The sequence below is a fragment of the Azospirillum sp. INR13 genome, from assembly GCF_015390205.1.
Taxonomy (GTDB): Bacteria; Pseudomonadota; Alphaproteobacteria; order Azospirillales; family Azospirillaceae; genus Azospirillum.
This window is the reverse complement of sequence record NZ_VUOI01000016.1, coordinates 1-57,671: the sequence shown is the minus strand read 5'-3', so window position 1 is coordinate 57,671 and position 57,671 is coordinate 1. Positions and strand designations below refer to the sequence as shown.

At 67.7% G+C, this 57,671-nt stretch carries 45 protein-coding genes, 1 tRNA gene and 10 pseudogenes (1 of these 56 running past the window's edge); 24 read left to right on the top strand and 32 right to left on the bottom strand.

From position 1 onward, the window contains the following. Together F1643_RS13370 and F1643_RS13365 are read right to left on the bottom strand one after the other, a co-directional pair. Positions 1-503, bottom strand: a pseudogene (locus tag F1643_RS13370) (zinc-dependent alcohol dehydrogenase); it reaches 681 nt to the left of the window's first position. Continuing rightward, entirely contained in the window at positions 500-1,330 is an 831-nt protein-coding gene (locus tag F1643_RS13365) for an SRPBCC family protein (RefSeq protein ID WP_194913675.1), read from the bottom strand. Before F1643_RS13365 ends, F1643_RS13370 begins: the two are co-directional and overlap by 4 nt. A 147-nt stretch (positions 1,331-1,477) precedes the next feature. Here F1643_RS13365 and F1643_RS13360 point away from each other — a divergent pair, with 147 nt between their 5' ends. Continuing rightward, positions 1,478-2,122, top strand: coding sequence for an alpha/beta hydrolase (locus tag F1643_RS13360; RefSeq protein ID WP_194913674.1), 645 nt, complete (start codon positions 1,478-1,480; stop codon positions 2,120-2,122). A 27-nt stretch (positions 2,123-2,149) separates the two neighbouring features. Here the strand turns inward: F1643_RS13360 and F1643_RS13355 are convergent, their stop codons facing one another. From F1643_RS13355 to F1643_RS13300, 14 genes are all read right to left on the bottom strand, one after another. After that, positions 2,150-3,088, bottom strand: coding sequence for an anti-sigma factor (locus tag F1643_RS13355; RefSeq protein ID WP_194913672.1), 939 nt, complete (start codon positions 3,086-3,088; stop codon positions 2,150-2,152). After that, entirely contained in the window at positions 3,088-3,597 is a 510-nt protein-coding gene (locus F1643_RS13350; RefSeq protein WP_014247310.1) for a sigma-70 family RNA polymerase sigma factor, read from the bottom strand. Before F1643_RS13350 ends, F1643_RS13355 begins: the two co-directional genes overlap by 1 nt. Positions 3,598-4,346: 749 nt before the next feature. Then, positions 4,347-9,353: a helicase-related protein gene (locus F1643_RS13345; RefSeq protein WP_194913671.1), complete on the bottom strand. Its 5,007-nt coding sequence runs from the start codon at positions 9,351-9,353 to the stop codon at positions 4,347-4,349. Further along, entirely contained in the window at positions 9,350-10,588 is a 1,239-nt protein-coding gene (locus F1643_RS13340; protein WP_194913668.1) for a DEAD/DEAH box helicase, read from the bottom strand. Before F1643_RS13340 ends, F1643_RS13345 begins: the two co-directional genes overlap by 4 nt. Next, complete coding sequence (locus F1643_RS13335) at positions 10,588-11,559, bottom strand: hypothetical protein (RefSeq protein WP_194913666.1); 972 nt, start codon at positions 11,557-11,559, stop codon at positions 10,588-10,590. The genes F1643_RS13340 and F1643_RS13335 overlap by 1 nt, the downstream gene beginning before the upstream one ends. Before the next feature lie 309 nt (positions 11,560-11,868). Continuing rightward, positions 11,869-12,762 (bottom strand): hypothetical protein, encoded by an 894-nt coding sequence (locus F1643_RS13330; protein WP_194913664.1) that lies wholly within the window; start codon positions 12,760-12,762, stop codon positions 11,869-11,871. 90 nt (positions 12,763-12,852) lie between these two features. Then, entirely contained in the window at positions 12,853-14,016 is a 1,164-nt protein-coding gene (locus F1643_RS13325; protein WP_194913662.1) for an STY4851/ECs_5259 family protein, read from the bottom strand. 240 nt (positions 14,017-14,256) lie between these two features. Next, on the bottom strand, positions 14,257-14,517 hold the full coding sequence (locus tag F1643_RS21730) for a hypothetical protein (RefSeq protein ID WP_206692482.1): 261 nt from the start codon (positions 14,515-14,517) through the stop codon (positions 14,257-14,259). Then, on the bottom strand, positions 14,514-15,092 hold the full coding sequence (locus F1643_RS21725; protein ID WP_206692481.1) for a hypothetical protein: 579 nt from the start codon (positions 15,090-15,092) through the stop codon (positions 14,514-14,516). Before F1643_RS21725 ends, F1643_RS21730 begins: the two co-directional genes overlap by 4 nt. Before the next feature lie 332 nt (positions 15,093-15,424). Next, the gene (locus F1643_RS21720; protein ID WP_206692480.1) at positions 15,425-16,084 is read right to left on the bottom strand and encodes a DUF262 domain-containing protein; all 660 of its coding nucleotides are present in this window, start codon (positions 16,082-16,084) and stop codon (positions 15,425-15,427) included. Positions 16,085-16,306: 222 nt separating this feature from the next. Further along, positions 16,307-17,248 carry a C-terminal helicase domain-containing protein gene (locus F1643_RS13315; protein ID WP_194913661.1) on the bottom strand — a complete coding sequence of 314 codons (942 nt, stop codon included), beginning with the start codon at positions 17,246-17,248 and terminating at the stop codon, positions 16,307-16,309. A gap of 642 nt (positions 17,249-17,890) precedes the next feature. Beyond that, entirely contained in the window at positions 17,891-18,040 is a 150-nt protein-coding gene (locus tag F1643_RS13310) for a hypothetical protein (RefSeq protein ID WP_194913660.1), read from the bottom strand. 75 nt (positions 18,041-18,115) lie between these two features. Further along, positions 18,116-18,352, bottom strand: a complete 237-nt coding sequence (locus F1643_RS13305) for a hypothetical protein (RefSeq protein WP_194913659.1) — start codon at positions 18,350-18,352, stop codon at positions 18,116-18,118. Between the two features lie 492 nt (positions 18,353-18,844). Then, on the bottom strand, positions 18,845-19,006 hold the full coding sequence (locus F1643_RS13300) for a hypothetical protein (protein ID WP_194913658.1): 162 nt from the start codon (positions 19,004-19,006) through the stop codon (positions 18,845-18,847). Between the two features lie 384 nt (positions 19,007-19,390). Here F1643_RS13300 and F1643_RS13295 point away from each other — a divergent pair, with 384 nt between their 5' ends. Genes F1643_RS13295 through F1643_RS24785 form a run of 6 tightly spaced genes read left to right on the top strand, consistent with a single transcriptional unit; the run spans position 19,391 to position 27,908 of the window. Then, positions 19,391-20,779, top strand: coding sequence for a hypothetical protein (locus tag F1643_RS13295; RefSeq protein ID WP_194913657.1), 1,389 nt, complete (start codon positions 19,391-19,393; stop codon positions 20,777-20,779). Next, positions 20,776-21,633, top strand: coding sequence for a hypothetical protein (locus F1643_RS13290; protein WP_194913654.1), 858 nt, complete (start codon positions 20,776-20,778; stop codon positions 21,631-21,633). The genes F1643_RS13295 and F1643_RS13290 overlap by 4 nt, the downstream gene beginning before the upstream one ends. 43 nt (positions 21,634-21,676) lie before the next feature. Further along, positions 21,677-21,832, top strand: a complete 156-nt coding sequence (locus F1643_RS13285) for a hypothetical protein (RefSeq protein WP_194913652.1) — start codon at positions 21,677-21,679, stop codon at positions 21,830-21,832. A gap of 4 nt (positions 21,833-21,836) precedes the next feature. Then, a complete protein-coding gene (locus F1643_RS13280; protein ID WP_194913650.1) occupies positions 21,837-23,105 on the top strand; it encodes a hypothetical protein in 1,269 nt (422 codons plus the stop codon). Further along, positions 23,062-26,811 carry a hypothetical protein gene (locus tag F1643_RS13275; RefSeq protein ID WP_194913648.1) on the top strand — a complete coding sequence of 1,250 codons (3,750 nt, stop codon included), beginning with the start codon at positions 23,062-23,064 and terminating at the stop codon, positions 26,809-26,811. Before F1643_RS13280 ends, F1643_RS13275 begins: the two co-directional genes overlap by 44 nt. Continuing rightward, a complete protein-coding gene (locus F1643_RS24785) occupies positions 26,808-27,908 on the top strand; it encodes a Wadjet anti-phage system protein JetD domain-containing protein (protein ID WP_194913646.1) in 1,101 nt (366 codons plus the stop codon). The genes F1643_RS13275 and F1643_RS24785 overlap by 4 nt, the downstream gene beginning before the upstream one ends. Before the next feature lie 358 nt (positions 27,909-28,266). Here the strand turns inward: F1643_RS24785 and istB are convergent. From istB to F1643_RS23135, 3 genes and pseudogenes are all read right to left on the bottom strand, one after another. Then, positions 28,267-28,994, bottom strand: a pseudogene (gene istB, locus F1643_RS13265) (IS21-like element helper ATPase IstB). A gap of 8 nt (positions 28,995-29,002) precedes the next feature. After that, positions 29,003-30,492 (bottom strand): annotated as a pseudogene (gene istA / locus F1643_RS13260) (IS21 family transposase); the annotation flags it as partial. A 117-nt stretch (positions 30,493-30,609) separates the two neighbouring features. After that, positions 30,610-31,356 (bottom strand): hypothetical protein, encoded by a 747-nt coding sequence (locus F1643_RS23135; RefSeq protein ID WP_255542738.1) that lies wholly within the window; start codon positions 31,354-31,356, stop codon positions 30,610-30,612. On the opposite strand from F1643_RS23135, the pseudogene F1643_RS24780 reads away from it, so the two are divergent. Then, positions 31,267-31,626: pseudogene (locus tag F1643_RS24780) on the top strand (hypothetical protein); the annotation flags it as partial. The gene F1643_RS23135 and the pseudogene F1643_RS24780 overlap by 90 nt on opposite strands. Before the next feature lie 449 nt (positions 31,627-32,075). On the opposite strand, the gene F1643_RS13250 reads toward F1643_RS24780, so the two are convergent. From F1643_RS13250 to F1643_RS13235, 4 genes and pseudogenes are all read right to left on the bottom strand, one after another. Further along, a tRNA-Ile gene (locus F1643_RS13250) sits at positions 32,076-32,151 on the bottom strand. Between the two features lie 133 nt (positions 32,152-32,284). Continuing rightward, positions 32,285-34,290 (bottom strand): annotated as a pseudogene (rpoD, locus tag F1643_RS13245) (RNA polymerase sigma factor RpoD). A 212-nt stretch (positions 34,291-34,502) separates the two neighbouring features. Then, positions 34,503-36,248: pseudogene (gene dnaG / locus F1643_RS13240) on the bottom strand (DNA primase); the annotation flags it as partial. A 378-nt stretch (positions 36,249-36,626) separates the two neighbouring features. Beyond that, positions 36,627-37,067: a GatB/YqeY domain-containing protein gene (locus F1643_RS13235; RefSeq protein ID WP_194913644.1), complete on the bottom strand. Its 441-nt coding sequence runs from the start codon at positions 37,065-37,067 to the stop codon at positions 36,627-36,629. Between the two features lie 355 nt (positions 37,068-37,422). Here F1643_RS13235 and carA point away from each other — a divergent pair. After that, positions 37,423-38,596, top strand: a pseudogene (carA, locus tag F1643_RS13230) (glutamine-hydrolyzing carbamoyl-phosphate synthase small subunit). Between the two features lie 86 nt (positions 38,597-38,682). Further along, positions 38,683-39,569 (top strand): annotated as a pseudogene (locus tag F1643_RS13225) (EamA family transporter). Between the two features lie 89 nt (positions 39,570-39,658). Here the strand turns inward: F1643_RS13225 and F1643_RS13215 are convergent. After that, entirely contained in the window at positions 39,659-40,744 is a 1,086-nt protein-coding gene (locus tag F1643_RS13215) for a hypothetical protein (RefSeq protein WP_255542737.1), read from the bottom strand. A gap of 94 nt (positions 40,745-40,838) precedes the next feature. Further along, a pseudogene (gene serA, locus F1643_RS13210) lies at positions 40,839-42,085 on the bottom strand (phosphoglycerate dehydrogenase). A 219-nt stretch (positions 42,086-42,304) separates the two neighbouring features. On the opposite strand from serA, the gene arsC reads away from it, so the two are divergent. The 3 genes from arsC to F1643_RS13195 all read left to right on the top strand — a co-directional run bounded on the left by arsC (position 42,305) and on the right by F1643_RS13195 (position 44,690). Further along, on the top strand, positions 42,305-42,646 hold the full coding sequence (gene arsC, locus F1643_RS13205) for an arsenate reductase (glutaredoxin) (protein WP_194913642.1): 342 nt from the start codon (positions 42,305-42,307) through the stop codon (positions 42,644-42,646). A 33-nt stretch (positions 42,647-42,679) separates the two neighbouring features. Beyond that, on the top strand, positions 42,680-43,612 hold the full coding sequence (prmB, locus tag F1643_RS13200; protein ID WP_194913641.1) for a 50S ribosomal protein L3 N(5)-glutamine methyltransferase: 933 nt from the start codon (positions 42,680-42,682) through the stop codon (positions 43,610-43,612). A gap of 97 nt (positions 43,613-43,709) precedes the next feature. Beyond that, positions 43,710-44,690 carry an alpha/beta fold hydrolase gene (locus tag F1643_RS13195; RefSeq protein WP_194913640.1) on the top strand — a complete coding sequence of 327 codons (981 nt, stop codon included), beginning with the start codon at positions 43,710-43,712 and terminating at the stop codon, positions 44,688-44,690. On the opposite strand, the gene F1643_RS13190 is transcribed toward F1643_RS13195, so the two are convergent. From F1643_RS13190 to F1643_RS13175, 4 genes are all read right to left on the bottom strand, one after another. After that, positions 44,681-45,283, bottom strand: a complete 603-nt coding sequence (locus F1643_RS13190) for an N-acetyltransferase (RefSeq protein WP_194913638.1) — start codon at positions 45,281-45,283, stop codon at positions 44,681-44,683. The two genes, F1643_RS13195 and F1643_RS13190, sit on opposite strands and share 10 nt — an antisense overlap. Before the next feature lie 83 nt (positions 45,284-45,366). Then, entirely contained in the window at positions 45,367-45,822 is a 456-nt protein-coding gene (locus F1643_RS13185; RefSeq protein ID WP_149223272.1) for a MarR family winged helix-turn-helix transcriptional regulator, read from the bottom strand. A 155-nt stretch (positions 45,823-45,977) separates the two neighbouring features. Beyond that, the gene (locus F1643_RS13180; protein WP_149223271.1) at positions 45,978-46,397 is read right to left on the bottom strand and encodes an organic hydroperoxide resistance protein; all 420 of its coding nucleotides are present in this window, start codon (positions 46,395-46,397) and stop codon (positions 45,978-45,980) included. Between the two features lie 452 nt (positions 46,398-46,849). Further along, positions 46,850-47,374, bottom strand: a complete 525-nt coding sequence (locus F1643_RS13175; protein ID WP_194913636.1) for a helix-turn-helix domain-containing protein — start codon at positions 47,372-47,374, stop codon at positions 46,850-46,852. Positions 47,375-47,605: 231 nt separating this feature from the next. Here F1643_RS13175 and F1643_RS13170 point away from each other — a divergent pair, with 231 nt between their 5' ends. Next, entirely contained in the window at positions 47,606-47,905 is a 300-nt protein-coding gene (locus F1643_RS13170) for a helix-turn-helix domain-containing protein (protein ID WP_194913633.1), read from the top strand. 17 nt (positions 47,906-47,922) lie between these two features. Then, positions 47,923-48,753, top strand: a complete 831-nt coding sequence (locus F1643_RS13165; RefSeq protein ID WP_194913632.1) for a ParB N-terminal domain-containing protein — start codon at positions 47,923-47,925, stop codon at positions 48,751-48,753. A 171-nt stretch (positions 48,754-48,924) separates the two neighbouring features. Here F1643_RS13165 and F1643_RS13160 read toward each other — a convergent pair whose 3' ends face one another. Together F1643_RS13160 and F1643_RS13155 are read right to left on the bottom strand one after the other, a co-directional pair. After that, complete coding sequence (locus tag F1643_RS13160; protein WP_206692479.1) at positions 48,925-49,215, bottom strand: hypothetical protein; 291 nt, start codon at positions 49,213-49,215, stop codon at positions 48,925-48,927. A gap of 92 nt (positions 49,216-49,307) precedes the next feature. Continuing rightward, positions 49,308-49,553 (bottom strand): hypothetical protein, encoded by a 246-nt coding sequence (locus F1643_RS13155; protein ID WP_194913628.1) that lies wholly within the window; start codon positions 49,551-49,553, stop codon positions 49,308-49,310. A gap of 105 nt (positions 49,554-49,658) precedes the next feature. Between F1643_RS13155 and F1643_RS13150 the strand changes: the two genes are divergently transcribed. The 4 genes and pseudogenes from F1643_RS13150 to F1643_RS13140 all read left to right on the top strand — a co-directional run bounded on the left by F1643_RS13150 (position 49,659) and on the right by F1643_RS13140 (position 54,629). Further along, positions 49,659-50,111 (top strand): DNA transposition protein, encoded by a 453-nt coding sequence (locus F1643_RS13150; protein WP_194913626.1) that lies wholly within the window; start codon positions 49,659-49,661, stop codon positions 50,109-50,111. A gap of 3 nt (positions 50,112-50,114) precedes the next feature. After that, entirely contained in the window at positions 50,115-52,193 is a 2,079-nt protein-coding gene (locus tag F1643_RS13145) for a transposase domain-containing protein (protein WP_194913624.1), read from the top strand. A gap of 77 nt (positions 52,194-52,270) precedes the next feature. After that, positions 52,271-52,678: pseudogene (locus F1643_RS24775) on the top strand (AAA family ATPase); the annotation flags it as partial. 70 nt (positions 52,679-52,748) lie between these two features. Further along, positions 52,749-54,629, top strand: coding sequence for a hypothetical protein (locus F1643_RS13140; protein ID WP_370540585.1), 1,881 nt, complete (start codon positions 52,749-52,751; stop codon positions 54,627-54,629). A 478-nt stretch (positions 54,630-55,107) separates the two neighbouring features. Here the strand turns inward: F1643_RS13140 and F1643_RS23130 are convergent, their stop codons facing one another. Next, positions 55,108-55,233, bottom strand: a complete 126-nt coding sequence (locus tag F1643_RS23130) for a hypothetical protein (protein WP_255542736.1) — start codon at positions 55,231-55,233, stop codon at positions 55,108-55,110. 146 nt (positions 55,234-55,379) lie between these two features. Between F1643_RS23130 and F1643_RS13135 the strand changes: the two genes are divergently transcribed. From F1643_RS13135 to F1643_RS13115, 5 genes are all read left to right on the top strand, one after another. Then, a complete protein-coding gene (locus F1643_RS13135; protein WP_194913622.1) occupies positions 55,380-56,411 on the top strand; it encodes a hypothetical protein in 1,032 nt (343 codons plus the stop codon). Beyond that, complete coding sequence (locus F1643_RS13130; protein WP_194913620.1) at positions 56,408-56,899, top strand: hypothetical protein; 492 nt, start codon at positions 56,408-56,410, stop codon at positions 56,897-56,899. Before F1643_RS13135 ends, F1643_RS13130 begins: the two co-directional genes overlap by 4 nt. Beyond that, positions 56,899-57,039, top strand: coding sequence for a hypothetical protein (locus tag F1643_RS13125; RefSeq protein WP_194913618.1), 141 nt, complete (start codon positions 56,899-56,901; stop codon positions 57,037-57,039). The genes F1643_RS13130 and F1643_RS13125 overlap by 1 nt, the downstream gene beginning before the upstream one ends. After that, the gene (locus tag F1643_RS13120; protein ID WP_194913617.1) at positions 57,036-57,443 is read left to right on the top strand and encodes a hypothetical protein; all 408 of its coding nucleotides are present in this window, start codon (positions 57,036-57,038) and stop codon (positions 57,441-57,443) included. Before F1643_RS13125 ends, F1643_RS13120 begins: the two co-directional genes overlap by 4 nt. Then, on the top strand, positions 57,440-57,671 hold a 232-nt coding region (locus F1643_RS13115), incomplete at its 3' end, for a hypothetical protein (protein ID WP_206692478.1). The genes F1643_RS13120 and F1643_RS13115, both read left to right, overlap by 4 nt.

Genomic DNA, 57,671 nt, shown 5'->3' with positions numbered 1-57,671 from the left:
ACACGAACAGCGCCTTCTCGTCGCTCACCCCTTCCGGAACGCGGACGGCGTTGAAGTCGGCGTAGGGCACCCGGACATATTCGGCATGGCTGCCGGCATAGCCGCCGAAGGCGTGGCTGTAGCCGAAGATGCCGGCGCCGCAATGACCGTAGGCGGTGCGGGCATAGTCCGGGTTGGGGTTGGAGTTGTCGCACAACGAGCTTTCGCCATGCTGGCAATGGCCGCAATGGCCGCAGCCGATCACCGAGATGGTGATGACCCGGTCGCCGCGGTTCAGATAACGAACCTCCGGCCCCTTCTCGACGATCTCGCCCAGGAAACTCGTGGCCGATGATGTCGCCGGGCCGCATGGTGGGGACATAGCCGTCGATCAGATGCAGGTCGGACCCGCAGACAGACGACAGCGCCACCTTGACGATCACGTCATGCGGATTGACCAGAACCGGGTCGGGCACGCGCTCCACCCGCAGGTCGTTGGTTCCGTTCCAGCAGAGCGCCTTCATTCCATCGCCTCCCGAAACGGGCCGTTGGCCGCTCCATTCCCACTGCCGTTCCCGCGGGGCTGGCGGTCGATGGTGGACAGCTCTCCCGTCTCCACCCGCTGCTTCAGCCGGCGCAGCGCCTCCTCCGCCTGCGCTTCCGGGGTCACGCCCAGACGCGCCGCGACCTCCGTGGCCGGAACGCGGTAGACCAGCGTCAGCCGCACCTCCGTCCCGCGGTCGCCCGGTGCCGGGGTCAGCATCAGCGAGGCACGGTGCGGCAGCGCCGTCTCGCCCACCGTATGCCAGGTCAGCAGCCGGTCCTCGTCGACGCGGTCGAGCACGCAGCGCCAGCTCAGCGCCTCCCCGCCCGGCGTCCCCCCGGACATGGCGATCCAACGGCTTTCGGTGGCCGACAGCACGTCGACCCGCTCCAGTTGCGGCATCAGCTTCGGCAGGTTGGCGAAGTTGCGCCAGAAGCGGAACACCGTCCCCGGTTCCGATGCGATGGTGACGACCGCCTGCGTGCGCTCCGGCGTCAGCGACCGCCGCCGCGATGCCGGGACATGGCTGCGCCAGCCGCCGGAATCGGGCGCCGGGCGCAAGGAACGGCCGCCGAAGGGCCGCAGCCCCAGGGCGCCGGCGGCGAACAGGCCGGCGCCGCCCAATGCCAGCATCGCTCCGCCCCAACCCGACCGCTGGAGCCCCAGCACGCCCAGCGCGGTGCCGCCCACCATGGCGAGCCAGCGGCCGCCGGTCGCGGCATCGCCCGATCCGATCAGGCTCAAGCCCGAACGCAGGGAGTCCGACTGTGGCCAACGGCCCCGCCCGGTCAAACTGTTCGACGCCATCGCCGCTCCTTTCCCGTCTGTGCAATGCCTGTGGACAGAGAACAGCCGGGTTGCGGCTTCGTTGCCTTACGCATGACCTGATGCGCGGCAACCCTGCGGCGTTCCGGTTGTTACCATCGGCAGCAAAGATCGGAAGGGAGGACGGCCGTGCCACTTCTGGACGCCACTGTGGGCATCGCCGACACCGAAGGGTTCCGGCCGGCATCGCTGGAAACCGACCGCGGCCCGGTGGAGGCCCGCTACTACCCGGTTCCGGACGGGGAACTGGCGGTGCTGTGGGTCGGCGGGGTCGGCGGCGGTTTCGACACGCCGGCGCGCGGGCTCTATCCGCGGCTGGCCGCAGACCTGACCGCCGACGGCATCGCGTCGCTGCGGCTGCGCTTCCGCGATCCGCGCGACCTGGAGCAGGCGGTGTACGACGTGCTGTGCGGTCTGAGCTTTCTCGGCCGCCAGGGCATCCACCATGTGGCGCTGGTCGGCCATTCCTTCGGCGGCGCCGTGGTCATCCAGGCGGCGGCCTCCAACCGCGGCGCCGTCTGCACCGTGGTTGCGCTGGCGACCCAGGGGTACGGCACAGACCCGGTGACCGATCTGGCCTGCCCCATCCTGCTGGTCCACGGCGAAGCGGACGAGATCCTGTCGCCCAGCTGCTCCATGCACGTCCACCGCAAGGCGCGGGAGCCTAAGAAGCTGGTCCTGGTCCCCGGAACCGGCCACGCGATGGAGGAGGCGTCGGAAGCGGTCTGCCGCGAGGTGCGCGACTGGCTGAAAGCGTATCTGCTGAAACGGTAAGGGGGCGTCCGAGACGCCCCCTCCCCCTCAGCTTTCCTTCGGCTTGTGCGTGTCGCTGACCGGCTGCACGCCGGCCGGCTGCTCCTGCTGCTGCGGCTGGGGTTGCTGTTGCTCCGGCGGCGGTTCGCGCCGCGGCGGGCCGGCCTTGACGTCCTGGTAGACGGCCTTGGCGATCTCCAACAGCTCCTCCTTCGACAGCCGGCCGGCCAGCGCATAGGCCAGCTGCCCTTCCACCCAGTAGAAGGTGGCGACATCGCCGTTCTGGGTGAAGCTGAAGCTGGACTGGTTGCCGCTCTGGGGAGCGCCGACGAACAGGGTGATCCGCTTGTTGGCGTCGTTGGCGTACATGTACTGCGCGCCGGCGCCCATGTCGGTCGGCAGCGACCGGCCACCGATCAGCCGATAGCCGACGCGGCCCAGATCGGGACCGAACACGTCGCGGCCGACCCGCTTGGAGAGCCAGCCGTTCAGTTCGTCCTGGTTGTCGGCGCCGAGTTCCACCTGGAAGCGTTCGTCCGACGTGTAGAAGCGGTGCGCCTGGGTGGCTTCCTGGGCGAAGGTGGCGAGCGTCTGGCGCTGCTGGGCGACGGGCGCGCCGGCCTGCTGCTCGGCGCCGCGGCCCATCCAGCCGCCGGCCGCACCGGCGACCACCAGCATCACCGCGGCGGCAAACCGGACCAGCGGGCGGGCGTGCCAGGCCGGACGGTTGTCGTTGAAGGCGATGCGCCCCTTCAGCTTGTCGGACAGTTCCTGAACCGTGTCGCTCGGCGGCTCGCGCAGGACGGTGTCGAACATCTCGTGCAGAAGCATCGCCTGGGCGCGGTAATCATCCGCCCGGCGCGCCGCGTCGGGATCCTCGGCCAGCCATCGCTCCACAGCCAGACGGCGGCTGCCGTCCAGCTGTCCATCCACGTAAGCGTGGAGTTCGTCCTCGGTGACCCGTCCAGTAGCCTGATGCGCGTTCATCACTTCACCCGCCGGAGGGTGACGCCACCCTCGTTCGCCAGTTTCGCCCGCACCGCCTCGCGCGCCCGTGACAGGCGCGACATGACGGTCCCGATCGGCACGCCGAGCATGTCGGCGACCTCGTCGTATTTCAGGCCCTCCAGCGCCACCAGAAGCAGCACCTTGCGCTGTTCCTCCGGCAACTCGTCGACCGCACGCATCATCTCGCGCAGTTCGACACGCTCTTCCTGCCGGGCCGGGGTGACCAGCTTCGATTCGACGTCGGCGACGTCGACCTCCTGCGGCCGGGCGGCCTTGGATCGGACCTGATTGACGTGGACATTGTGCAGGATGGTGAAAAGCCATGCCCGCAGGTTCGTCCCCGCCTGGAAGCTGTCGGCACGCGCCACCGCGCGCGTCAGCGCCTCCTGCACCAGATCCTCCGCATCCGCACCGTTGCGCATCAGCGCACGCGCGTAGCGCCGCAAGGACGCGATGTGGACTTCCAGATCGACCCCGAATTTGCTCAACCGCGCACCCGATCCTTACCGATCACGCCACGGCTCACGCCATGGCCTCACCCTCCGGCCGCAAGGCCGGACGGGACGACACGGCGTCGCATGTCCAGGGCCGGGCCGGCCCGTTCGGCCTTTCAACCGAAGCGGAGACCCGATGCATATGGGTGCGAACGCGCGCCGCGCATCCTTTATTCCAGACTTTCTCGGGCTTGCAGCAAAATTTGTGGGGAACCGCCAAGCTTGTGCCGAAAAGGCTTCAGGCGGGGCGCGCCGATGATCCCATACGACACTGTTCGCGACATCAGCCCTGGGACTGCGCGGGTGCGTCACTATGGCGGAGGATTCAACTGATAGGAAAGGTTGGTGGGCCCGGCCGGATTCGAACCGACGACAACACCGTTATGAGCGGCGGCAAAATATCCGGACAGCGCCGGAAACGCTAGGGTTTCTCGACGAAGCGCTCAAGATGGCTGCAAGCGTTTCCGCGCCCTTGAGTGTGGTTGCGTGCCGCTTGCGTGCCGCCAATCGCCAACTGCTTTTCTGGTGCCTGTTCTGGTGCGTGCCGAGCGGGGACCTACTCACTTCTCCTCAATGAGAACGGTCTTGTACCCAGGCCATCAACGGCTTGCTCGGCACCAGCCAGCGCCCTGCACTTCCTCAGAGCAGAACCACCATTCGCCCTTCCTGGTGTCCATCTGTGACCAGTCGTAGATTACGATTCCGGGCTCATGGTGGATGCGATCACCTAACGTGGACCTTGATCACCTCGGATGCTCATTTCCTTGCGTCGCACCGGCCGTCGCGGCGAGGACGATATCGAGCACGAAGATCGGCATCGGGTGCTCCGTGCGGTTGCGAATGTCAAAGCGCGCATTGAGCAGAGCCCGGCTCTGCGCATCAGGGCGTGCCGTGAAGGGGAACATGACGGAACGCGTAGTTTCCCAATGCCCGAAGCCCTGGTCGAGGTGAATCTTCAGCTCCCCGCCGTTGTCCCAGCGTAGGTACAGGGTACGGCCGTGCGGCAGGTCCCGAATCTGTCCGGTTTCGATGCGCCCGCGCAGGCCGATGTCGGCGAGCGCCGCCTCGACCACAGCGTCCCTGTGATCAACATGCGCCCAATCATCTCGCAGTTGGACCGGCGGCGGAGCATGGTCGAAAGAGCGGCGGCCACGCGTCCGCACGAGAACATCCACTCGTCCCGCCGGACCGGTCGCCGCCACTGGCCGCAACACCTCGCAGAGCAGGCGTACCGGCAGGGGGCTGGAGAGGTAACGGTCGTGGTAGACGACCTCGACGAGGCGCCCGCCCGACTGCAACAGCTGTCCAATCTCCGGCTTCCGTTCGAGGACCAGCGCCCAGAAGCGTCGGCCAAAACCGTCGACGGAACCGTTGGCTTCACCGCCCATCTCGATCAGGTCTGCCCGTTCCGTTTCCGTCCTGAACAGCTCGTCCGGATCGAGGCGCCGGGCCGGGCCGGTGCCCAGTCCCGGTCCACGTCCAACGATGACCGGAGCATCGTGTCCTTCCCCCCAACCCGCATCGGGCACCCGCGCCGCAGGATCGGCCACGGCCCAGACTTCATTGCCAAGGGCGCTACGCACCTGGGCGAGAACCGCTGCCCCGCTGGCCTCGGGCAGGGCCGGGGCGGAGGACAGTCCGGCGCGTGACCGCTCCAAAAGGCTGCGCAGTGCGACCTTCTGTCCGAACGTCAGCGTCGCGGCCGTGCTTTCCAAGACGGTCAGCACGATGTTGCGATCCTTGGCCCCCCACTTTTCCAGCAGAGGGCGGGCAGGCCAGGAGACAAAGTCCCAGTCGGCGGGCGAGCCGCCCAGCCAGAGTTGGAGAGCAGCGTCTGGACGCGCCTGCATCGCCCGGTCGATCGCCTGGACCAGCGGCCGCACCTCGGCACTGGACACTCCCGAACCGAAGAAGGCCAACTCCGCCGGCAGGTCAAGCCGGCGCAAGACGGAGTTTCGCAGGAACTCCCGCGCCTTCCGCCGGTCCAGCTTAGGCTCGTCGTACTGAGTATCACGGGACAAGAGACAAGCGTGGCAGGACGAAAGGCAATCGGGGTTCCGGCAATCGAGGATCCTGTCGGCGTCCCGAAGGAGGTCGTCCACGAACTCACCGGCAGCGCTGGAGAACCCGGCGCCCCCCGACGCCAGATCGTAGAGGAACAGGGAGTAGCATGTCCCGTGCCCCTCGGCGCGGGACAGCACCGATGCCCACCCGAGTTCCGAAAACTCGACACCCAGGCGGCGCGCCAGCGCCTCGCGCAAAGCCACCGCAAGCGACGTCGCTACGGCATCGTCCATCAACTCCGGCATCTGCAGCTCAAGGACGTCCGTGCCGATGCCGTGGCCCAGCATCAAATGGCGCTTGATGCCGAACGTCGCGTCTGCGCCCGGGCAGACGCCGTCATGCTGCATCGCCTTCGTCGCACCGCGCAAGGGCAAGTGATTGACAAGGTCCTTGGGCATGACCGCGTCCGGTTGTCCAGCCCGCGCGCCCTCGGCGGCGGCGCGCCCACAGTGCAGACAGACGGCGTAGCCATGGCCACCGGCACCAGGTGCGAAGTGAAACACGTGCCCGGTCCGCGTCACCCGGAAGCGCCCCAGCTCCGGATCCGGCAGCGACATCCACTGACCGCTGCGCGCGGAAATCCAAGGCTTGATCGGCTGGAGGTAAGTCGTCTGCGTGATGTCGGCGTGGGGTTTCTCGCGCAGGTCGACCGAGAAGCCGGCCGGCTGGAGATAGGTGTAGGTCTCAACCGCTTCGCTGCCGCAGGCGCTGCACAGCTCCGGCTGCGTAGGCGCGGTGTCCGTAACACCGCAGCTCGGGCATTTCCAGGCGAACCCGATCGCCTGGATCTCCCGCACCCCCTCGTCCGAGGCGGGACGCTTCCAGTTCAGTGTCACGCCCGCCGACCGGTAGACCAGACCGTCCACGACAACGTCCGACCCTGGCGCGTAGTCGCGGATCGCCAAGTTGAGCTGACGGGTCGGATAGCCGCGTGCCGTGAACCGGTTGTCGTCGCGGGAGCCGCCGTCGCCCTCCGCTTCCGCCAGCCGGACGGCGGTCGTGTTGACGAACGAGACAACATCCGTCGGAAAGCCGTAGCCGGGCAGCACGCTACGCGACGCAAGCTCAGACAGGAGATAGGCTCCCCGCAGGCGTTTGAGCTGGACGTCCAGCGCCTTGCGGGCACCATCCTCGGTGGTGGCAAGCGCCGCCCTGGTGTCCTTGAGCGCCTGCCACTCACGCCGCCAGGCGGCGGTGGCCTCGGCGACCGCGACCGCCGTATCGAAGCGGAGACCGGCGCGGCCCTCCAGACAAGTGCCGGACACAAGCACCGTGACGTCAGTGGCGACCCGCTCCGGAAGCCCGGCCGGGTTTTCACACCAAGCCTGGAACGCAGCGACGAGCGAATCGTCGCGCCCTTCGGCCTCCGCCTCGGGAGACGGCTCGAAGAAAGCGCCTGCCTCCAGTTTGGGGATGTTCGATCCGGTGGCATGGTCCCGGAGGAAGGCGCTGAGCAGCAGCGCGTTGACGTGCCGCTGTACGATGACCGGGCTGTCCAGCGACACCGACGGCGGCCGGATGGTGTGCCGGAAGGGCCAGGTCGGCTCGCGGAAGACCGCCCAGCCCAGCGGGTTGTCCTTGCAGAAGGTGAACCCGATCGCCAGTGCCTCGCCGCGGCGCCCTGCGCGGCCGACGCGCTGGCGGTAATTCGCCGGGGCCGGCGGGACGTTGGTCATGACGACGGTCGAGAGGCCGCCGATGTCGACGCCCATCTCCATGGTCGTGGAGCAGTTGAGGACGTTGATCCGGCCCTCCTTGAACGCTCGTTCATAGCGCTTTAGGCGGCTGCTCGGCTGTTGCGCCGAATGCTCGACCGACCGCACGTAGGGAGCGCCCTCGGTGATGCGGTCGTGAAGGTTCGTCCAGATGCCCTTGTCGCGGGCGGCAAGCACCCGTTCGTCGCGGGAAAGCCAGTCCTTGACGGCATCCGCCGCGATCTCCGCGCCATCCCGGCTTCGCCGCCACGGGAAGGGCAATCGCGGCAGCAAGACGGGTTCGCAGCGCAACGCCTCGATGCGCGAGCCGAGCGGCATGTAGGGCGTGATGCCGAGGAAGGCGCGATCCAGCACCCGGCGGGTCCTCGGGCAGAGCCAAGCCTTCTCGATAGGAGCGAAGCGGGCCTTGCGCAGGTCGAGCACGAAATCCGGGCGTTGGGGATCACGCAACCCGAGGAGCTGGCCGTAGGCGGCGTCCAGGCACTCGTTGATTCGGTCGCGATCCGCGGGGTCGGCGAGGTCCAGCCTCAATCCAGCAGCCAGCAGCCGGATGATCCCGCTGGTGTGGCTCGCCCGCGTTGCCCGGGGCCAAGCGATCTCGCCACTCCGTACGGCCGCCGGCTCACCCGGCCGCTTCAGCCGCTTGGTGAAGATCTTCCGGCCGATCCAGTGCGCGAGCTTGGGTTCGAGTCCCACCACCGACCGGCCGCGGATCAAGTGCGTGACCACGACGTAGAGGAAATCCCGCCACTCCGCGATCCCGAGTCCGCGTTCGACGAACGGCCCCGGTACCGTCGAGGGCTTGAGGTTCTCAATCGTGTCGAAGCGAAGCGACACGAGTCCCATCGTCTCGGCGCTGTTCTGCCGCTTCGGCCGGCGAACGAATTCGCGCAGGAGCTGGAAGTCGGCCAGACGCGAGGGGTCGCTGAAGTCGCTGTCGTACCGCCGCCAGAGATCAACCATCGACTCCCGCAGGTCATCCAGTCCGGCCAGGACCTGCTGCACATCCCGCCATGCCGGAGCCGGAACGTCAGCCTTCAGGACATCGATCTCGCGCTGCTTCTGCTCGTACAAGGCTCGGATCGCGTCGACGTGCAAGGCTGCCTCGAACGCCTTCATCTCGGTTTCGATCTTCGCGATCTCGGCCTCGCGCCCACCCGCGGCGGCGGCCTGGACGGCGTGATAGATGGCGCCGCGAACGAAATTCCGCTCGCCGTCCTGCTGAAGCTTCGCTGCGAACCGCGCGGTACCCTGGCGGCTGTCGGTGAAGGTGATGAGCTGGCGTCCGTCGAACGGCAGGCGCTCCTCGCCGCCCCGGGCAGGCGACGCCTCCAAGAGCTGTGGCACGGCGTTGCCGAGCAGGAAGGGCGCGCCGAACCGTGCCGGGCGGAACAGGTCCGCCGCGGACGCGTCACGTCGGCATCCACAAGCCGGGCATTCGCCGTCGTGACACAGCCCCACCGGCAGCGCGCCCTGCGCTTCGCCGTCGAGCAGGCGCGACTGCGTCCCGTCGAGCCAAGCACGCTTGGCATCGGGATGCGCGGGATCGACGATGAGCCGCCGTGCCAGCGCGATCGCCGCATCATCTCCGTCTTCTCCGCCATCGCCGTCCCCGTCACCCTCGGCCACTGGCGGATCGATGTCCTGGCTGAACTCGTCAACGTCCTCCAGAGTCCGGCAGGCGCGCAAGGTGCCGTCCTCGGCCTCCTCGGCCATCAGCAAGGGCACGCCGCAGTCGGTGCAGGCGACGATCTCGAAGGCCGGCGTGTTGCAGTGCGGGCAGCGTTCCGTCTCGTGTGCGAACACGGCGCCATAGCGCCACGCAGGGGTGTCGAGAGGCGTCCCGTCACGCCCCGGGCAGCCCGGATTCACGCAGGCCCGGAAGCCGGCCTGCGCCCGGTGGAACAGGTGGAGGCGCAGCGGCAGGAAGGGATGCCCGCCGGCCCGTGCGCGTCCCGCCTGCTCGATCATGGCGAGCGCCCTTTCCCGGCGCGCCGCGTCGTCGCCGGCTCGGCCCGGTGGCCGAGCACGATGCCGGCGGCATCGCTCAGCTTCATCGGCGCATCGACAAGGCGGCGGCGAAGATCGCGCATCGCCGGATCCGCCGCCAGCCGGGCGAAAGCCTCCTCCGGCGGCAGCGCCGCGAGATCCGCCGGGGAGCCCGCGTCCGCGTCGAGCAGCCGCGGCAGGTCGGGCACTGCGCGTGCGCCGGTGATCACCAGAACCCGATCCTCCGGAACCCCGGCCAGATCGGCCAGAAAGCGGCGCAGCCGTCCTTCGACCTCCGGTCCTTCGCCGATCGTCGCCGACGTCGCGACGAAGCGCACCTCGGTTCCGTCAACGCCGAATGCCTGCATGACCCGGCGCAGCAAAAGCGCCAGCTCCGCCGCCTGCGAGCCGATGTAGGTGTGCGCCTCGTCAAGCACGATCCAGCGCAGCTTACCCCGCGACTTGGCGAGGATCGGCGCGTCCTCGGTGCGGACCAACATGTATTCCAGCATGGTCACGTTGGTGACCAGGATCGGCGGGGGGGCCTGGCGCAGCCGCTTGCGCGAGAGAACCTCGGAAGGACGGCGCCGCTGCTCGTCCTCTTTCGTCTCATTCGGCGTCTCGCCGTTGTAGAGACAGAAGCGCACCCGTCCGTCGAACCCGTGTGTCCAGTCGGTCAGGCGGTCGCGCTGGCTGTTGATGAGCGCATTCAAAGGGTAGAGGAACAGCGCCTGCACGCCGGTCAACGCGCCGCCCCCAGCCGCCTGCCGGGCGAGGTCGTTGAGAATCGGGATAAGGAAGCACTCCGTCTTACCCGACCCCGTGCCGCTGGCGACCAGCACCGAGCGTGGCGGATCCTCCGCGAGGCGCCGCCAAGCCTCAAGCTGGTGCGTGTGGGGGCGCCAGGTCTTGCCGAACCGGTAGGGTTCCCGGTCCGGGTCGGGGCGCTCCATGCCCTCGCCATCGAGGATCCGGACAAGCAGCGGGTCGAGCAACCCGCCAGCAAGCTCCTCCATCGTGCGATCAGCCGGCTGCCAACCGAATGCGGCCTCGAGAACCGGGTCGGCGAGGTACGAGTCACCCAACCCGGGGAAGTGGACAAGCTGGTGGCGCAGGTGTTCGCGCAGGGGCTCCGACGCGAGGCCGCTCTGGCTGATCACTGCATAGGCGGAGCGTTCGGCGAGGGCGGAAAGCAGGCTGTTGAGGGAGGTCTGCATCAGTCGCTCCAGGACGGGATCATGTCCGGTTCGGATAGGGTGAGGCCGAGGGCAAACGCATAGGCGTCGTCGAACCACTCGGGATCGAAGGCGCGGCACAGGCGCAGCGCACGGAGCGTACCGCCGCCGACGCGGGTTCCCGCAGCCGCGATGCGGGCGGCGGCGAAGGGAGCGTCGAGCACAGGGCGAACCGACTCCGGCAGGTCAAGATGCTCCTGCGGAAGCCCAGTGACCGTGTCGCGGAAGTCGGGACAGACCGGCCACTCCGGCCCGTCGTTCCGGCGCCTGACGGCCATGCGCAGGTCGGCCAGCCGCGCGGCCACGGAGTTCCGAACGAAGGGCACGCGCAAATGGGCCAGAGTGCAGTCGTCGACCCGCGCCCGTCCCAAGTGCTCGCGGACGAGAACCGAAGTGCAGCTCAGGGCTGGATGCTCCTCCTCCACCTGCACCAGGGTGGCGTCCACGACGCGCGCGGCGAGGGAATGCGCAGTTTCCTCAGCCTGCCCTCCCGTAGTCAGAAGCGTAATGAGGCCGCGCTCGACCGTGGCGAAGGCGCGCAGCCAGGAGCGGATTGGCAGTGCTGCCCACAGGAACGGCAACTCGTCCTGCATGGCAAGGATACTTCCGACCAGGGGGGCGGGTGCGCGAGCCAAGAAGACAAGCAGAGCCTCCGGCCGCTCCGACAGGCGCTGCAGTACGTTCAAAGTGGCGAACGGGAGACGCCCCTGGATCGTTTGCAGCCATCGGTCGACTTCCTGCCAAGCGTGGTGCATCGGATCGGCAGTCAAGGTGTCGAGCAGCCTACAGAGCGCCTCCTGCCGCTCGTTGTAATCAGTGATGCGGCTGATGGCGGAAAGACTATTGGCAGTCACCGGCTGCTCGGTCCCACCTCCCGTGAAGGCCGTGAGTTCGGCCAGCGGCACGGTGCGCGGCCGGAAGCGGTGTCGGCCACTCACACGGCCGTAGATCAACCACGACCCCGGCGTGCGGCCATTCTTGCGGAACAGCCAGGACGGGGGATCCGTCCTCACCCGGCTGCCCGACCGGCAGGGGCTCCTCGGGCGTGCCGGGGTCGGCGAACGGCCTGCAGACGAGTTCGATATCCGCGCGGTCGGCCTTGTCAAGGGTAGCAAGGCCATCTTTACCGATGCCGACCCGTTCGCCCTGGATCGTAAGCTCCAGGTCGACGCGGCTCACATGCACCGGAGCGCTCTCGATGCCTGCGCAACGGACGAAGAGTTGGACAACGGCATCCAGCTCCTGCGACGCTGCCAGCAGGTTCAGCAGCGATGCACGCAGCGTCGCCAGAGAACAAGCCCCTGGAAGCGGTGCCTTATCCAAAGCCGCCGCTCGTCGGGAAGGTCGGGCGCCCTCAGCCATCCGAAGATCTCGGCGTCGCCTCCGGGATCGGCGAGCGCGCGCACGCCGTGGAGCTGGTCGAGATGCAGCCGTGCGCGTGGCGGCATCCAGCGCCCGCGCGCATCGATGAACCCGCCCCCGCGCACCGGGAAGTGCAACAGGCAGCACACGTCACCCTGCCCCTGCCAGGACGCGACGACGGACACCCTGCTCGGCGGCTTGCCACTCGTCAGAAGGCGGATGGCCGTTCCGCCATCCTTCCGGTCGACCATGTGCTCCACGCCCGAGCCAAGCTCGGTTCGTTCGACGCGCAGTTCGGCGTCGCCAAACCCCTCCAGCAGCAACCGCCCGCTGCTGGCCCCCTCAGGCTCCGTCCGCACCCGCGCGGTCTCCGGCAGCACGGCGAGGCGGAGGCGGTCCAGCGCCTCTTCCGCCCGTACGAGAACGATGTCGAGGAGCCCCAGTGGCCACGAGCCGTCGTGAGGAAGCGGACGCCAGGGACCGCCGCGCGCCGGCCTCCAGCGGAGGTCGCCGACGGGCACCGGCCTGCCCGACGCGGCCGGGCCACCGCTCATCTCCAGCAGGAGCGGCCGGCCGACCACGGTCAGGGGGGCCGCGACGTCCCATGCTGGCGGTCGCCCCTCGACGGTCAGGCGGCTGCGCTCTTCGTCCTCGCTGCGCGTCCGGAAGACAATGGAAAGCCCATCCCCGCCACCGCCTGCCCAACGAACGGTCCCGGTGATCTCGTGGAGCGTGAGGTCCGTCCCGGCGACAGGTCCCAGCGCCCGCACCGTGGCCCCATCGGCGGGAACCAAATCCGCGCCTCCTCGGCAGGCAACATAGAGGCGCTCCTTGCGGTGCGCATGCTGCCGCCGCCGACCAACCGGAGCCTCGTCGGCTCGACGTCATCGTCCGCGGCGTCGAAGACGAGCGGCGGCTGCACCGCCGGTTCGCCGCCGCGCGACGCGAACGTGTACACGGTGGGCGCCGTCCACCCGAAGGCTGAGCGCGGCCGGCGCTTCGAGCGGCCAAGCGACCATCCTCCGCGCCGCTGAGAGCGGCTCGACACGCCACTCCTTCCGGTCCGCGCCTTCGGCCTGCAAAAGGGCGAGTGGGCTTGGCACGAGACCTTCCAGATCGCCGGCCGCGCGTAGCCGGGCGCGCGTGGCGGTTCCGGGAAGCGCCTCCAGCGGGACCGGGCCGCCGCGGGACAGGATGCCATCCATGGTGAAGGCCAGCATCGGCCGCCACGCCGCGCCGTCGTTCACCAGGATGCGGCCGACCAGAGCGTTCAGACCGGGAGCGCGGCTGCGAAGGGCCACAGTCTCGCGGATCAGCCCGGCGAGCAGGCCGCGTGCCGCGTCGTCGTCGACGGGCAGCGGCAGTTCGTCCCGCCACCGCGGCGCGTTCGCGTCAAGCCAAGCGACGGCGTCGGCAGCCGGCACGGAAGCGGGTATTCCATCGCGCCGGCACAGCACCGCGGCGAGCAGTTCGCCGATCAGGGCATGGACCTCCGGCCGGCGGAAGCTCGCCGGCAGAACGTGGGCGTGCTGCTCCGACAGGCGCCGCCCCAGCTCCGCGTCGGGACCCAGGCGGTCAAGTTCGCCGAGCACCCGACGCAGGTGGTCCGTCAGCCTGCCCTTGCCGGCGGCGAGCAGGCCGAGGGGAAGCCCGCCCTCCAGGACCAGGGTCAGCAGGAACTCGCGGCCATGGGCCGAGCGACGCAGGTCCCGCTTCCAGAACGCGAGGCCCCGCGTCGTCAGCGCGCTCGCCGTCTGCCAGTCGTAATCGGTTCCGAGGTCGTGGAACACCGGCTCCCACCCCCAGGCGCTGCCGTCATAGCGGCGGCGCCACCACTCCGCGGTGAAGAGGCAGAACAGGGCGGCCAAGTGGCGCTCTGCCGACGCCCCCGCGATCCCGGCTTCAGTCAGCCGGCTCGTCAGCGCTGCCAGCTCCGCGTCGGTGCAGCGGTACGCGTGGAGCGGGCGCCCGTCCGGTTCGGCGAGGGAGCGCTCCGAGAGGAACTCATCGTTCAGCCAGCGCATGGCGAGATAGTCCGCTTTGCTCACGGTCGGCAGCTCCCTTCGGGATTATCGTTCTTGTCCGTCGATCCTCGGGCCACCCGCTTCCTCCTGCCTCCGTCAGGTCCAGCGGGAGCTTGGGCTGTGACAGTCCCTCCCGAAGGTCGCCTTCCGGCTCGTTTCCTCGTGGCACGGAGAGGCGATATCTTTGCTGTCGTACGGCATCACACGATCTCCAGCTCGGTGACGTCCTCAGCGGCGTCCAAATCGACGGCGTCCTGCTCGGCCTCATCCGTTCCCGTGTTCGTCCACGATGGCCTTGCCCATGGCCGCAGAGACGACTCCCGCGAGCGCTGCAATGCGCGCCTCGAAGAAAGCGTCGAAGTCGTCGTTGCGCAGGTGAACCGGGTCTATGAGGTGGGTTCGCAGGATCTCGTCCAGCGCATCGGGGCTGATTCCCTGCCGCTGCTCGATCCGCCTCAGGTAGGCCGAGGGCGCGTCGCCACCGATGGCGATGTTCGAGGCCTTGGAGAGCGGCGTCTTGTTCACGATGGAGTCGAAGACGCCCGGCGGGATCCCCTTCTTCCTGCACCAGCTCTGCGGAAAATGTGATGGATGTCGATCTTGTCGTTGAAGAAGGTCATCAGGTCCGTTGGGCGGCCGTTGATGAAGTCGCGGCAGCCGGAGCGCATCAGTAGCGCGTGAATTCCCTTGTAGGCGGCGGAGATGCGCGTTCGCAGCGAGCGCAACCGGTCGCGCTGGAACAGCGCCTCGTCAATGGAACGCGGATGGCCGGCGAATCCGGATAGCCAATCCACCAGTTCCGGGACGTCACGGGCAAGGCGAGATTCCGTGCTCGATCCGTAGAGTTCACCCAGCGTCACCGACCAGAACCAGCGGGACAGCTTCTCCTTCGTCGCGGCCGTCTGCGCCGGCTTACCGAGAATGGCGAAGGTGGCGGCGAGCCCGACGATCTGCGGCGGATAGGGCACGTCGCGGTGCCAGATGATCTTGTGCTCGTTCAGGAAGCCGGCGGCCTCGACGAAACCCCGCTCCACAGCGTCGGCGTGCTTGCGGTAGGCGTGCAGGGGCAGCCCGAGCAGCGCGTCGCGGTTGCAGCTCACCCGCGGCAATTCCTTCGCGTCGGGCCGGGTCCTTGGTCTTCGCCAGCTCCTCGGCGCGGGCGAGCCGCACCTCGCGCGTGTGCAGAAGGGTGCAGGCCTGGAGGAAGTCGGTGCTGGCAATCTCGGCCAGCACGTCGCGCCGGTTGGGCGAGCCGATGAGGCGGGCGCGGCGTCCGGGTGTCGCCTTGTCGGCGGGACCGGCCCAGTCCTCCCGCAGGTCGAAGCCGCTGGCCGCGTAGATGGCGGTGACGAGTTCGAAGGCGTCGAGCTTCTTGCCGCCGACGTTCACCTTCTCGAACACCAAGCAGATGGCCTCGCGGCTGTTGCTGCGGTCAAGGCGGATGATCGGCATCTTGTAGCGGGTGACGCGGGTCGACGACCCCGCGGTCGAAGTCGCGTTCGAGGTCGGAGACGTCACGGCCGCGCGCCTTCCAGTAGTCGCGCCAGTCGTAGAACCAGTTGCGGCTATCGAAGATGCAATTCAGCGGGAAGGCGTCGTGCTCGAACTGTCCCTCCGGCGTGGACAGGTCGAGCACGATCTCCTTGCCGAAGTTGCGGCGGACGATCCTGTCGGCAGGGACGCCGATGATCGCGTCCTCGAACTCCATGCCCGCGGCAACGGCCGCCTTGATGTCCAGGAAGTAGAAACGCTCGACCTCCGTTCCCTTGGGCGTACGGGTGCGGACCGGCGTCGTCGAGCGCGTCGCCTGGTACAAGGAGGTGACCCGCTGTTGCCCATCCAGCAGCAGTTCCGTCGGCCGCACGTCCTTGGCCGGGACTCCGGCCAGCAGGCGGGGCTTGAACTCGATTTCACCGCCGGTCTCCAGCGTGAGCAGGGCGCCCACCGGGAAGCCCTTGGCCACCGAGGCGACAAGACTGCGTACGTCGGAGTCGCCCCAAACATAGTCACGCTGGAATTCGGGGAGCTGGAGGCGCCCCTCCTCCGCCCAGCGGAGGATATCCTTCAGGTCTTCCTTGGTGGAGTCGAACATCAGTCTGCCTTGCTGGTTGCGAAGGACCGGGGCCGATTCGCCAGAGCGCCTCGCAGAGAAAATCGAGGATGGCCGTTCAAAGAGACGTTCGCTTATCGAGCCACTGTGTCGCACGCTCTCGCGAGGCTCAGCGAAACGGAAGGGGGGTGGTGGGGAAGACTGGAAGCGGTGCTCCCCTTCACCGGAGCGGCGTCTACTGTTGGATCGGCCGATCTCGCAGTGTTATGCGCGAGCGGCGTGTGACGGTCGTTCCCACAGGCATACCTCACTCCCCACTTTATCTTTCGGGGTACGGTAACGAGGAAACTTGGCCAAATCCAGCAACACCGCAGATTGAACCGCAGATATCTTCGCCTCGCATACTGCGATATGCAGCAGCGTCAGGAAACCGGTGCGTTGAACAGCTTCGTTCCGCTCCTCGTCAGTTGCAGCAGGTGGCATCAGCGCGTCCCGGAACAAGCGCTGCTTGCGGTTCAATAGAGCGTTGAGATTGCGGCCGAAGGCCGCGCACCCTTCCCGCAGCACCGCCATGGGGATGTGAATGTGCACCGGCCGCGTCTGGCTGATGCGCAGCACGCGGCCGGTGCACTGGTCCTCCACCGCCGGGTTCCACCAGCGCGAGAGGTGGACGACGTGGTTCGCCCGCGTAAGCGTCAGGCCGACGCCGCCGGCACGCGGCGACAGGATCATGGCGTCGAAGCCGTCGGGACCAGCCTGGAACCGGTCCACCCGCGCCTGGCGGACGCCGCCGGCCACCTGCCCACTGATGATCATCGGCGGTGCGGCGAGCCGGTAGCGGCGCTGGATAACGCCGGCCAAGCGGGCCTGCATGGCCAGATCGTCCAGGAAGACCAGGGCGCGCTCGCCGCTCGCCGCAACCGCGTCGAGCGCCGCGAAGGCACCTTGGAGCCGCGCCGACGCGGCGATGAACGCGTCGTCGGATTGCGGGACATCCGGATCCGGGTGGAGCAAGATGGCGCGCAGCCGTTGCAGAGCTTCCAGCACGGCGCCGGGCTTGTCGTCGCCGCGGGCGGCGGCGATCACCTCCTCGTACGCGGTACGTTGGGGCGCCGGCATCGGTGTTTCCCGCACGTCTTCCCAAGGGACCGGTAGGTCCGGCAGTCGGTCCTGCTTCAGCCGGCGGGCGGCGGCGAGGTCGTTCATGGCCGCCAGTGGTCTCGACGGTGGCCGGGACGGGGACGGTCGTACCATCCACCTCCACAGGCACCGATGGGCGGCCGGCGCCGATGGCGTCCTCCACCCGCGCCCGCAGGACATGGACATCCTCCAGGGACAGGGGGGTATCGTCCGGTCGCCGACGACGATGCCGGACGGGCCTCGGCACGAGTCGGAGCGGGATCCATCCGGTCCCTCTCTCCCCGCCCCAGCTCCGCCGTCGCCAAACCAGTCCGTAGGATCAAGCGCGATCCCGGGCACCACCCGCGGCTTCCACAGGCCAAGCCCGACGACGGGGTCGGCGTAGGAGGGGGTCGCGCGGAACACCGCCTCGTCGCGACGATGACGCAGTCCTCGCCGGCCGCGAACGCATCCTCGGATCGGCGGCGCATCGTCGATGCCGAGCGAGCTGTGCGAGACGAAGGTCCGCACCCCCATCGTCCGCAACAGCACCCCCAGACGCTCGACCTTGCCGCGGCTGTCGCGAAAGACGAGCCGCTTCTCACCACGATGCACCCGCGATAGCATCATCGCCGCGTTCTCCAACTACCCGACATGGTCGAGCATCACGTCGCCTCCGACCGGAGGGACGGGCTGTCCGACGACGGCCCCGCCATCGCCGCGGGTCAGCTACGCCAGGAGAGCGTCGGGGTTTCCTACGATGGCCGACAGCCCGATGCGCTGGATCGGACGGCCGGCGATCCGCCCTAGCCGTTCGGCCACGGCCAGCAGGTGCCAGCCGCGGTCGTCCCCGACGAGGGCATGCAGCTCGTCGACCATCAGCGCGGCGCCACCGGCGAGCGTTTGCCATGCCCGCCGCACCGATCACAAATAGGACGAGGCTTGGCCTGGGCGTCAGTCGCGCTGCTGGGCGATAACGGTCAGCGCCGCGCGCGCGTGCGCGCTCAGGTCGCTATCGGCCGCCCGCGCGAGGACCGCCGCAGCTGCGGCCGCGCGCGCCGCGTCCCGGGTGCCCTCGACCCCGTCGATAAAGCGGTGACCGGCGGCGGCGGCGGACCAGCCGCACCCGCGCCACGACCGCCAGAGCGTGAGCGTCCAACGGCCGACGCGGGCGGTCTCGCCGGGAAACAACCCGCTGCTAGTCTCGGTCCAGATCCCCCCCCCTCCCTCCCGCGCACAGCCACGGACCGCGATCTACGGAAGGATATGGTCCAACGATGAGGAGGACGAAGGCTTCGGTGCGGAGGACCATTGAGGCTGAGGTCCAGGCGCTGCGAAGTGAATCCATCCCAGTGGCGAGGCAATATCCGCCTAACCATGCAGGGCCGCGCGGCCGCTTCCTGTAGTCGGACGCCGCGTCGGCACGCGAGCGGACGCCAGCGGTTTGACCGTGTCCGCCGCCCCCGCCGCGCCACCATCCGCCACGTCCGACTGCCTTGTTGGTAAGCGCGGGCCAACGCATTCAGGGACAGCGCGACGAGCACCAGGGCGGCGTTCACGGCGGCCATGATGCCGAGGCTGGGGGCCATTGGAGCGAGGTGCTCCTTCTCGGCTTTGTTCCTGCTTGGCGCTGCCGCGAGAGCCCCGAAAACCGTCCGTCGTGCAGAATGTGATGTCGACCGGTCACGTCAGTCTGAGGTGCAGGTTGTCTGCAACGAGCGCGGCGGCTTGGCCGAGGGATACTCTTTCCAGCGTCGTGAAGGGCAACTCCATGGGCGTGATGACATCCATCCAAAGCGCAGCGAAGAGGCCGGCAATCTTCCTGCTGAGCGTGTTGTCGTGCATCCGTCCCGCACCGCCGCCCAGGGCCTATCGCATCATAACCACCGCCGAATACAACGCTCGCCCGGGTTGCAGGTGCCCCCTTTCGAAGGGCCGAGCCTGCCAACGGACTGTGATACCGTATGGGGAAGCAGCAGCTCAGCGTCGGAGCGATACTGTGGCTCGAATTATGGGGGAAGCGTGGATAACAGAATTGAGCCCTTGTCCGCGTCCGGCCAGAATCGCGACGACAAGGTATCCCCCGAAGCCGAAATTGGCGATTCTGGTGTGCACAGCGGAGCGACCCGGTTGACTTCTGGTGAAGCGAGTCCAACACTCACGGTGACGATACCCCGCCTGAATCGCCACCCTTCATGGGTCCACTTTCTCGCCTCAGTGACCCGCCTTGTGGACGCGCACGACTGCGCGCGGCAGGTCGGCGCCCCGCAGGTAATCGCGCCGTCCGAGCAGCGCCCCGGCCTGGACAGCGGCGTGTTCCCGACGGTGGCGTGGCGGCTTCTGGAGTGGCTGCGCGACCGCGAAACGGAAGGGGCGCTCGATTACACGGACATCACGCCTTTTGTCGACGACATCGCTCCGCTTTTCGGTCTCGCGGCGACAGACGTGCAGTACATCGCCACCCTGCTGGCCACGCCGACACTGCTGCGCTACGCTGACCGGCCGGACGCCGAGGCGAGCACCTTCCAGGTCAAATCGACCAGCGACACCGCGCTCCTCGACAAACAGCGCCGCGGCCACGCTTACCGGCTGACGCGGGTCGGGCGCGAGGCGATCGGCTTCGCCGGCGGCTACTTCAAGTGGATCCACGCCAGCGCCGAGGCCCAGAAACTGCTGATCGACCTGCGCAACGGCGAGTACCTGTCGTTCCGCTCGATGGCCCAGCGTCTGATCACGCGCATCCGCTCGGAAAGCCTGGAGGTGCTGCGCGCCATTGAGCGTCCCGAGGTCGATGAGATGCGCACCATCTACCTGCGCGACGCCAAGAAGTTCACCGCCACCATTACCGAGGTCCGCAAGGTCTTGGACGATGTGCAGAACGAACTGCTGCGCCCCGAGGTGCGCGAGGACATCGACTCCTGGAGCGCCGGCCAGCGGGCCGAGGACGCGGTCACGGTGTCGGACATGAACGAGCTGATCCGCATCGCCTTCTCGGCCCTGCGTACGCTGCAGATGCGCCTGTCCACCTTCACCGTCGACGTGCAGAAGCGCGACCGCGCGCTGGTCGGCCTGATCCGTTTCGACAGCATCGCCAAGGGCTTGTTCATGCTGCCCGACACCGACGTGCGCAGCGCCGCGGATTACCTGGCGGGCGTCCTGGCGGGCGCCGGCCCGTTGCTGCCGGATCTGGTGGCCTTCGCGCCGGCGCAGTTGGAGCGCACCATCAAGATCCAGCGCCGGCACGAGAAGAAGCCCCCTGGCTTCCGGCGGATCGGCGTGCCTGTGGTCGTGAAAGACCGCCTCGACACCTTCGTGGAGCGCAACCGCGCGCTGCTGCTCGACATGCTGGGCGAGGGACCGGTCTCGCTGACGAAGCTGATGGAGGATGACCGCATCGACTTTCAGGACCTCCAGTACATGGCCGAGGCGGCATCGCTGCTGGTCAGCCCGCTCATCATGCTCCACGACGACCCGAAGATGCGCATCCGCATAGGGCTTGGCGACTGGACGACCTGGACGTTGCCGGACGGGTGGGAGATGAGCGGCCGCGAACTGATCATGCGGTATGAGCCGCCCGGCTCCAAGGACGGTGTAAAGAGTAAGGGGAGAGCAGCATGAGCGGGCTGATTGACTATGAGCGCCTCGGGCGCGTCAGCGACTTGCTGAAACGGCAGCGGATCATCCGCTCTGCGGCGCAGGAAGGCCGCGTCCGGGACATCGAGATCGAAGCCTCCGAGATCCTGCGGAGCCTGCGTGACGACGAGCGCGAAGCGCTGGATGCCCTGCTACGCGGCGGCGGCTGGGAGTTGCAGGAGTATGACGACGCGATGCCGGGCGTCGCCTCCCGCGCCCGCGTCTGGGTTCTGATCCGCGACGCCGAAACCCGCGAGGGATCGCCGCTCAGCCTGGAGCCCGCTTGGCTCCGGCTGGCGCTGCGGTCCAACGAGACCCGCGCCACGACGATCTACTGGTTCATGTTCATCTGGCTCCAAACGCTCTCCTTCCTCTACGAGCGGATCAACCGGCCGGTCTCTGCGGTGTCTGAGTACGTCTCCGGGATTATCGACCGCGACGAATTGGAGGAGCGCATCCAGGAGCGTCTCGACGAGATCCGCGCGCTCGGCGACCGGGTGATGGTCGCCGGCCCCCAGGAGGGCGACGCCACTGAACGGCAGCGTCTGCCCATCGCCCAGACGCTGCTCGCCGGCGAGGACGGGCACACCCGCGCCTCCGACATCCGCCGCCGCGTCGGCGCCTTCCTCAAGGTGATGGAGGACGGCTTCATGATCGAGCGCATCGCCTCCGACGCGGGCTCGGAACGCTACCGGCAGACGCTGCTCGGCGCCGTGCAGATCAACCAGAGTTACAGCAGCGGTCTGATCCATCTAGTCCCGGTCGAGCAGACCCTGGCGGAGATGGACCGCCGTCTCGCTGCTGAGACTGCACCCGGCGACACCGCCGACGCCGCCTAGCTGGCCGATCCGACGCCCGGCATCCCCACCGAAAGATCCCCCCATGGCCCTGATTTCCCGCTGGCAGGTCTCGAACTTCCTCGACAGCGCCAAGCGCCCGTCCTGGACCCCCGACTTCATCGGGGAGACCTTCGACTTCGGCGGCCAGCCGTCGGCCGTGGTCATGGACAACGGCAACCGGCAAGACCTCAGTGGCTGACGCCATGCTGTGGGTGCTGTCGCTGGACCAGATGCTCCAGGCCAACACCGCCGGGCGCTTGGCTCCGACGTCATCCGGCGCCTTCAGCCACATCCGCGTCGAGTTCGTGATTCCGTCAAGCGCGGACAGCGACCTGTTCGCGACCATGGGAGAGCGCGTCGCCGGAGAGCACCACGTGTTCGGCATCTACGCCAACCGTGAGGCGGCGAGCAACGACCCGGCCAAGTTCAGCGTCGAGCGCAAGTTCTACACCTACAAGGGGGTCCTGGAGGATGTTCCAGTCCACTGCGAGATGATCGACGACGGCTCGGTGATGAAGTCCATCCTGCCGGACGACGAGTTCCTCGACAACCTGCCGCCGGGCAGCCTCGTCCACAAGGTGAGCGACTGGCGGGTGCGCGTGGATGAGTTCATCCCGTGGCAACAGGTCAAGCAGATGGTCGAGTACCAGAAGCGCGGCGGCGGCGACAAGGCGGCCAGTTTCTACAACGTCGAGCCGCGGCCGAAGGAGTCCTTCGACCAAGCGTTCTTCCGCCTGCACGTGGCTCCCGAGATCCTGAGCGGCGTCATCGAGGAGAGCGACGGCGACAAGGGAGTGCAGGACGTGACCTTCGAGAGCGGTCTGGTGGACCAGGCCAACGAGGTGGTACGCGCCAAACTGGCGACCGAGGATAAGAAGCGCCGGCTCGATCGTCTGACGGCGGGCCGCCTGGAGTTGGACGGCATTGCCCGCGCCGCCCAGGATCTGCTGAAGGCCCGCAAGGACCAGATCGACGTCATCGGCCGTCACAGCACCAACCTCAACCTCGCCCGGCTGATCCTGGAGAGCGGCAAGATTCCGGGCATGCCGCTAGCGGCCAGCCAATTGAGGAAGATCGCCGACGACGCGGTGCCCGGCACGCGAGTCCCGGTGCCGGAGATCCTGCGGCACATCTGCTTTGACGGCACTGTCCGCGTGCACGCCGGCCTCTTCGAGGCGTACAGCATCCCGACTCGTAAGGACATGGAAAGCGACCGCGCCTTGCGGAATGCGTTGTTCACGTCCTGGCCGGCGCCGTTCCGAAGCGACAACCGCGCGGCGGACCTCGCGTTTTTCATGCGTCCGTCGCACGATGAGGTGATCAGAAGCCGCAACGCGGCGTTCGTGGAGGACGTTCAGCGGGTTCTATTCGCCCAGTGCCCTTTCCCGGTGCGCCGCCGTTTCGAGTTCCTGCTGCACGACCTGCGCCGTGCCGAGCGGGGAATGGAGCGACCTTCAGGACTCGCTGAATAGCAAACTCCGTCTCATCAACACCATCGCGGAACGTCTCAACAACTTCGAGGCGCTGGAGAATGCCTTCGTCGCCATGAAGGCCAGCGGCCTCTTCGCGGACGCAGACCTCGATGCGCCGCGCGCCCTGAAGGCCAGGCTTGAACGGGATAAGGCTGAGGCCGAGCGGGCACGCGACGATCACACCACGAAAATCGCCGATTTCCGGGCCAAGAAGCGGACTTACGACGCCGTTGTCGCTGAGTTCGGGAATGAAGACTTCGACCTGCGTGTGGAAATGCTGACGCAGGCTGCCGACGATGCCGAGCAGAAGGCCGGAGAAGCCAGCGAGACACTCACGCAGGCGACGGCCGCCCGCAAGGACGGGGAAGCACGGCTGGACACCGCGAAAACGGTATGCTATGCCGCGAGAACCGCTTACGAGACCTTCGCCAAGCAAGCAAGCCACCTCGACCAGATCGAAGACGCGTTCGGAGTGGAGCGCCCGCCCGGTGCCATCGCGCAGGGCATAGCCGATGATCTTGCCACCGCCAAGGCGGACCGGACGCACGTCGGCGCCATGCTGGTGAAGGCGCGCGACGAGCACAGGGTGGCCGAAGCGGCGATCGCCAAGGAGCAGCGGGACCTCGACACGGCGCTGGCCGGCTTGGCGGAGATGGCCGAACTGGTGGAGGCCGACTTGGCGTTCCGGGAGCGCCTGCCCAACCACGATCCGCTCACGTTTGAGGAGGATGTGGCAAAAACGATCGGCGACCTGCAAGGGCGCCGGTCCTTGGCCGAAGCGGAACGTGGCCGGCTGCGAACGCTTGCGGAAGCGTTGGCAGCCTTTACGGAGCGCGCCGGATCGACCGATCCCACCGGCTGGCTTCTGGAGAAGGGACTGGAGCGCGAGCGCCTGCTCGCGACGGAGCGCGAGACGCGCGCGGCTCTGGAGGGCGCGCAGGAGAAACTGACCGCCCTGGAATCGAGCCCAACGGCACCGAGCGCCACCGACGCTGCGGTGCGCAAAGCCATGGTTGCGGCTGGCCTCCATGACGGCGCCACGCCTTTGCACCAAGCCATCACGGACCGCGAGCCGGACGCGAATAGGCGCCGGGCCTTCCTGTCGCAGTTCTCGGCGCTGCTGTTCGCGCCCGTCTTTGCCAATCCGGAGCACGCCGTTGGGGTGGCGACGGCCCTGGCCGCGCGCGACATTCCGATGCCGGTTTTCCTGATGGACGACGTCGACCGGCTGGTGAGTGGCGGCACTCTGCGCACCACGGTATCCGGCGCTCTGTACCACGGCGTGGTGGCCGGCATAACCTCCCGCAAGGTCGAGGCCGTCCTCGATCCGGCTCGCCTTGAGCAGGAGAAGGCTGACCTGCGCGCCGAGATCGCTTCCCTGGCGCAGACGTGCGAGCGGCTCCTGGGAGAGATCGAGACCCTGTCCCCCGAGGGGCCGCTGCTCACCCTCGCGCGCGCCGCCCAGAACGCCGTCGCCGAACGTGCGATTGACCGCGTGCGCGGGCTGGATGAAGCCATTGCCGCGCTGCGCGAAGAGGAGAGCAAGGCCGAGGCGCTGAGGACGCAGGACAACCGTCGCCTGGCGCGCGAGGCCGCCGCCTACCGGCGGCGCGGCGGCGATGCGGCGGTCGCGGGCCTCAAGGCCGCCGCGGAAGCCGCCAGCGCGGCTCTGCGCTCCGCCAGGACCGCCATGGATACCGCGGCGGCGGCCATCGAATCCTGGACCAACCAGCATCAGGACGCGCAGACGCGCGTCGAGCGCGGGATGGAGTTGAAGCACTGGATCCCCACCGCGGAGAGGGCGCAGGCGTTCCTTGACGCCGGCGGCCGTCAGCGGGTGCGCGCGCTGCACGATGCGCTGACGGACGCCGAGGGGACGGTGGCGGCGGACGATCGCGACCTTCGCGCCCTCGTTCTGGCCGAGCAGCAGCATCGCCATGCGGCTGCGACCGCCGCGGCGGAGCGATCCGCAGCGCAGTCCCGCAGCGACGCCTGGGTCAGCCGGCTCGAAGAAGCATCCTCCTTCCTAAAGGACGGCGGCATCGACTTTCTCGATCACGAGGCCGCTACCGCCGCCAGCCTGCGACAGACCGTTGCTTCCCTTGATGCTCGCCTGCGCTTCGACTTCGAGAGCGCCGCGAAGTTCAAGGAAACCACGGACGGCGCCGTCAACCAGGACCGCGTAGCGCACGCGCGCCTCAAGTCCGAGGTTGCCGATCTGGAGCGGTCCATCGGCGAGAAGAGCGCCTTCATCGAAGCCCACAAGGAACGCAAGGAGGTCCTCCAGGACTATTGCCGCGACATCGAACGGACGGTGCACGCCATCACCAGGGAGATCGAGAACAACACCCTGATCATCCAGGAGATCAAGAAGGAGACGAGCATCGACCTGGCCTCCATGGCTGGCCCGTCGCCCAGCAGGACGGTTCCAGCGGAGATCCAGGAGGCCATCGACCTGCTGGAAAACCGGTTGGAGGCCGATGGCGCTCCGGAAGATCAGGACGCCGTGGTCAACGCCTATGACAGGATTATCGAGATCGTGCGCGGCTTCGGCTTGAAGAACGCGAACGCCGACATTCGGCGGGTGCGTGATGCCCTGGCGGCGGCCGAGAGGGGGTATGCCGAAACCGTCGATCGCCACACCAAGGCCAGCCACCTCGACCAGTCGACGCTCGTTCGCCTGCGCGCCGCCAAGCCGGAAGAGGTTCAAGGAATCCTCGACACCATCGACGCCGGCATCGAGCGCGAGAAGCAGACCTGGCAGGAGGCCGTCATCAACGAGGAGAAGAGCCGCAACGAACTCGTCGGCATCCTCAAGGGGCTGGCGATCTCCTCGGCGGACAACCTCGCCATCATGCAGCGCGTCATGGCGCCGACGAAGGACAACGCCGGCTTCCTGATCGAGGCGAAGATCGCCGAGAACGAGCAGATCGAGAAACTGCTGAGCGACCTTGTCGAGCAGGTCGAGGTGCAGCGCAAGCGCTTCGACGAGGACACCACCGCCGGTCGCGACCACCGCCGCGAGGAGGAGTTCCGGCAGAGCCTGTCGCGCTCCGTGCGCAACCGCATCCACGAGAGCATGTTCCCCGGCGCGCGGGTCAAGGTCGTCCACCCGCTGATGCGCGAGGGCCGGCCATTCCACTTCGTCAAGCGGGGCATCAGCGGCGGCCAAGCCACGGCCTTGATGCTGCTGTGGACCATCAAGGCGGCGACCTACTCCGTCGAGCGCTCCGCCGTGAAGCGCCAGGGCGAGGCGCGCCGGCGCCTGCGCCGGGCCTCGCACAGCATCATCGTCGTGGACGGCCTGTTCTCGGACCTCTCCGATCCGCCGCTGATCCGCGAGTCGATGGAGGCGATGAAGCGGGTGCGCGGGAACTACCAATTGATCGGCCTGATCCATTCGCCGTTCTACCGCAACGACTTCGACCTCTTCCCGACCTGCCTGTTCGGCCGCAAGGTGTCAACGGTCGGCGAGGACGGCGTCGAAGGCAAGATGGTGACGATCCAGTCGCACACCCGCGACCGCGCCGGCCGGGTCGGTATCGCCGGCCTGCGGGCGCGCAACACCCTGGCCGAGGCCGCGTCCAGGGGCCGCTCGTCGGCGGCGAAGGGCGGGGCCGATGGCGAAAGTCTCGACATCTTCGACAGCGTCATCGCCAGTACGCCGCTGGGCGAGGATGAGGCAGCAACCGAGGACGTGCGGTGAGCGCACGACCCCAGGACATCGAGGCGATCCGCTCCTGGCTGCGGCGCAGCGGGGCGAGCTTCCTCAACCCCCGCGGCTTGCTGGAGCGCATCCGCGCCGCCACCGGACTACCCTCGGTCCTCACCGTCAGCAAGTGCTTGCAGGAGATGCAGCGCCTCGGCGAGGTGTCGTGCGACACCTGGGCGCGGCTGCATATTCACCTCGCCGAGGCGCCGCTAGCGCCGGCGGAGGCGGCGTGGCGGGCCAGCGTGGACGCCACGCCGGAACTGGGCGATGAAGAGCGGATAGCCTACCACGCGCTGTGGTCGGCCATCGAGGACTGGCCGGTGGAGACGCAGGCCGCCCTCATCGCCGAGATCGATGCGCTGCGCCGCGCCGATCACAGCCGTCCCTCTTACCTGCTGAGCGCGTCGGGGCGGCTGGCCTCGTCCAAACTGCTGTCGGCGCTGCCGAAGGCGGCGCTGAAGAAACTCGGCATCGATATGGAAGCCATCGATCCGGGGCCGCTGTGCTTCCTGATCGCTGGGGCCGCGGCGCCGGACGCCGTCGTTCTGGTCGAGAACCCGAACGCCTTCGAGTGCGCGCTCACCGCCACCGCCGATCTGCCGCTGTGCTGGGTCTCGGCCTACGGCTTCGGCGCCTCGGCCCTTGAGGCGGGGCAGCGCCTCGCGGACGGCATTGAGCGTCCGGCCCGCGTGGTCACTGCTGTGCGCAGCGGAGCCCCGCCAGCGCTGGTGGACCTCCTGAAGCATCCGAACCTGTTCTATTGGGGCGATCTCGACACCAGCGGGTTGCACATCTTCCATCGAGTGCGGACGCGCCTGCCGGCCATCCGCCTGAGCGCGCTCATGGGGCCGATGATTGACCTGCTCCGCTCGGGCGGCGGCCATCCGTACACATGGGCCGTCGGCAAGACCGGGCAGAGGACCTGGACCCGCGGCAACGAGGATCTCGATGCGCTGCTCACGCTTTGTGCGAGCCGCGCGGCCGACCAGGAGCACGTCGCCGAAGCAGACATCCGACAGCTTGGGGGCCTGCCTCTGGAAACATCCGCGACGGACGGTAAGGGGTGCGACGTCACATCCCTCGTGCCTTGAGCCCCCCTTTCCGCACCGCGGCCTGAACCATGCGGTCGAAGTCCGTCAACGGCGGCTTGGGGGAGATCTGGAATTCCAACGGCGCGGCATCATGCGCCTCGCGAAACATCCTCGCCACGACCCATTCCAAGTGCTTGCGCGAGGCTTCTGGCAGCCCGAACCAGTATCCGAGTGTCAATCGGCTTGAGATAGGGACCCTGGATCGGCACGGAAAAGGGACCCTGTGATCTGGCGAGGACTTGTCGTCCAGGTAGTCCATGGAGGGGACCCGCGCGTGCCGCGCAGTGCCCTCATCTGCGACGGAGCGGCACGCGTGGGGAGGCGCTGTGGACCCACCTGGGCGACATCGGGGGGGAAGTCAGGCGCGGTTCTTGAAGCGCCAGCTTTCGTTGCCGGTCTCGAGGATCTCGCAGTGGTGGGTGAGGCGATCGAGCAAGGCGGTGGTCATCTTGGCGTCGCCGAAGACCGACGGCCATTCCCCGAACGCCAGGTTGGTGGTGACGATCACGGAACTGCGCTCGTAAAGCCTGCTGATCAGGTGGAACAGCAGCTGGCCGCCGGATTGGGCGAACGGGAGGTAGCCGAGTTCGTCGAGAACGATGAAATCCATGCGTGCGAGGTGGTCGGCCAAACGGCCCTGCCGGCAGCCCGGGTTTCGGCTTCCAGGCGGTTGACGAGGTCGACCACGTTGAAGAAGCGCCCCCGGGAGCCGGCCCGGATGCAGGCCCGGGCGATCGCTACGGCGAGATGGGTCTTGCCGGTCCCGGTGCCGCCGACCAGGACGACGTTACGCTGCTGGGCGAGAAAAGCGCCGCCGGCGAGATCGCGCACCAGGGTTTCGTTGACCGGCGTGTCGTCGAAGACGAAATCGTCGATGTCCCTGGCGAGCGGCAGCTTGGCGATGGTGATCTGGTACTTGATCGAGCGCGCCTGTTTTTCGGAGATTTCGGCGGCAAGCAGGTCGCCGACCACCCGTTGCGGCTCGTGCTGGCGCTTGACGGCGGTGGCGATGAGTTCGTCGTAGGCGGCCTTCATGCCGTAGAGCTTGAGTTCGCTCATGGTGGCCAGGATCTCGGAACGCTCCATCACAGGGGTCTCCTCAGGCTGTCGTAGCGGGCGCAATCGGCGGCCGGCTCGTGCCGGAGCCGCAGTGCGTCGGAGGTCATGATCGTGATCGGCGCCGCCGGTTCCCGGCGCCGGGCCAGGATGTTGAGAATGACGGCAGCGGAATGGACGCCCTCGCGCAAGGCCTCGGCGCAGGCCGCCTCGACGGCCGGCAGCCCGTCGCTCAGCACGGCGCCGAGAATGTCCACCATCTGCCGGTCGCCGTCCTCGACGGCGGCGAGCTTGCGCCGAACGCGCTCCAGACCGGCCGGCAGGACCCAATCCTTGAACGGTGCCCCATTGCGCAAGGCCCCCGGTTTGCGCGCCAGGACCGGAACATAGTGCCAGGGATCGAACACCGTTCTGTCGCGCCCGAAGCACCGGGCGTGTTCACCGACAATTCGTCCATCCTGGCGCAGTTCGATCCGCTCGGCATAGGCGCGGATTTCCACCGGACGCCCCACCGCGCCGGCCGCGACCGAATACTTGTTGTTGTCGAAGCGCACCAGACAGGTCTTGGAAACCGAGGCTGGCACGGCATGGAAGCCGTCGAACCGCCCGGCATAGGAACAAGGCTCGGCCGTTCTGCCTCGAACATCTCCCAGACCGTCCGCTCCCGTATTTCGGGATGGCGATGCGCCTTGGCGTGGGCGACGCAGCGGTCCAGGAGCAAGCCGTTGAGTTCGTCGTAGCTCTTCACCCGCAGCCGGGGAGTGAAGAAGCGCTCGCGGACCAAGCCGACCTGGTTCTCGACCTGTCCCTTTTCCCAGCCCGACGCCGGGGTGCAGGCGACCGGATCGACCAGATAGTGGCTGCACATCTGCAGGAAGCGCCGGTTGTAGACACGCTCCTTGCCGGCGAAGATCGTGTCGACCGCCGTCTTCATGTTGTCGTAGATGCCCCGCGTACAGGCTCCCTTGAAGAAGGCAAAGGCCCTGTCGTGGGCGTCGAACACCATCTCCTGGCTTTCGCGCGGGTAGGCCCGCACGAACAGCATCCGGCTGTGGCACAGGCGGACATGGGCCACCTTCACCGTGACCGTCGTTCCGTTGATCAGGACGACCTCATGGCTCCAATCGAACTGGTAGGCCTCGCCTGGCGCAAAGCTCAACGGCACGTAGGCTTGGGCGACGGAGGGCCCCTGCTCCTGCCGCCAAACCCGGGCATAGCGACGGACAGCGTCGTAGCCGCCTTCATAGCCGCGGGACCGTAACGTTTCGAACAGCCGGACCAGCGTCAGGCGCTCCCGTGATGCTTTCCCCTCGTTGGCCAGCAACAGAGCATCCAGTTCTTCACGCCAGGGGCCGATCTTCGGCAAAGGCTGGTTCGTGCGCGTGTAGCGGAACTCCGTGGCCTCCGAACGGATCACCTTCCGCACGACCTTCCGGGACAGCCCGAACTCCCGGCAGATTACCTTGATCGGCTTCTGCTGCACGAAGTAGGCACGACGGATCTTCGCGATCGTTTCCACAATCAGCATCCCTCGACAGGCCTCCATGTCCTCCATGGCGGCCAGTGTGGACCCAAAGCTTCGGGGGTCCCGTTTGGATGCCGATCACCCCCTATACGGGGTCCTTATTCCATGCCGATTCACATTCTATACGATGCAGTAGCTTCGCGAATACCTGGAGATGCAGACGGTCCCCCCATGCGCAAGCACCCCGAACACCGACTTGGTCAGATCGGACAATACTGGCTCAGTAAGAAGCCCGGCCGCGACGGCACTGACGACGCGTGGTGTCGCACTTGGTACGAGTCCCGAACGCGACAGACACGCCGTGTCAGCCTTGGCACAACAGACTTTCAGAAGGCAACCCTCCAGCTCGCGGCGTGGGTCGTCGAGAATGAGCGCCCCCGGCACGCCGCCCCCGATCGCGTCCTCATAGAAACCGTCTTGCTGAACTACTGGAACGATCATGCCAAGAACCTGCCCAGCGCGCCGACCCAATGGCTCGGCTTGTCCTACTGGCAGGAATTCTGGACGGGGCGGACGGTTGCCGAGATCACGCCACACGAGCAGCGCCGATTCCGTGAATGGCTGGCCAACCGGGGAACCGGCACCAGCGGCATCGACCGCATCCTGTCGGTCGGGCGGGCGGCGCTGAACCGGGCCAAGAAGTGGCAGGAGTTGGCCGAAGTCCCGCACATCTTCGGGACCGTCACGGCCGAAGCAAAGCGGGCGCGCCAACCGAAAGGCCGCCCGATCACGCCCGAGGAACTGGCGCGCCTTATCGATGCGGCGCAATCGCGCCACATGCTGCTGTTCCTGCTGATCGCCTCCAACACGTTGGCCCGCCCAGCGGCCGTTCTGGATATCGAACCGGCACAGCACGACTCGGAGCATGGGCTTCTCGACCTCAATCCCCCCGGCCGCGTCCAGAACAAAAAGTTCCGGCCAGTGGTGCCGGTCTCACCGACGCTGCGCCCATGGCTCACTCAGCCGGTGGGGAAGAGCGGGCGGTACGTCAGTTACCGGAACCAGCCGATCCGCTCCATTCTCCACATGTGGCGGATCACCCGCGCAGCGGCGGGGCTGGATGAGCGCGTCACTCCGTACTCGATCCGGCACGGCATGGCCCGGGAGATGCGCAAGCGGCGGGTACCCACTGAGCAGATCAGCCTGTTCCTTGGCCACCTGCCGGACGGCTCGGCCGCAACCACGTCGATCTACGCACCCTACGAGCCAGGCTTCCTGGCCGATGCTCTGGAGGCCATCGAGGAGGTCATGAGAGAGGTGCGCAAGCACCTGAAGCGCGTCCAGATCGACCACCCACAAGCGGCGCTCGGTTCCGAGATCGAGATCAGCCTCACCGGCCGCGCGCGCCGGCACGGGATAGGCGAAGACAAGCGGCAGGAGGTCCGGCAACTCATCTTGTCCGGCCTGCCACATGCCGAGGTGGTCCGACGGACGGGCGTGTCGAGCGGCACGGTGAGCGCGATCCGGCAGGAGCTGAAGGCGGCCATGCCGCTCTACCGGAACACGGAGTTCGGCGATTGCGTGCCGCTTGCGTGCCGCGATAGTGACGAGGACGCCGACAGCCTGTCGGAAACCTATGGAAAGGTTGGTGGGCCCGGCCGGATTCGAACCGACGACAACACCGTTATGAGCGGCGCGTTCTAACCGCTGAACTACAGGCCCTACCGCGGGGCGCACTTTGCGACAAAGCTTTGGGGAAATGCAACCCTTCGTTCATCGTTCCGACGCACAAGTCCAAGAACGAAAACGGGGGCCGAAAGGCCCCCGCTTCGTCTCGAACGATACGGCTTCCGGATCACGTGTCCAGGAAGCTGCGCAGCTTGCGCGACCGCGACGGGTGCTTCAGCTTGCGCAGCGCCTTCGCCTCGATCTGGCGGATGCGCTCGCGGGTCACGTTGAACTGCTGGCCGACCTCTTCCAGCGTGTGGTCGGTGTTCATGCCGATGCCGAAGCGCATGCGCAGCACACGCTCCTCGCGCGGCGTCAGCGAGGCCAGGACACGGGTCGTCGTCTCGCGCAGGTTCGCCTGGATGGCGGCGTCCAGCGGCAGGACCGCATTCTTGTCCTCGATGAAATCGCCGAGATGCGAATCCTCCTCGTCGCCGATCGGCGTTTCGAGGGAGATCGGCTCCTTGGCGATCTTCAGGACCTTGCGCACCTTCTCCAGCGGCATCATCAGACGCTCGGCCAGCTCTTCCGGGGTCGGCTCGCGGCCGATCTCGTGCAGCATCTGGCGGCTGGTGCGGACCAGCTTGTTGATCGTCTCGATCATGTGGACCGGGATGCGGATGGTCCGCGCCTGGTCCGCGATGGAGCGGGTGATCGCCTGGCGAATCCACCAGGTCGCATAGGTCGAGAACTTGTAACCGCGCCGGTACTCGAACTTGTCCACCGCCTTCATCAGGCCGATGTTGCCCTCCTGGATCAGGTCCAGGAACTGCAGGCCGCGGTTCGTGTACTTCTTGGCGATGGAGATCACGAGACGCAGGTTCGCCTCGACCATCTCCTTCTTGGCGCGGCTCGCCTCCTTCTCGCCCTTCTGGACGGTGGAGACGATGCGGCGGAACTCGTTGATCGGCAGGCGGGCCTCTTCGGCCACCTGGGCGATCGACTCGCGCGTCTTGCGGATGTCGCCGTCGTACTTCTCGGCGAACTTGCCCCAGGTCTTGGGGTTCAGGCCGCGGATGCGCTCCTGCCAGTTCGGATCCAGCTCGTGGCCGAAATACTGGTTCAGGAAGTCCTCGCGCTTCACGCGGCAATCGGTCGCCATGCGCAGCAGGCGGCCTTCGAAGCCGGTCAGCTTGCGGTTCAGGCCATAGAGCTGCTCGACCAGCTGCTCGATGCGCTGGTTGTTCAGGCGGACGGTGTTCATCAGCTCGACCATCTCGGTCTTGAGCTTTTCGTACTTCTTGTCCGTCTGCTTGCCCATGTCCTCGCCGCGCTGCATCGCGGCCATGCGGGCCTCGTGCAGCTTGTGCAGCTTGTCGTAGGTCGCCTTGATGTTCTCGAAGGTCTCGATGACCTGCGGCTTCAGCGCGGCTTCCATCGCGGACAGCGACAGGCTGTTGTCGCCCTCGTCGCCCTCGTCGCCTTCCTCGCCCTCGCCTTCGGGCGCGGCGGACGCGGCTCGTCGCCGTCCTCGCCGGCCGGCGCATCGGCGGCGGGCGCCGCGGCGGGCCCGGTGCCGGCGGCTTCCACCACCTCGGCCAGGCCTTCCGGCATCTCCTCGCCGTCCGGGCCGCCGCCATAGGTGGCGTCCAGGTCGATGATGTCGCGCAGCAGCATCTTCCCTTCCATCAGGGAATCATGCCACTCCAGAATGGCGCGGATGGTCAGGGGCGATTCGCAGATCGCGCCGATCATCATCTCGCGGCCGGCTTCGATCCGCTTGGCGATGGCGATTTCGCCTTCGCGCGACAGCAGCTCGACCGACCCCATCTCGCGCAGGTACATGCGCACCGGGTCGTCGGTACGGCCGATGTCGTCGTCGTCGAGATTGCCCGACGAACGGCCTTCGCCCTCGCCTGCCCCCTCGCCGCTGTTCTCCGAATCCTGCTCTTCCGATTCGACGATGTTGATGCCCATCTCGGACAGCATCGCCATCGTGTCTTCGATCTGCTCGGACGAGGACGAATCCTGCGGCAGCGCTGCGTTCAGCTCGTCATAGGTGACATACCCGCGCTCCTTGCCGCGGGCGATCATCTTCTTGACGGCCAAACCCATGCCGTCCATCAGAGGACCGTCTGCGGATTCCTCCCGCGTTTCGGAAACTTCCACGCTGTTCGCAGCTTTCGTGGCCATGCGATCGGTGCCCCCGCATTACCCCATTGAAAAAGACGAAAGGAGCGCCCGGTCCCGGTTACCCGGCCCGTCCGCCCCACCCCCAACCATGTATCTACCCGGAACCCGCCATCACAGAAACTGTCATGCGGCCCTGTCCTGTCGACTGCTTCCTGTCAATTCCGTGCCCCATCAACCGGCGCCCTGCGGCCGACGGCACAAGCCATCAACCGTCAGACATCGTCAAAGTCACCATCATCCGTCATACCCAGCCCGGACTTAATGACCTCCTGCTGAAGAGCCACGACCCTCGCGAAGTTCGCCTCGCTGTTGTCACGGGTCAAAGCCGCCTTCGCTTCCCTAAGATCGTCGAGCACCCGCTCTTGATGCAGATGCCGCCACGCAGGCCACCATCCCTTCCGGGCATCCTCCGTAGAGGCATCCGGACGGGCGAAGCCGGCATGGACATAGGTCGACTCGCCTAGCAAAGCACCGACCATCGTCTCATGGCCGGCGGATGACAAGTGGCGACAAAGCGCAGCGGCGTCAAGTGTCGAGTCGTGGTTACGATCGTCCGAAAGACATTCGATCACCGCCCAGCGCAGTTTTTCGAGCTCCGGGTCACCGAACGGCAACAGCCCCAACGGCTCGGCCAATTCGGCGAACAGCTCGGGATGGTTGATGATCGTCGCCAGCAGGATCCGCTCCCGCATCGAGGCAAGGCGGGAGGCGCGGCCGCGCCCTCCCCCACCGGCTTGGAGGTCAGGCGACCGGGCACACCCGGCACATGACGGCGCGGCGCTTCGCCGAAACGCCCCCGCCCCTGCCCCTGCCCCGGCACCCAGGGTCCGCGGTTGTAGGCCGGCCGCGCGGGCCGCGAAGGCCTCGTCGACGCGGCGGCGCATTTCGGTCCGGTAGAAGCCCTGCACGTCGCGGTCGGCGATGGTGGCGACGCGGGCCTCCAGCGCCGCCTTGACCGCTGCCTTGGCCTCCGGCGTGTCGGTCGGCCGGCCTTCGCTCTCCATCCGCCACAGGGCGTCGGACAGCGGGATGGCGGCCTCCAGCACCGCGCCCATCGCCTTGGCGCCTTGGGCGCGGATCAGGCTGTCGGGATCCTCGCCCTCCGGCAGGAAGGCGACGCGGGCCGACTGGCCGGGGGCGAGGTGCGGCAGGATGCGCTCCACCGCCCGCCACGCCGCGCGCCGGCCGGCATTGTCGCCGTCGAAGCACAGGAACGGCACCTTCTCCGCCGCAGGGATCAGCTTCCACAGCTCCTGCACCTGGGTTTCGGTCAGCGCGGTGCCGAGCGGCGCCACCGCCCCCTCGAATCCGGCGCGGACCAGGGCGATCACGTCCATATAGCCTTCGGCGACGATCACCGGCTTGCCGTCCGCCGCCGCCTGCCGCGCCCGCGACAGGCCGTAGAGCAGCGTGCCCTTGTGGAAGAGCGGCGTGTCGGCGGTGTTGACGTATTTCGGCCCGTCGCCTTCCAGGATGCGCCCGCCGAAGGCCACCACCTGCCCGCGCCGGTCGGTGACCGGGAACATCACCCGGTTGCGGAAGAAGCTGTAGGGCGACCGGCCGTCGTCCGGCCGCTTCAGCAACCCGGCATTGACCATGTCCTCGTCGGAGAACCCCTGCTTGCCGAGATAAGTGCGCAGCGCGTTCGAGTCGCCGGGTGCGTAGCCCAGCCGGAAGCGCGCGATGGTGTCGCCGTCCAGCCCGCGGCGCATGAAATAGTCCAACCCCGCCCGGCCGGCGGAGGTGTGCAACTGCTGCTCGAACCAGCGGGCCGCCTGCTCGACGAGGTCGTGCAGGGTCTTGCGCCGCTCGTAGCGCTGCCGGTCCTCTTCGGTCGGGCGCGGCACCGGCAGTCCGGCCTCGCCGGCAAGATGCTCGACCGCCTCGGGGAAGCCGAGATTGTCGTGGCGCATGACGAAACCGATGACGTCGCCGTGGGCGCCGCAACCGAAGCAATGAAAAAAGCCCTTCTGGTCGTTGACGTAGAAGGACGGCGACTTCTCGTTGTGGAACGGACAGGGGAGCCTTGTACTCGCGGCCGGCGCGGATCAGGCGCAGGCGCTTGGAGACCACTTCCGACAGGGCCAGCCGGCTGCGCAGTTCTTCCAGGAATTGGGGCGGGAAGGCCATGGTCGAACGGTCACCGGGTACGATGGGCGGGGTGCGATGGGCGCAAGGCTATAGCAGAGCCATAGTATGGGAACCAGCATCGCCGCCCCCAAGGGGCGACCGGCGCGGTCCGGGTGCGGCATCTGTCCGGCCCCCGATCGAACCGGCCGTCATCCGCACCTGTCACCCCACCTGCCCGGCCGCTTATTTCCCCGACAGCCGCGCCTTCACCAGACCGCCGCCTTGGCGAAGTCCATCTGGCCGGCATGGCGGGCCTTCAGCTCGGCCATCACCTTGCCCATGTCCTTGATGCTGGAAGCGCCGAGCTCGGCCACGATGGCGTCGATGGCGCCGGCGGACTCCTCGTCGGTCATCTGCTTGGGCAGGAAGCGTTCGATGACCGCGATTTCCTCGCGCTCCTGCTGGGCCAACTCGGGACGGCCGCCCTGTTCGTACATGCCCGCCGATTCGTTGCGCTGCTTCACCATCCCTTGCAGCATCGACAGGATGCTCGCCTCGTCGATGCCGTCGGTCACGCCGCGGCTTCGGGCATCGATGTCGCGATTCTTCAGTTCGGTCAGAATCAAGCGCAGGGTTGACACCGCGCGCTGGTCCTTCGCGCGCATCGCATCCTTCAGGGAGTCGTTGAACTGCGTGCGCAGAGTCATGTCCTGTCTTCCTTGTTCATCGTATCCGGCATCCGGCCGAACTGGGCAACTATCCGGAAAGCGTCTGCCGATTTCCATACAAAAGCCCTGACAAAAGCCCGGCAAGCCGCCGCCGGCCGCCTTTGCCACCGGTTCAGGGCCGCCTTGCAAAGCTATTGCTGGAAATCCGGCATCCAATCGTCATATAGGATGTCCGGCCCACCCGATAAGCCCACTCGATCCCGCGTCACCGCCCGTACCGGCGGAGGTGGGGTGCGAGCGGTTCCGTGTGCGCGCCCGGCGGACGCTAGGCCGTCGCCGTTCCGCCGATCAGCCGATCCGTCGCCGGCCGCGGTTTTTGGGAAGGTTCACAGGAATGACTCTCGCCACTCCCCCCTCCGACGATGCGGTTCACACCGGCGTGCTTGTTCTGGCCGACGGCACGGTGTTCCGCGGCCGAGGCATCGGCGCCACGGGGGATTCGGTGGGCGAGGTGTGCTTCAACACCTCCATGACCGGCTATCAGGAAATCCTGACCGATCCCAGCTATGCCGGCCAGATCATCACCTTCACCTTCCCGCACATCGGCAACACCGGCGCCAACACCGAAGACATCGAGACGATCACCCCGGCCGCCCGCGGCCTGATCCTGCGCGCCGACATCACCGACCCGTCGAACTGGCGCGCCACCCGCCATCTGGACGACTGGCTGAAGAGCTACGGCCTCGTCGGTCTGGCCGGCGTCGACACCCGCCGCCTGACCCGCCGCATCCGCGACCTGGGCGCGCCCAACGGCGTCGTCGCCCATGCGCCGGACGGCAAGTTCGACATCGAGGCGCTGGTCGCCAAGGCCAAGGGCTGGCCGGGTCTGGAGGGCATGGACCTGGCCAAGGACGTGTCCTGCCGCCAGACCTATGACTGGACCGAGGCCGGCTGGACCATCGGCGGCGGCTACGCCACCCAGGACAATCCGCAGTACCATGTCGTCGCCATCGACTACGGCGCCAAGCGCAACATCCTGCGCTGCCTCGCGGCATCCGGCTGCAAGGTGACGGTGGTGCCGTCTACCGCCACGGTCGAGGATGTGATGCGCCACCAGCCGGACGGCGTCTTCCTGTCCAACGGCCCCGGCGATCCCGCCGCCACCGGCGAGTATGCCGTGCCGACCATCAAGGGCCTGCTCGACACCGGCGTGCCGATGTTTCGGCATCTGCCTCGGCCACCAGATGCTGTCGCTGGCGCTGGGCGCCAAGACCACCAAGATGCAGCAGGGCCACCGCGGCGCCAACCATCCGGTCAAGGACCTCGCCTCGGGCCGGGTGGAGATCACCAGCCAGAACCACGGCTTCGTCGTGGTGCCGGAAACCCTGCCGGCCGACGCCGAAGTCACCCATGTCAGCCTGTTCGACGGCACCAACGAGGGCATCCGCCTGAAAGGCAAGCCGGTCTTCTCGGTGCAGTACCACCCGGAAGCCTCGCCCGGCCCGCAGGATAGCCACTATCTGTTCGACCGCTTCGTCCAGCTGATCGCCGAGAAGAAGGCGGCCTGACGGTCGAGCGGAACAATCCCGCTGAAAAGGGCGTCCCGGTGGGGCGCCCTTTTTGCTGATGCCCCCCTTTTTGGGAAAGCCGGATCATGGCCCGGTCCACCGACCTGCTGCTGACCGCCATCGCCCCGGCGATCTGGGGCAGCACCTACATCGTCACCACGGAACTGCTGCCGCAGGGCTATCCGATGACGGTCGCGCTGCTGCGCGCCCTGCCGGCCGGGCTCCTGCTGTTGCTGCTGGTGCGCCGGCTGCCGTGGGGATGCTGGTGGGGACGCTCACTGGTGCTGGGGGCGCTGAACTTCTCCTTCTTCTGGGCGATGCTGTTCGTGTCGGCCTATCGCCTGCCCGGCGGGGTCGCCGCCACGGTGGGGGCGGTGCAGCCACTGATCGTGATCGCCCTGTCGCGCCCGCTGCTGGGCACGCCGATCCGCCCGCTGGCGGTCGCCGCCGCGCTGGCCGGCATCGGCGGTGTGGCCCTGCTGGTGCTGAAGCCCAGCGCCACGCTGGACGGCATTGGCGTGCTTGCGGCGCTGGCCGGCGCTGGATCGATGGCCGCGGGCACGGTGCTGAGCCGGCGTTGGCGCCCGCCGGTGTCGCCGCTGACCTTCACGGCCTGGCAGCTGACCGCGGGCGGAGTGCTGCTGGTGCCGGTGGCGCTGCTTCTGGAACCGGCGCTGCCGGTGCCGACGGCGGCCAACCTGCTGGGCTTCGTCTATCTCGGCCTGATCGGCGCGGCGCTGACCTACATCCTGTGGTTCCGCGGCCTGTCGCGGCTGGAGCCGTCCGCGGTTGCGCCGCTCGGCTTCCTCAGCCCGGTCACGGCGGTGGTTCTGGGCTGGGCGCTGCTCGGCCAATCGCTGACCGGCTATCAGATCGCCGGGATCGTGCTGGCGCTCGCAGCGTCTGGGTCGGCCAGCGGGCGCAGGCTGCACCCGTCACCCCACCGGCCGCGACGGCCGGCGCAGGGACTTGACGACGGCTTTTCCGGCGGCGGCTTTCTTGGCGGCGGTGCCGCGCCATATCATCCAGGCTCCCGGCACGCCCCACCCCCTGCCCCGGACCTCAATGCGCCGTCTGCCGCCCCCGCCGATCGCCATCCCCGCCGCCCCACAGGAGGAGCGCCCCGCCTGCCCGCTCTGCGGACGGCCGATGGTCCCCGGTGCCAGCGTGAACGAACACCATCTGGTTCCGCGCACCTATGGCGGTCGGGTCACGGTGACGATGCACCGCATCTGCCACGCCAAGATCCACGCGGTGCTGACCGAGCAGCAGCTTCGCGAGCATTATCATGAGATCGAGGCGCTGCGCGGCCATCCCGACATCGCCGCCTTCATCCGCTGGGTTCGCCGCAAGCCGCCGGAGTTCACCGACGGTCACGCCACCGACCGGCGGCGCCGTAAGCGCTGATAGGGACTTATCCTCGCCGGACGGTCTGCCGTTGGGCGGGTTTCGGCAGATAGTCGCGGGCCTCGCCGTTGCAGACGCGGCTGACCCGCTCATACTCCTCCACCGTGTCGACCTGGGCCTGCCGACGGTCGCGCTCGCGCCGAACTCCTGCATGATCCGTCGCATCGCCGATTCGAGCGGCCGGCGGATCGCCGCCATCGCCTGGGCCTGACTGCGCGACCGCACCGGCGCCATGCCCTCCAGCACCTGATCCAACCGTATGCGGATCTGCGGCATCATCTCGCGCAGCAACGCCTCGTCCACCGCGACATGGCGCATCTCATGGGCCAGCACCTCGCCATGCAGGCAGGAGTTCACCGGGATCTCGCTGGCGACATGGACGATGCGCTGCTGGAAGCCGAAGCTGATGGTCACCGTGCTGGCCGACGCGCAATAGGTGCCGTCGCCCATGGTCCTGAACAGGGCGGAGACCTGCGACTGCTCGCCATAGCGAGCCAGGGTCAGCCCCAGCACATGGCCGCCGGCACTCCCCACCGGTCCCGGAGTGCGTCCCGGCAGCCGGGTGAGCTGCGCGATCGTTCGCCCGTCGTCACGCTGGATCGGTGCCAGCACGCTGTCGAACACGAGCTTCGTCGGCGGAAATCCGCTGCAGCCATTGGACTGCGCGGCGGCCGGCGAAGCGGCCGGCAGGGCGACGAGCAGCATGCCCGAAAGGAAGAGGAACAGGAAGCGAACGGTCATCCCGATACAGATATCAGGAAACCGTCCGCGGACAAGAGACATGGAAGGGCAGATCGGGGTGCCGTCGAAAGAACCTCGCCGGCACCCCAACCCCTCACTGATGCGCCGGGAACAGGAAGCGCGCCTTCAACGTGCCTTCGATGGTGCGCAGGTCGTTGACGACCTCCATCTCCTCGACGTCGCCGTTGACGTCGACCACCACATAGCCCAGCTCCGGATCGGTTCTGGAGATACTGGGCGGCGATGTTCAGGTCGCGGCCGGAGAACACCTCGTTCACCTTGCGCAGGATGCCCGGACGGTTCTCGTGGACGTGCAGGAAGCGGGTGCAGCCGGCCTGAACCGGCAGCGCCACCTGCGGGAAGTTGACCGCGGCCGACGGTGGAGCCGTTGTCCGAATACTCCAGCAGCTTCTGCGCCACCTCGGTGCCGATGTTGGCCTGCGCCTCCATCGTCGAACCGCCGATGTGCGGAGTCAGGATGGCGGTCTTGATGCCGCGCAGCGCGCTCTGGAACTCTTCCTTGTCCGAACCGGGCTCGACCGGGAAGACGTCGATGGCGGCACCCAGGACGTGGCCGCTGTTCATCGCGGCGGCCAGCGCCTCGATGTCGACCACCTGGCCGCGGGCGGCGTTGATCAGGTGGCTGCGCTTCTTCATGGCCGCCAGTTCGCGCTCGCCGATCATGTTCCGGGTCTGCGGGGTGTCCGGCACATGCAGGGTCACCACGTCGGACACCGACAGCAGTTCCTCCAGCGAATCGCAGGCGCGCGCATTGCCGAGCGCCAGCTTGCGCACGACGTCGTAGAAGCGGACCTGCATGCCCATGGCTTCCGCCAGAATCGACACCTGCGTGCCGATATGGCCGTAGCCGACGATGCCCAGAGTCTTGCCACGGATCTCGTAGGAATCCTTGGCCGACTTCATCCAGCCGCCGCCATGGACCAGCTGCGACTTCTCGAAGATGCCGCGCATCAGCATGATGATCTCGCCGATCACCAGCTCGGCCACCGACCGGGTGTTGGAATAGGGGGCGTTGAACACCGGGACGCCGGTGCGGCGCGCCGCCTTCAGGTCGACCTGATTGGTGCCGATGCAGAAGCAGCCGACGGTGATCAGCTTGGCCGCCTCCTCGAACACCTTGGCGGTCAGATGGGTGCGCGACCGGATGCCCAGGATGTGGACGGACCCGATGCGCTCCAGCAGCTCATCCTCGTCCAGGGCGCGCGGCAGCCGCTCGACCGAGGCATAACCGCCGCGGGCCAGCTCGTCGATGGCGTTGTCGTGGACACCTTCCAGAAGAAGGATGTTGATCTTGTCCTTGGAGAGCGAGAGCTTGGTCACGGCCGGCATCCGTATCTGGGCATCGGGACTGATCGGCAGCCCGCCTGCCTGAAACGGCGCGATGGGCCACGGAAAAGCGAGCGCGCAAAATAATACCAAAGGCAGCCCTTGTCACCTGACGGATGTTGCGCCGCCGCAGTGGTTTCCGCATGCCGGATTGGCGCGGGACCGCGGGTTGGGTGTATCAGTCGGACCGACCTTCCAATTTGGAAAACCGCCATGAGCGACGTGACGATCTACCACAACCCGCGCTGCAGCAAATCGCGCGAGACGCTGGAACTCCTGCGCTCCCGCGGCGTCGAGCCGGCGGTGGTCGAGTATCTGAAGACCCCGCCCAGTGCGGCGGAGCTGTCGGCCATCCTCGCCAAGCTGGGCAAGGGTCCGCGCGACATCACCCGCGCCAAGGAGGCGGCGGAGGCCGGCTTGCCCAAGGACCTCGACGGCGAGGCGCTGATCGCCGCCCTGTCCGCCCAACCCGTCCGCCATCGAACGCCCATCGTGGTGAAGGGCGACCGCGCCCGCGTCGGCCGGCCGCCGGAGTCGGTGCTGGACCTCCTCTGACCCCTTCCCGTCCCTGACCGGAGCCTGCAGCCCTTGACCGCCAAGCACACCGCCGCCACAGCCGCCGCCGAACTGTCGACCATCCGCGATTTCCTGCGCTACGGCGTCAGCCGCTTCAACGAGGCCGACCTCGATTACGGCCACGGCACCACCACGGCCTTCGACGAGGCGGTGTTCCTGGTGCTGGAGACGCTGCACCTGCCGGTCGACCAGCTCGACCCCTATCTCGACTCCCGCCTGACCGCGGCGGAGCGCGAGGCGGTGGCCGGCATCCTCCATGCCCGCATCGACACCCGCAAGCCGGCGCCCTACCTGCTGAACAAGGCCTACATCCAGGGCATCCCCTTCTATGTGGACGAGCGGGTGATCGTCCCGCGCTCCTACATCGGGGAGCTGCTGTTCTCCGACCTGTTCGGCGGCGACGATTTCACGCTGGTCGAGGACCCGACCTCGGTGGAGCGGGTGCTGGATTTGTGCACCGGTTCCGGCTGCCTCGCCATCCTGGCCGCCCGCATCTTCCCCGAGGCGCAGGTGGACGCGGTCGACCTGTCGCCCGACGCGCTGGAGGTGGCCAAGCGCAACGTCGCCGACAGCGGGTTCGAGGACCGCATCACCCTGCATCAGGGCGACCTGTTCGCGCCGCTGAAGACGCGGAAATACGACGTCATCATCACCAACCCGCCCTATGTCGACGCCGAGGCGATGGACGCCCTGCCGCCCGAGTTCCGTGCCGAGCCGGAGATGGCGCTGGCTGGCGGCGACGACGGTCTCGATATCGTCCGCCGCATCCTGAAGGAAGCGCCCAAGCACCTGACGCCGGAGGGCGGCCTGCTCTGCGAGTTCGGCACCGGCCGCGAGATCCTGGAGGCGGAGTATCCCCACCTCGACTTCCTGTGGCTGCAGACCGCCAACAGCTTCGGCGAGGTGTTCTGGCTGACGCGGGAGCAGTTGAAGGCGGGGAAGTGAGGGGCTAACGCTCCCGCTCCCGGGAACCCTTCCCCCCGCACCCGGTTGTCCTCTCGACGATGCTGCATCGCAGCAGCCGCTTGAGAGGACAACCACCATGACCGACCGCCAATCCACCATCCTCAAGACCCTGGGCATCACCGCGCTGGCCTTGGGCGGGCTGGCTGTCACCAACACGCTGGCGGCCCGTGCGGCGGAGCGGCGCTACCCGCCCGAAGGGCGCTTCGTGACCGTCGACGGCGTCCGGCTGCACTATATGGAGGCCGGCGAAGGGCCGCCGGTCGTGCTGCTGCACGGCAACGTCTCCGCGCTCGGCGATTGGCTGGCGAGCGGGCTGTTCGACCGGCTGGCGCGGAACCACCGTGTCATCGCCTTCGACCGTCCCGGCATGGGCCACAGCGACCGTCCCCGCGACCGCGCCTGGACGCCGGAGGATCAGGCGGACCTGCTGGCCAAGGCCTTCGCGGTGCTCGGGATCGAGAACGCGGTGGTCGCCGGCCATTCCTATGCGACGCTGGTGGCGCTGGCCCTGGCGCTGGACCATCCGCGGACGGTGAAGGGGCTGGCTCTGCTGGCCGGCTATTACTTCCCGACCAAGCGGGTGGACGCGGTGATGGTGGCGCCGGTTGCGGCGCCGGTGCTGGGCGACCTGCTGCGCTACACGGTGTCGCCGCCCTTCTCCAAGGCAGTGATGCCGGCGATGCTGAAGACCCTGTTCTCGCCCCGGCCGGTGCCCGACCATCTGACGGAGACCTTCCCGGCCGCCCTGACCACCCGCCCCGGCCAACTGCGCGCCAACGCCCAGGACGGCGTCACCATGGCGCCGGCCGCCGACCGGCTGCAGCACCGCTACGCCGACGTAGCCGTCCCGGTGGCGATCTTCGCCGGCCATGAGGACCGCGTCGTTTCGCAGGAGGATCAGAGCGGCCGCCTGCATCATGTGCTGCCGAACAGCAGCCTGCACTGGGTGCCGGACTGTGGGCATATGGTGCATCACGCCGACCCGGACATGGTGGTGCGCCGCATCGACGAACTGTCGGCCGAAAGCGCACCGCTGCGGGTCGCCGCTCAGAGATAGCGCCGCATCAGGATGCTGCCGCCTTGATGCGGCAGGCGGGGGTGCCAGGGGATATCGGCGCGGCCGATCTCCTCGAACCCCTCGCCGGCATAAAGACGACGGGCCGGCTCGTTGTCGGCCCAGACATGCAGCGTGACACGGTCGAATCCACCGGTCCGCGCCCGTTCGTAGAACCAGCCGAGCAGCCGGCCGGCGATTCCGTGGCGCCGCTGCTCCGGATCGACCGCCAGGGCCGACAGGAAATAGCTGCCCCAGTCCAGCGTTTCGGAGAATGCGGCCATATGGGCGATGCGGTCGGGCGGCAGGCCGCTGTAATCCTCCGTCCGGATCCAGTCGGTGGGATAGCCGTGGGCAACGCCGACGACCCGCCCGTCCAGTTCGGCGATCCCGCTCTGCCGATGCGACAGCGAACCGCTGCGCCCGGCAAGGCCCGGCATCAGCATTTCCGCCGCCGTCAGCCCCGGCATCAGCCCGTCCAGCAGAAATTCGTAGACCCCGCCCCCGGCGATGTCGATCAGCCGGGCGAGGTCCGGTGCGTCGTCGGCATCGGCCGCACGGATGCGGAGACGGTCGTCGATGATATGGGGAGTCACGGCAGGCACCTTCCTTCCGGGGAGCGGCCGGATAGGAAAGGCCGTCCGGCCGCCGATTTCCAGTCCCTTTCAAGGGCGCCGGTTCAGTTGTGGTCAGCGGCCCGGTTCAGGTCGTCACGCAGTTTCAGCAACGCCTCGCGCAGGGAGGTCAGTTCCTCGACCGAACAGCCGGCGGCGGCGGCGATGTGGGTCGGCAGGCATGCGGCCTTGCTGCGCAGCGCAGCGCCGTCGGGGGTCAGGCGAATGCGAACAAGCCGTTCGTCCTGAGGATCGCGGGCGCGGGTGACCAGCCCCTGCCCTTCCATCCGCTTCAGCAGCGGGGTGAGTGTGCCGCTGTCCAGCCCCAGCCTTTCGCCCAGCGCCTTCATCGACTGCCCGTCCTCCTCCCACAGCAGCAACATCGCCAGATATTGCGGGTAGGTCAGGCCGAGCGATTCCAGCAGCGGACGATAGACACGGGTCATCGCCAAATTCGCCGAGTAGAGGGCGAAGCAGGCTTGGTTGGAGAGCAGAAGCGGATCGTTCCTGTCGGCAGTCATGGCTTTGCGGAACCTTCAAAACGGCGTGCACCGCCGGGCTGCGGCGCGCCGGTCGATCATGCGTTCGGCACAATCGCGCGCAACAGCCCGGCGGCGCAATCCTGAAGGCGTTTCGCCTCAGGCAATCACCCTATGAACAACCTTGGGCAAGCGCCTCAGGCGACCGTCGTGGTGACCGGGATGTTGCCCTTGGTGGCATGGCTGTAGGGGCAGACCTTGTGGGCGCGGGCCAGCAGATCCTCCGCCGCAGCCTTGTCCATGCCCGGCAGCGACACGACGAAATCCACCGTCAGGCCAAAGCCCTCGCCGTCGTCGCGGGCACCGATGCCCACCGTGGCCGTCACCGACAGGTCGGCCGGAACGGCGATCTTGTCGCGGTTGCCGACGAACTTGATGGCGCCGATGAAGCAGGCGGAATAGCCGGCGGCGAACAACTGCTCGGGGTTGGTGGCCCCGCCCTGCCCGCCCAACTCCTTCGGTGCGGCCAGCGCGACCGACAGCAGCCCGTCCTCGCTGACGGCCTTGCCGTCACGGCCACCGGTGGCGGACACCTTCGTCGAATACAGGGTCTTCATGGTGCGCTCTCCTTGCATTGGATATCGGGGTTTGATTGGCGGGGCGGCGGGAGAAACCGCCGCTGGTGATCTCGTGGGACTGAACATCGCTCACAATTCGATCGCGCGCAACCTATCTGATCATGCGCAATGAGATTGTGCGCTGTAACCAGTCAGTAGTTCCTGGAGAGGGCCGGGATCTGGTGGGATTTGCGGGGATGGCGTGGGATGCCTGAAAAACTGCGGGTTTTGCCAGTCGGCGCCCACGGCGAGCTGGAGCGGCTCGTTTCTGGAGTAGGGGACGAACCGGAGCAGCGGGACAGTTGATCCTGGAGCATGGCACGTTCGCTCGTCATCGTTGGCCGGAACCGGGTCGCATATCCCATTATGCAACCAGAACGGGCGCAGAATGGATTCATTTCGCGTAAATACATTGGTGTGATTATTGCGCAGGCTGGGGTTGGTTATAAGCCTCAGGCCCGGCGTTTGCTCGATCCGGGGTCGCTGGCGGCGGCGCGCAGCTCCTGGCGCAAGGCGGCGGTGACCTCGCCGACCTCGGTCAAGCGGTCGTCGGGATCGGCCACCGTGGCGACGATGCGGTCGTGCTCCTTCGCGGCCCGCTCAGTCGCCTGATGGATGGCGATCGCAACACCCATCTCCTTATAGACCAACAGAATTTTCTCGACCAATCGCCCAATTAAACGGCGGTCTGTGGAGGGGGCGGGCGCCTCGGCTGCGCCAATGAACGTCGCCGGCTCTTCCTTGTCGCTATCGGGACGCATTGGGCCTTGGCCGCGCAGCAGCCAGTCCAATGAGACTCGCTCGTAGTCCGCAATTCGGCACAGATGCTCTGATTTCGGGATCGTATTTTCGTTCCAGAACCTGGAAAACGTGCTGCTAGGGATGCCGACCCGCTTGGCCCACGCAAAGGGCTCCTCGCTCCCAATCAACAGCTCCAGGCGCTTGTGAAAGCCCTCTTCGAGAGTTTCGGGGTTCATCGGTCAAACTCCGAAATACACGAGATCACAACTCCGAAATTTCGGAGATTCCGAAGATCGTTTTCTATCAATGCCTTAACCCAAACGCTCCACATTCTCCGCTCCCGCAAACTCCGAAAAAGGGATTTTCCCGTTGCTGAAATCCGATATCAGAGTTACTTTTTCCCCGTTAGTCCAAAACACACCACGAAATGACCGGCCTGGCGGGGCCGATTTGACAAGGGGAGAGGGATGGCGCGAACCGCCGACATGGTCCCGGCCGAAATCCGGTTCCGACTGAACAGCAAGGGCCTGACCTTCGCCGACGTCGATCGGGCCTATGGCCTGAAGGACGGCACGGCGCGCAAGGCCGCACGGCAACCGCACATCGATGGCGAACTCGCCATCGCCGAGATGCTGTCGTGCTCGCCACGCGAACTCTGGCCTTCGCGGTTCAGCCCCATCGACGGCAAGCGCCTGAAGCCTCAACCCATCAAAAACTATACGGACCCGCCACGCCTTTCGCACCGTCAAAAGCAGAGAGCCGCGTGAACATGAAAACCTCTGGCATGAAGTCCCTCGGGTTGCAGGACATCCCGATTTCCGAAATCGACACCGGGTTCCGGCTGCGGGCCGTCGATGACGGGTATGTCGCGCTGCTCGCCGAGAACATCCAGGAGACTGGACGCCTGCGGCAGCCGATCGAAGTGCGGACGGTGAAGGGCGGAGGGTTCCGCCTGATCGCGGGCGGGCATCGGCTGGCGGCCTGCACCAAACTGGAATGGGCGACCATCTCCGCTTTCGTCTACGAGGCGACCGAGGACGAAGCCCGGCTGGCCGAGATCGACGAGAACCTTGTCCGGCACGAGCTGAACCCGCTGGACCGCGCGACCTTCCTGTTCGAGCGCAAGGCCATCTACGAGCGGCTGAACCCGGAAGCTGCCAAGGGCGGCGACCGCGGAAACCAGCACACAGGCGGCAAGACGAGGCAAAGCGAAATCGTTTCGTTTAGCCGCGACACCGCCGAGCGCATCGGCCTGACCGACCGCACCATCCAGTTGGCGGTGAAGATCGCCACCGGGCTGGCGCCCGACGTCAAGGCCGCGGTGGTCGGGACGGAGATCGCAAAGACCCAGGCCGAACTGCTGGCCCTTGCCAAGCTGGGGCCGGCCGAACAGCGGGCCGTGTTGGGCATGCTGCTGGGCGATGCACCCAAGGCGAAGTCGGTGCGGGAAGCCCTCACAGTGCTGTCGAACCGTCCGCCCAAGACGGCGGACGGCTACGCCAAGCTGCTGACCGCGTGGCGCCACGCCGGAACCGGTGAGCGCCGGGCCTTCGTGGAATTCCTGCGGAAGGACGGCGCTCTTGGAGAAGTCAACGGCTTGGAGAATGTCCAGTGAGCGTCATTGCACCACAGTCATCATCGCCGCCCACTTCCGCAGAAGCGCCGACCTACTACCGGCTCCTGGCCGAACTCTTGATGCATGCCGCCGCCACCGGTTTGACGGCGGGCGAGGTCCAGTCAGCCTTGACGGCGCTGCGCATCGTTCCCGATGACCATGCCCGTCAGGTCATTCGGGATTGCCATCTTCGAGCGTGAAGAGGGTTGGAATATGAGGCCCGGTTTCCTGATCCTTAACGGCGCGCGCCAAGTCGACAAGGCCGGCATGAAGCGCCTGGCAGGCTTTGATCACGGCGTCGGTGTATCCTTCCGTCGTGGTGACGGGCACTTTGAGCGTGAATTCATTCGCGCCCAATTGCGCCTCAAACAGAACATCGAATGCCACTGTTCCGGGGTGCGCGCCAGCCGCTGGCTGAATACCGGTCATTGTGACGCTTCGGACAATCGCCTTTGTAACCACCTGAGATCCTCCATCGGTTGTGTGGCAACACCGATGATAGGGGCGGATCGGCCGGCCGTCACTCGCTCCGCGGGTGCGGCCGGCTGGTTCGGTCAGTCGACGAGCGGGCTGGGACGGAGGAAGTCCACCTCCTCAATCGCTTGGTCGAGGAAGGCGTGCTCAAGATCATCCCGTATCCGGCCCTCACGGATGCGCAGGAGCAGCGCGTGCGTCCCTTCGGCCAGTTCTGGGTCTCTTTTGACCAACTGGACGAACAAGGCATCCAGCTTGAGGGCGGTAACCGCCGCGCGCATCACGGTCTGTTCCAGGGTGAATTCGTCCAGCGGACTGTCGGCCATATCGCGAACCTCCTTCTGTGCCGTTGCTCTCGCAACGGTAGTACAGAATGCGGCGCGCGTCACTTTTTCAGCTAAGGGCAGCAAGCACCCTGGAGGCTCCGCGTCATGAGCCGCCGCCGCGACACCCAGACGCTCGACCTGCTGGCGTGGCAGCCGCCGGAACCGGTGCGGGCGTTCCCACCGGAAAAGGTGCGGGCGGCATCCCTCCGCTCGGCAGTCGCGAAGGCGGTTTCGCTCGCCCTGAAGGAATGCGGCCGAGACCGCGACGACGTCGCTCAGGCCATGGGCGAGTATCTGGGCGAGGCGTGCCCGAAGACGATGCTGGACGCCTACGCCAGCGAGGCGCGGGAAGAGCACGTCATCAACGTCGTGCGCTTCATCGCCCTGATGCACGCCACTGGCGACCGCCGCCTGCTGCAATTGCTGGCCGAGCCGTTCGGGTTGGCCGTGATCGACGCCCGCTATCTGCCCGCCATCGAAGACGCCTTGCTCGACGACAAGATCGCCGAGCTGACCCAACGCCGCCAGTTCGCGCGGCGCCGCTGGAAAGGGGCTTGAACCATGAAAGAGTGGTACGGCGCCGCTGAGCTGGCCTCGCTTGCTCTGCCGGGCATGCCTGAAACTGATCGCGCTTTCCAACTCCGCGCGGTCCGCGAGAACTGGCGTTCCCGACCTCGTGAGGGGCGCGGCGGCGGCCTGGAATACCATGTCTCTGCCCTGCCTACTGCGGCGCAGGTCAAGCTGACCCTGACGGAACGGAAGAGCGCGGCTACGCCTGTCCAGGCGCCCGCCCCGGCTGGCCGCGACGAACTCTGGCGTTGGTACGACAGCCTGCCCGAACGCAAGAAGGATAAGGCCCGTCTGCGCGCCGAGGTGCTGGACGCCGTGATGGTGCTGCACCGCAACGGCGTCACCAAGGACGTCGCCGTCATGACGGTGGCCCAGCACCATGATGTCGGCCCCAGCACCGTCTACAACTGGCTGGCTCTGGTGGCCGGCAAGGACCGCGCCGACTGGCTGCCCCACCTCGCGCCCCATCACACCGGGCGCACGGCGACCGTGGAGTGCGATCCAGCCGCCTGGGACATGCTGAAGTCGGACTATCTGCGCAACGCCGCCCCACCCTTCAGCGACTGCTATGAGCGCGTGTGCCGCGCCGCCAAGGAGCAGGGCTGGAGCGTGCCGTCGGAACGGACCCTGTTGCGCCGTCTGAACGCCACCGTCCATCCGGCGGTGATCGTGCTGGCGCGCGAAGGGATGGAGGCAGCCAAGCGGATGTTCCCGGCGCAGGAGCGCGACCGCTCGCACTTCACGGCGCTGGAGGCGATCAACGGCGACGGCCATCGCTGGGACATCTGGGTGGAATGGCCCGACGGCACCGTGGCCCGCCCCAACATGGTCGCCTTCCAGGACCTCTATTCCGGCCTGATCCTGGCGTGGCGGGTCGACCAGACCGCCAACAGCTGGTCGGTGCGGCTGGCGATCGGCGACCTGATCGAGAATTACGGCATCCCGAAGAAGTGCTGGCTCGACAACGGGCGCGACTTCGCCAGTAAATGGCTGACCGGCGGCATCCCCAACCGCTACCGCTTCAAGGTGCGGGAAGAGGAGCCGGTCGGCATCCTGACCCAGCTTGGCGTCGAAATCCATTGGACCACCCCCTATTCGGGACAATCCAAGCCGATCGAGCGCGCCTTCCGTGACTTCGCCAGCGACATCTCGCGCCATCCGGCGTTCGAGGGCGCCTACACCGGAAACAGCCCGGTCAACAAGCCGGAGAACTACCGCAGCCGCGCGATCAAGCTGGACGATTTCCTGAAAGTACTGGCGTCGGAGATCAACCAGCACAACGACCGCATCGGCCGTACCGCCCGCAACTGCCGGGGCCGGTCGTTCCGGGACACCTTCCTGGAGAGCTACCGGACCGCTACGGTCACCAGGGCGACCGAAGAGCAGCGCCGGCTGTGGCTGCTGGCGGCCGAGGGCGTCACCGTCAACAGCCGCGACGGCACCATCAAGCTGTTCGGTAACCGCTACTGGGCCGATTTCCTGCACCTGCATCTGGGAGAGACGGTCGCGGCGCGTTTCGACCCGGAGTTCCTGCACGACGGCGTCCACATCTACCGGCTGGACGGCGGCTATCTCGGCCATGCGCCGGTGCTGGAGGCCGCCGGTTTCGACAGCGCCGACGCCGCCCGCGAGCATGGCCGCCAGCGCCGCCGTTGGCTCAACGCCCAGCGCGACATGCTGGACGCCGAGCGCCGGATGTCGGCGGCCCAGGTCGCGACCATGGTGCCGCTCAACCTCGGCCCCGACACCCCGGCCGAAGCCAAGGTGGTGCAGCTGCCGCGCCCGGTGCTGGATCTGAAGCAGACGCCCCAACCGGACCTGACCGACGCCCAGCAGGAGCGTCGCGAAGCTCTCGTCACCGAATTCCGCCGGCCCGACGCGGCGCCGACCAAGGACGAAAAGACCCTGCGCCTGGAAAAGGCGGCTGCGATCGAAGCCGCCCTGGCGGCCGGTCAGGCAGTGGCCGAGACCGACGCCGCCTGGTTCGGCCGCTACGCCAAGCTGCCCGAGTGGAAGGCGCACCAGCGGCTGGCTGCCGACTTCTCCGCCGGCTCCCAGGCCACCGCCTGACCGCCCGCAGACGACCCGGCCCCGATCCTTTGCCGAGGATCGGGGCCGGACACCGAAATGCATCACAGACCAACAGGATGGACGATATGACCGTCGCTCCCTTCCCCATCAAGCCCGACGCCCCCGACGCGGCAAGCCATTCGCTCGCCACGGCGCCGCTCGCCAACGTCTCGCTGTTCACCGAACTGGCGGAACGGGTGGTCGGCCGCCACCGCGCGTTGCCGGGCATGGCGGTGTGGTACGGCCCCAGCGGCTACGGCAAGACGCGCGCCGCCGTCTACGGCGCCAACCGCTTCCGCGCCACCTATGTCGAATGCGGCGCCACCTGGACGCAGGCGAAGTTCTGCCGCGCCCTGCTGATCCAGCTTGGGCTGCCGTCGACCGGCACCGTAGCCGACATGGCGGAGCGGATCATCGACGCGCTGCGGACGTCCCGCAGCCCGCTGATCATCGACGAGTTCGACCATGTCGTCGCCCGCAAGTACGTCGACCTGGTGCGCGAGATCCACGACCAGTCCGGCGCCGCCATCATCCTGATCGGCGATGGACGGCGTGGTGACGGGCGAGCAGTACAGCTCGCTGGTGTCCACGCTGACCACGGCGTGGTCGAGGGCGCAGGGCGTGCTGGGCGCGCTCCGCCAGGGACAGACGGCGGTCGAGCAGGCGGTCGATGCGAACTGGCGTCCGACCCTGGATGCGCGCCTGACCGATGCCGGGCTGTCCGGTGCCGCCATCGCCGCGCTGCGCCCGACGTGGCAAGCCGTGATCGACGGCGCCAGGGGCGGCACCGCCAGTGCCGGGCAGATGCGCGGCGCGCTCGCGGCTCTGGACGCCCAGCTGACCGCCGGCACGATCACGGCCGAGCAGCACCGGGCGGCCGTCGGTGTCCTGACGGCGGCGTGGGCGGACAACACCGCCGTGGTGTCGGTGGTGACGCAACAGCTGTCCACCAGCTGGTCGGAGGTGATGTCGGGACTGGTGGAGGGCTGGCGGACGGTGGCGTCGGACAGCCGGCAGGCCGCCACGGCGTGGAGCGGCGTCGCCGACGCGCTGGAGCAGGCCAGCCGCGACGTGATGCTGGACCGGAACCTGAGCAACCTCGGACCGCGGGCTTTGCGGGACGCCGCACAGGCGGAGTTCGCGCGGCTGCGTGGCGTGGTGTCGGAGTATGCGGCGGCAGTGCAGGCCGGCACGGCGACCGACGCGCAGCGCGTTGCCGCCCTGGCTGCCGCCCAGCAGATCGACGAAGCGGGCAAGAAGTACCTGGAGGCGCAGCGTGCCTACAGCGGCGACGGCGCGGTCTACGACCAGAGCCTGACCGATGTGCGGGCGGCGTGGGATGCGTCGCGGCAGCTTGGTCTGACGTTGAAGGACGCGGAAACCCGGCGTGCCGACCAGATCGACCGGCAGATCGACCAGCTGGAGCGGCTGACGGGCGTCAGCAGCGCCTCCCGCGAGTTGCTGGACCAGATCAAGGGCACCATCACCGCCGGCAATGCCGACATGTCGCAGCTGGTCGCCCTGGTGCGGCAGCTGCCGGGCTACCAGCGCTACAGCGCGCCGACCGATGTGCAGGCCGCATGGGATCGCATGTCCGGCGCAGACCGCAGCGCCGTCGCCCGTCAGCTGGGCTATTCCGGGTCGGTCGACGCCGCCGCCTTCAACGACTTTCTGCAGGCCACTGGCAAGGGCAGCGCGTTCGAAGCGGCAGTGAGAAGCGTGTCCGCGCGGACGCCGACGCTGTCGCCCGAGCAACAGTATATGGCGGCGTACCCGGATGTCGCAGGGTCCGGCATGAGCGCGGCGGAGCATTACGCCGTCTTCGGCGCACGTGAGGGCCGCAACAGCTTCGGCATGACGCTCAACCGGGATCAGGCGTATCTGGCGCGCTACCCCGATGTCGCGTCAGCCTACGCTCGCGGTGAGGTGAGCAGCGCGGCGGAGCATTACCGGCAGCACGGCGCGGCGGAAGGCCGGGCCTATCAGCATGGCGGCGTGGTCGGCGGCGTGGTCGGCAACGGCCTGTACGGCATCGACAGCGTCACCGCCGAATATGCCGGCGGTGGCCGCATCTGGCTGGCTGGCCGCGAGGGCATCCTGACCGCCGCCGCCACCGATGCCATCGGGGGCGCCGCTACCATCGACTGGATCAACCGTCATCGCGCGCTGCCCACCAGCATCGTCGGCGCCTACCAGTCCGGCGGCGTGGTCGGAGGTGGGGGGTGGGCCGATGCACCCCAGAAGCCGGCCGCCGTGGTGATCGACATGGCCCCGGTGGTGACGGCGGTCGGCACCGTGCGGTCGGCCGTGCTGGAGATCGGCGGCCAGATCGCCGCCATGGCCGCCCGGCTGGCCGGGATGGAGGACTCCATCGACAACCAGTCTGCCGAGATCCGCATGCTCGGCAACCGCCTTGCCAAGCTGGTGCAGGCATGACCGAGCCCACCGCCTGGATCGCGGAGATCGACCTGACCCGGCCGAACGGCACGGCCGAGACGTTGTTCGTGACCGACACGCCGATCCGTCCGTTCCCGTCCGACGATCCCGACCGGCCGAACCAGGTCTATCGGTCGCGGTTGGCCGGGCCGCCGGCCTATTCGGTCGGAACCCACGCGGACCTGTCGCGGCTGTCGGGCGACGTCGGCGCCGGGCTGATGGAGCTGCTGAACGGCGACGGTGCCGTGTCTTATCTTGCCGGCTGTGCCATCGGCGCGGTGCATGTCCGCATGGGCCGAGAGGGGCAATACTGGCGCGAGTGGGCGCCGGCGCTGACAGGTCGGGCCGAGGCGCCCCAGCCGACGCTGTCCGCCCGGTCGGCCGGCAAGGTGACGCTGCTCCTGTACGACCTGCGCGCCAGCCTCGACAGTGATGTCGTCACCCGCACCTATGGCGGCGGCAACGTCGGGGCGGTCGGCTACGACGGCACGCCCGACGCCGGCAAGGGAGACACCGTGCCGCTGTGCATCGGCCGGCCGCTGAACGTGCCGGGGAAAGCGGTCAACACGTCCAGCCGGACGTGGCAGATCGACGACGGTCCCATCGGCAGCGCCGGCACGCTCTATGACCGCGGCGACGCGGCGAACCTGTCGCTGGTGGCGACCTCGACGCAGGCCGCCTTTGATTCCGTGGCGCTGACCTCGACGCAGTATGCCCGCGACCTGTCACGCGGCCTGATCAAGCTGGGCGGTGCCATCGGCGGACGACCTGTCGATGGACCCGGTCGGCCGCGCCGACGCCGGCGAGACCGCCGCCACGGCGATCCGCTGGGCGTTGACCCGTCGTGGGGTGGGCAGCATCGGCGACACGCTGGCGAACTGGGCGCCGGCCGCCACCATCGGCGCGTGGTGGCCGGGTGCGGTCCGGTACCGCGAGCTGATCGACCTGATGGCGCGGTCGGAAGGGGCGGCGGTGCTGCCGGACGCGCTGGGGCGGTGGCAGGTCGCGCGGCTGGACGTGCCGGCCGCGCCGATCGCCAGCATCGGCGAGGGGCAAATCCTCGACATCGGCGTCGACGACCAGGACCTCGCCGTACCGGTCTGGCAGGTGACCGTTCGCGGGCGGCGAAACCACCTGGTGCTGGACCGCGGCCGGATCGCCGGCCAGCTGTGGGACACCGACCGCGAGGTGTGGCTGCGCGAGGAATGGCGGAAGGCGGTGGCGAAGGCCGAGTGGGTCAAGGCGCGCTGGGGCGACGATGCCCGCGCCGTCGAGGTGGACACCGCGCTGACCAACCAGTCCGACATGGAAGCCCTGGCCACCCGGCTGCTGACCCTGCTGGGGCCGCGCTCTGACGGCACACCGCGCCGGTCTCTGTGGGTCGTGGTGGAGCTGACGGCCGCCCGGCTCGGCTGGCAACTGGGCCGGACGCTGCACCTCAGCTACCCGCGCGAGGGCATCGCCGACGACATGCTGCTGCTCGGCATGCAGCCGGCGTCGCCGTCGCGGCACCTCATGCGCCTCGCTTCTTCGGGTGACGTGATGGGAACCGCAGCCATCCTCGACGAAAACCTCGCTCTGACCGCCACGCTTTCGGGCGGCAACTGGGCGCTGCCGTTGGAGCACCTGCTGGAGCCGACGGTGCGAGAAACCGTGGCGCGCTGCGTCAGCGGCAATCCGGCCGACGCATGGTTTGACGTTTCGTGGCCGGGGCCGGGTCGGAAGTGGGACACGCTCGTCATTGCCGGCGGGTCGATTGCCCGCGGGCGACCTTCCGCGTGACCTGGTACAGCCATCCGACCGATCGCTCGGCCGCCTCCATTTTGCGGGGAGGTCCGGACGCGCCATGGCTGCGCGTCTACCCGTCGCCAGACCGGCGCCGGGACCGGAGCTATTACGCCGGGAACTATCTGTCCGGCGGCCAGACCGCCCGTGATCTGGGCGGCAAGACGCCTCAGCTGCTCCACCGGCCGGCGCGGTCGCCGCGCTGCCGAGCCGTCCGGGTCGAGATCGATAACCGTGGTCGGCCGCTCGACCTCGGCCATCTGTGGATCGGCCGCGCCTTCCGGCCGGACTGGCCGCACAACTGGGGCATGGTGCTGGAGCCGGTCGACAACAGCCCCGTGGATACCACGCCCGGCGGCCGGCGCATTCCGGATCGCCGGCTGGCGCCGGTGCGTAAAACAGTCCGCTTCGACGACCTCGCCCAGGATGAGGCGATGCGCATGCACGACATCGGTCTGCGTGCGGGCAAGACCGACCTCTGTTGATGATTGAGGACGTGACGCAAGGCCGTCACCAGTGGCGGCGGGTCAAGCTCGCCACGCTGGAGGATGGGACCATTCCCGTCACGCAGAGCGACGGCGACCTGTGGTCCGCCACCCTGAAACTGCTGGAGATCATCGGATGACGACGACCCGCCCGACCGCGGCGATCGAGCGCCTGCGCACACGCTACTACAACGAGAACGCTTACGATCCGGAGGAAAACCCCGGTGGGCTGGATGAGTCTGAGGACGGGCAGACGGCCGGCCATGTCACCAACTTTCCGGCGGCGTTGACGGATGTGGGGGACGCGGCGGCCTATGTGGGAGAGGCGGCGGCCGATGTCGGCGCGGCTGCTGCGGCTGCGCATGGCGACCGCCTGGCGGCCGATGCGGCGGCGGGAGCGGCGGCCCAGCACAGGGCAGAGGCGGCGCAGTCGGCACTGACGGCGGCCAGCATCGTCCAGCACGTCGACGTGACCGAGATCGTGGGGCTGCCGCCGGTCGTCGATCTGCGCTTCTGCGACCCGGCGGGCGTGCCGGCCGGGTGATACAGGGCGGGTCGGGCAAGTGGGTGCGGGCGCAGAGCGGGTTGCTGACCTACGTGCCGGCGGGAGTGCCGCCTATCGAATATGACGCCGCCGGGGCGGTGCTGGGCCTGCGCTGCGAGCGGTCGGCGCCCAACCTCGTGACGGCCAACAACGCCTTCGGCACCGGCCAGTGGACCCGCGTCGGGGCCACCGTCGTCGAGAATGCGGCGATCGGCCCGGACGGGGCGG

Excerpts from the sequence above, each read along its gene's own strand:
- F1643_RS13365 (WP_194913675.1), bottom strand. The coding sequence starts at position 1,330 with ATGGCGTCGAACAGTTTGACCGGGCGGGGCCGTTGGCCACAGTCGGAC.
- F1643_RS13355 (WP_194913672.1), bottom strand. The coding sequence starts at position 3,088 with ATGAACGCGCATCAGGCTACTGGACGGGTCACCGAGGACGAACTCCAC.
- F1643_RS13345 (WP_194913671.1), bottom strand. The coding sequence starts at position 9,353 with ATGATCGAGCAGGCGGGACGCGCACGGGCCGGCGGGCATCCCTTCCTG.
- F1643_RS13340 (WP_194913668.1), bottom strand. The coding sequence starts at position 10,588 with ATGCAGACCTCCCTCAACAGCCTGCTTTCCGCCCTCGCCGAACGCTCC.
- F1643_RS21720 (WP_206692480.1), bottom strand. The coding sequence starts at position 16,084 with ATGTTCGACTCCACCAAGGAAGACCTGAAGGATATCCTCCGCTGGGCG.
- F1643_RS13315 (WP_194913661.1), bottom strand. The coding sequence starts at position 17,248 with ATGAACGACCTCGCCGCCGCCCGCCGGCTGAAGCAGGACCGACTGCCG.
- F1643_RS13310 (WP_194913660.1), bottom strand. The coding sequence starts at position 18,040 with ATGGTCGACGAGCTGCATGCCCTCGTCGGGGACGACCGCGGCTGGCAC.
- F1643_RS13300 (WP_194913658.1), bottom strand. The coding sequence starts at position 19,006 with ATGCACGACAACACGCTCAGCAGGAAGATTGCCGGCCTCTTCGCTGCG.
- F1643_RS13290 (WP_194913654.1), top strand. The coding sequence starts at position 20,776 with ATGAGCGGGCTGATTGACTATGAGCGCCTCGGGCGCGTCAGCGACTTG.
- F1643_RS13285 (WP_194913652.1), top strand. The coding sequence starts at position 21,677 with ATGGCCCTGATTTCCCGCTGGCAGGTCTCGAACTTCCTCGACAGCGCC.
- F1643_RS13280 (WP_194913650.1), top strand. The coding sequence starts at position 21,837 with ATGCTGTGGGTGCTGTCGCTGGACCAGATGCTCCAGGCCAACACCGCC.
- F1643_RS23135 (WP_255542738.1), bottom strand. The coding sequence starts at position 31,356 with ATGCTCCGAGTCGTGCTGTGCCGGTTCGATATCCAGAACGGCCGCTGG.
- F1643_RS13235 (WP_194913644.1), bottom strand. The coding sequence starts at position 37,067 with ATGACTCTGCGCACGCAGTTCAACGACTCCCTGAAGGATGCGATGCGC.
- F1643_RS13215 (WP_255542737.1), bottom strand. The coding sequence starts at position 40,744 with ATGACCGTTCGCTTCCTGTTCCTCTTCCTTTCGGGCATGCTGCTCGTC.
- arsC (WP_194913642.1), top strand. The coding sequence starts at position 42,305 with ATGAGCGACGTGACGATCTACCACAACCCGCGCTGCAGCAAATCGCGC.
- F1643_RS13195 (WP_194913640.1), top strand. The coding sequence starts at position 43,710 with ATGACCGACCGCCAATCCACCATCCTCAAGACCCTGGGCATCACCGCG.
- F1643_RS13185 (WP_149223272.1), bottom strand. The coding sequence starts at position 45,822 with ATGACTGCCGACAGGAACGATCCGCTTCTGCTCTCCAACCAAGCCTGC.
- F1643_RS13180 (WP_149223271.1), bottom strand. The coding sequence starts at position 46,397 with ATGAAGACCCTGTATTCGACGAAGGTGTCCGCCACCGGTGGCCGTGAC.
- F1643_RS13175 (WP_194913636.1), bottom strand. The coding sequence starts at position 47,374 with ATGAACCCCGAAACTCTCGAAGAGGGCTTTCACAAGCGCCTGGAGCTG.
- F1643_RS13170 (WP_194913633.1), top strand. The coding sequence starts at position 47,606 with ATGGCGCGAACCGCCGACATGGTCCCGGCCGAAATCCGGTTCCGACTG.
- F1643_RS13165 (WP_194913632.1), top strand. The coding sequence starts at position 47,923 with ATGAAGTCCCTCGGGTTGCAGGACATCCCGATTTCCGAAATCGACACC.
- F1643_RS13155 (WP_194913628.1), bottom strand. The coding sequence starts at position 49,553 with ATGGCCGACAGTCCGCTGGACGAATTCACCCTGGAACAGACCGTGATG.
- F1643_RS13150 (WP_194913626.1), top strand. The coding sequence starts at position 49,659 with ATGAGCCGCCGCCGCGACACCCAGACGCTCGACCTGCTGGCGTGGCAG.
- F1643_RS13145 (WP_194913624.1), top strand. The coding sequence starts at position 50,115 with ATGAAAGAGTGGTACGGCGCCGCTGAGCTGGCCTCGCTTGCTCTGCCG.
- F1643_RS23130 (WP_255542736.1), bottom strand. The coding sequence starts at position 55,233 with ATGGGACCGTCGTCGATCTGCCACGTCCGGCTGGACGTGTTGACCGCT.
- F1643_RS13125 (WP_194913618.1), top strand. The coding sequence starts at position 56,899 with ATGATTGAGGACGTGACGCAAGGCCGTCACCAGTGGCGGCGGGTCAAG.
- F1643_RS13120 (WP_194913617.1), top strand. The coding sequence starts at position 57,036 with ATGACGACGACCCGCCCGACCGCGGCGATCGAGCGCCTGCGCACACGC.